Source organism: Myxococcales bacterium (genome assembly GCA_016712525.1).
GTDB lineage: Bacteria > Myxococcota_A > Polyangia > Polyangiales > Polyangiaceae > JAAFHV01.
Map to the genome: position 1 here is coordinate 1,092,201 of JADJQX010000001.1, position 57,671 is coordinate 1,149,871.

Here is a 57,671-nt window from a genome sequence, read left to right on the forward strand (position 1 = left end):
GCGGGAACTCACACACGTTCGAGGCTAACGATGCGCAAGGCTCTCCTTCTTTCTTTCACCTCTCTCCTCCTCGCCGCCTGCGGTGGCGGTGCGTCCTTCAACGCGGGTGGCCAGCTCAACCAGGCCCCCACCCCGCCGGCGGCTCCCGAGCCCCCCAAGGCCCCCGAGGCGCCGAAGCCCGCCGAGGCGACGAAGCCCACCGAGACCGCTCCCAAGCCGGCGCTCGCCGAGGTCTCGGGCGAGGACATCAAGGTCAACGGCAAGATCCTCTTCGAGACGGCCAGCGCCAAGCTCGACGGCGCCGACGACCCGATCCTCGACGAGGTCGCCAAGATCATGAAGGACCACAAGGAGATCGAGCTCGTCGAGATCGAGGGCCACGCCGATCACCAGGGCGACGCGAAGCAGAACGTCACCCTCACCGACAACCGCGCCAAGTCGGTCGTCGAGGCGCTCGTGAAGCGCGGCGTCGAGAAGAACCGCCTCACCTCGAAGGGCTACGGCGAGTACTGCCCCATCGAGCAGGGCGACACCCCCGCCGCGCACGAGGCCAACCGCCGCGTCGTCTTCAAGATCCTGAAGCACAACGGCAAGGCCACGAACGTCGCCACGGGCTGCCCCGAAGCCGAGAAGAAGGGCATCAAGCCCGCCAAGATCTGATCCGATCCGAGCTGAACGACGAGCGGCGCGTCCTCCGGGGCGCGCCGTTCGGCATTTCGGGCCCGCGCCACGCGCGCGTGACGCTTCCCGTGAGCAGGCCTCGAAGGCCTAGTTTTCTCGTGTGATCACGACCTGGGGATCGAGGAGGTACCCGTCGTCGCGCGTGACGATCGTGTCGCGGAGGCCGGCCTTTCGCAGCGTCGCCACGGCCACCCGCACCCGCGTGCGCGCCGCGTCGACCGTCGCCCGCTCTCCCGGCCAGCCGACCTCGAACACCCCGAGCACGTCGAGCCCGGCCGCCTCACCTCGCTCGTGCCGCGTGACGAGCGCGAGCGCGATGCGCCAGAGCGCCCCACGACGGCCGAGCACGAGCCGTTCTCCCGAGGGCGAGACGAGCACACGCTCGGCCTCGAGCACACGCAGCGTGCGCGCCGAGCCCACTTCACCTTCGAGGGCGCGAGTCAGCATCCGAGCCGCGAATCGGACGTCGAGGCTCGTCTCGAATTCGTCCTTCCGAGGCCCGAACGCCCCGAACGACGCCACCACGTCCGAGGCGCGGCGATGCGCCTCGGGGGTGCCGACGGCCGCGAGCTCGACCGCCGCTGCGTGCAGATCGACCGAGGCACGTACCACCGGGTTCTCGATCCTGGCCGCGCAGGCTCGCGCCGTGAGGAGGTGCTCCCGTGCGGCGCCGACGTCCCCCGACGAGGCCTCGAGCGCGGCAGCCGATGCGTGCAAAATACCTGTTTGTCGTTGGGTGAGCACACGCCCCAAGAACCCGGCGCCGCGCGCGTACCAGGCCCGCGCCTCTTCAGGGCTCCCGCGCTCGAAGAACAGGTCGCCGAGCACCCCGGCATAGATCGACTCGTATTGGGTCTCGCCCACCTCGGCGAGCCTCGCGACCGCCCGCTCGAGCAGCGCTTGCGCCTCGTCGAGCGCCCCGAGGTCTTGCTCGAGCTGGGCGAGGTTCGCGAGCGCGAGCGCGCCGAGCCACGTGTCGTTCGCGGCCTCGCACGCCGCGAGCGCGCGTGTGTTGAAGCGCCGAGCCCCGTCCTCGTCTCGGAGGTCGACCGCGAGCCGGCCCATGCAGGCATCGTTCATGCGACGTAGGCGTGGATGCTCCTCCTCGCGAAGATCGGCGTCGGCCTGCACATGGAACGAGAGCGCCCGCGCGGCGTGCCCCTGGTAGCGGAGCTGGATGCCTTGGTACACGCACGCGAGCGTGCGGATCCCCCGAGGGAGATCGGCGCACCCGGCCACCCACGCGAGGTCCTCGAGGCACTCCGCATAGAGCCCCACCGAGCAGCGCACGCTCTGCCTCGCGAGGCGGACGTGCGCCTCGGTCATCGGGAGCGCGCCCCCCGAGAGCGCCGAGAGCGCGCCATCGAGCTCCGCGAGGGCGACGTCCGCGGGCACGGCCGAGAGGAGCGCCAGCGCCGCGGCGAGCACACCTCGCGCGTGAGCGTCTCCGGGGGCGACGGAGAGCCCCTTCATCACTTCGAGCGCCGCGACGAGGTTGTCCTTCTCGGCGCGGAGATCGGCGAACGCGGACGTCCCAGGTACGGGCCTCACGAGGGTGCGCGCCTCGACGAAGCGCTCGGCCTCCTGGGCGAAGGCACGCGCGTGGGCCACGAGCGCCTCGACCTCGGCCTCCCGACCGAGCTCCGCGAGCCGCGCACGCGCGACCTCCCGCACGCTCACGTAGAGCCCGAGCCGCCCAGAAGAGCTCGAAAACACGAGGGATTTGTCGCGAAGGCTCGCCACGAGGGTGACGGCATCGTCTCCGAGCACGGGCTCGGCCGAGCTCACCGTGAAGCCGCCCGCGAAGACCGAGAGGCGCGCGAGGGCGCGGCGCTCGGCCTCCGAGAGCAGATCCCACGACCACGCGATCGCGTTGGCGAGCGTGGCGTGGCGCCCTTCGCTCCCCTTCGCCGCGCCGAGCACACCGTGCCCTCGGCCGAGCCGCTCCAACAGCTCGCGCGGAGACAGCACACGCGTGCGGGCCGCGGCGAGCTCGATCGCGAGCGGAATGCCCTCGAGCCTCCGCACGATCGCGGCGACCTCGGCGAGGTCCGACGGCACGGTGCCACCCGCCACGCGCGCCCGCTCGAGAAAAAGCGTCGTCGCCTCCGACGGCGCATCGGACCCCGGCGCGGGGCACACGAGGGGCGAGAGCTCCACGACCACCTCACCCGCCACGCCGAGCCGCTCGCGCGACGTCACCAGCACGACGAGCCCTACGGCCCGCTCGAGCAGACGCGCCACGATGGGCGCCGTGAAGGTGATCTGCTCGAAATTGTCGAGCACGAGCAGCGCGTCGCCCGCGTCGAGGAGCTCGTGCTCCACACGCGCCGAGAGCTCCTCGAGGGGCGCCGTATCGGCCGCGCGCCCCGTGAGCGTCACGAGGATCGCATGCACGAGATCGGCCTCGTCCCGCGCGTGCGACAGATCGCAGAACCACGCCCCACCTCGCTCGAGGTAACGCTCGGCGCCGAGCTGCTCGATCGCCGCCTTGGCGACGCGCGTCTTCCCCATGCCGGGTGGCCCGACCACCGTGACGAGCCGGTAGCCACGCGCGAGCTCGTCGTCGATGCGCGCGAGCACGTCGGCGCGGCCCACGAGCGGGCTCCCCCCGGCGACCACGTTGGTGCGGGCCTTCGCCCGTGGCACGAGGCGAAGCGCGGGCCCTTCGCTTTGAGCCGCACGCGACCTCAACGTGCGCCCCCCGTCCCACCGGGGAGCCCCGACCTCGTCCATCGCCATGCGTGAGCCGAGAGCAAGCGCCGATCCAAGCGAATTTTCTGCAGTTTCAATAGGTTACACGATGGGTGTGCACATGTTGACCGCGCCCATTTCACCTTCTTTAACGTGCGTGCCGGGCGCGACCGTGACACCAGTGTGCGCCATGAAGCTCGTCGCCGCACTCCCCTTCGCCCTCGTCCTCGCCGCCGCGTGCAGCAGCGAAGCGCCCTCGACGCCCGCGCCCGCCGCCACCCCCGACGGGGGCACGGCCGACGCCGCCCCGGTCGATCCCAAAGCCGCCCTCGCCGAGGCCGTGCGCGCGGCCACGTGGACACGCGTCGCCGGCGCGCCCAAGTCGAGCGGCAAACAAGACGACGTCTTCTTTGCGTCGAAGACCCGCGGCTTCGTGGCGAGCGGGCCCGAGTCGGCCATCTTTCGCACCGACGACGGCGGCGGCACCTGGAAGAAGGTCGCCGACAAACCCGGCACCTTCTTTCGCTCGGTGCTCTTCACGAGCGACACCCACGGCTTCGCCGGCAACCTCGGGGCAGGCCTCACTCCCTCAATTGACGACAAAAACCCCATCTACGAGACGAAGGACGGCGGCGACACCTGGGCGCCCGTGGCCAGCATGACCGGCCCCGCCATGCCCGGCGTGTGCAACCTCACCGCCGCGGGCGACAAGACCCTCGTCGCCGTGGGCCGCACGAACGGGCCCGCGTTCATGGCGCAATCGCGCGACGACGGCGCCACCTGGGCCACGCAGGATCTCTCGCAGAGCTTCTCGATGCTCATCGACGCGCACTTCACCTCGGCGAACGAGGGCCTGCTCGCCGGCCAAAACGCGGGCGGCACCGGCGTGTGCACCATCATGCGCACGACCGACGGCGGCAAGACGCTCACCCCCGTGTTCTCCTCGAAGACGCGAAATAGCCTCTGCTGGAAGCTCCATTTCCCTTCGCCCGAGGTCGGTTACGTCGCCGTGCAGGACACCTCCGCCGGCCCTCCCACGTTCGGCAAGACCACCGACGGGGGGAAGACGTGGACCGAGCTCCCCTTGCCCGACGGCGGCAACCCCAAGGCCGGATACTCGGCTATCGGAATCGGCTTCTTGACCGACGAGATCGGCTGGGTCGTCGGGAGCGACTCCAAGAAACCCGCGTACCGCACGTTCGACGGCGGCCTCACCTGGGAGGAGGAGCCGAACCTCGCGGGGCCCATCAACCGCATTCGTTTCGTGGACAAAAACACGGTGTTCGCGAGCGGAAGCACCGTGTGGAAGCTCGAGATCCCGGCCAAGTGACATGAGCGCGCCCGCTGCACCGAAGGCGTTCGTGGTGGGGCCCGTCCTCGCGGCCCTCGCGGCGTTTGCCTTTGGCGCGGGGTGCACGGATTCCCTGTCTCAGGAGCCCGACCCCACGGGAGACGCCGGCGCGCCCGCTGCGCCCACCGCGGCCTGCGTCGACGGGAAGCCCACGCGCCCGTACCCCGACGGGCCGCACCGCATCGCCCAAGGCGAGACGCTCCCCGACCTCACCTTCGACGGGGTCCGCGGCGACGGTACGAAGGGCCCCTTCGCGCTGCGGGAGCTCTACGAGCCGTGCGTGACGAGCGCCAAGCTCGCCGTGCTCCGCGTGCACGCTGGGGAGTGGTGCGGCACCTGCCTCTGGCACGCCGCGCACGGGCACGAGCTCTTGGAGGGGCCGCTCGGCGGGCGGCTCTCGCTCGTGGATCTCGTGGTGCGCGGCCCCGACGCCGATCGCGTTCGGCCCGAAGATCTCCCTGGGTTTCGTCGCAAGGTCGATCGCCCCGAGCGCATCCCGACGCTCGCCGATCCGGGCTTCTCGCTCTCCGCCCTCGCGCCGGCCTCGGGCGCTCCCATGCCGCTCATGGTGCTCGTCGACGTGCGCACCATGAAGGTCGTCGGCACGGCCTCGAACCCCTCGCCCGACGCGCTCGCGCACCAGCTCGAGGCGGCTCTCGCCAAGCTCGACGGAGCCCCCGCGAAGGCCGCGAGCCAAGAGCCCCTCGTCGACGGTCATTTCACGCGCGACGAGTGGGACATGGTGCGCGGCATGGGCGCGACCGAGGCGCTCCCGCGTGATCCGTCGAATGCCAAAGAAGACGATCCGAACGCACGCACGCTCGGCGCGGCTCTCTTCGCGGACACCGGGTTTTCTCCCGCGAACGACGTCTCGTGCGCGACCTGCCACGACGCCAAAAAGAGCTTCTCCGACGGCCTCCCGCGCCCCTCCGGCCCGAACGTCCGCGGCTCCCGCCGAACCCCACGTATCGCCCTCGCCGCGTACTCACGTTGGCAGTTCTGGGACGGCCGCGCCGACTCGCTGTGGGCGCAGGCGCTCGGCCCCTTCGAGAACCCCGACGAGATCGCCTCGTCCCGCGTGGCCGTCGTGCGCCGCCTCGCGACCACCCACAAGGCCGCGTTCGAAGCGGCGTTCCCGGCCGATCCCCTGCCCGACCCCACGACCCTCCCTATGGGAGGCAAGCCCGGCGACCCCTCGTACGACTCGCTCCCCGCCCCGACACGAGAGGCCGTGACACGCGCCTTCGTCGACGCCGGAAAGGCCATCGCGGCCTTCGAGCGCACCCTCCCCTACCCGAAGATGCGCTTCGACGCGTACGCGCGAGGCGACACCCAAGCCCTCTCCGAGGCCGAAAAATCAAGCCTCTCGGTGTTCATGCAGACGGGGTGCGCGCAATGCCACTTTGGCCCGCGCCTCACGAACGACGCGTTTCACGCCGTCCGTATGCCCACGGGAAGAGCCGATGGCCTCGCGGACCGTGGCCGCCGTGACGGCCTCGCGCTCCTCGCGAAGAGCGAATTTCTCCGAAGCTCACGCTACTCCGACGCGCCTTCGCCCGTCTCCCCCGCACGGGACGCCGACGACACGACACTTGGCGCGTTCAAGACCCCATCCCTCCGCGGCGTCGCCGGTGGAGGCCCCTTCGGCCACGGTGGCGCCATACCCTCTCTCATCGAGGTCACCGAGCACTACGGTCGCCGCGGCCTCCCGGAGGGCGACCCCCGCACGACGGGCACCTTCGAGCCTTGGCTCCCCCACTTCGACGAAGCCGCCCAATGGGCCCTCGTGCCTTTTTTGGAGTCTCTCAAAGCCGAATAGGCACGAGGCTCGGCGAGGGCGTGGAGCACGAGAGCAAGAGAAGGTGCCCACCCGCGCCGCACCCGCGGGTTCACCAATTCTCGTCGGCGCGGCCCGACCACCCGCCCTTGTCCTCGCAGGCGCTCGCGCACACGTCCTTCGAGCTCCCGCAGATGCCATTTTTGCACGGCGCGGGCACGAGCAGCACGCCCGACCCGTCGTTGCAGATGCATCGCCCCACGATGCACGCCGTGGTGGGTGTGCACGCGCTCCCCGGCTGCCCGGGAGGAGGGGGCGCCTTCGGCCCACCCGCGTCGCGTTTTCGGCACGTCGTCCCGCTCGCTACGGTCGAGTTGAAGAACTCGCAGACCGGTTTGCACGCCACTTCGGCGGAGTAACAATTCCCGCGCACGTCACCTCCCGGTGCGGGCTCCTTCTTCCCGTTCGCGCACTCGCACTCGTAGATGAGGCACCCATCTCCCGACTGCTCGCAGATCGGATCGTACGGGACTGCGGTGTCTCTCCGGGCGTCGGCCGCACCGGCCTCGGCGCTCGACGCGTCGTTCGCCGGATCGGGGGTGTCTGCGCCGCTGCACGCGACGAAGAGCCCTCCCACCACCACCGCCCCAAAAGCCACGACACCGAGCTTCGCACCTCGACTCGTCATTCGCTTCTCCATCGTATTATCCCGTCCTTTGTTGCATCGTGGGCACTCTCGCCCCCACGAGGGCCGCGAGAGCTTTGGGCCTCGCCGCGGCCCTCGCGATCTTTCGTTCTCGGAACACGCGCTGCCGCTCACGCTGATGGCCACTCGTCATTTGCCGATAAAGGTCTCGGCAGTGCGGCAAAAAGGCGAGCCTCGCCGCCGCGCGGGCCGCAAACATCATGCGTTCGAGCTCCTCGATCGCGAGGGCCCGCGCCCCGGGGGCTCCCTTCACCTCGCGTGCGTACTGCCGGCGCGCCCTGAGCGCCTCTTCCAACATGACGATGAGCTCCTTCCCCCGTGAGACCAGCCTGTCGAGCACCCCCGTCGCGGCGCTCGGCGCGGCACATCGCCCTCGAAGCGCCACCAAGGTGCGCAACGCCGGGGCGAGCGCCTCCCCGTTGCGCGGCCGCCCTACGGCCCGAATTCGGGCCTCGAGCACACGAACGAGCCGCTTCGTACCCGTCCGCGCCACGAGGTGCCGTAGGTTTTCGATGAGGGCCGTGACCACCTGCGGGCCCTCGCGCAGCACCCCCGCCGGAAAACATGGGGCCCGGCGCGGCGGCGTCTCCTCCACGGTCGCCGCGAGCTCTCGCATACGAGCCGCGAACGCTGGCCCCAGGGCCTCATCGACCGAAGCGAGCCCCGCGTGGGCCTCGCACGGCGCCGCGTGGGCCTCGACCAAGGCCGCCACCTCCTTGACCTCGGCCAACAAGACCGGCACCGGCACCCCCGTTTTCCTTCGTATTTTCGTACCTTTCCGCTCGCCCCCGCCTCGGACCGAGCGCCTCTTCGTGCCATGGGAACCTCCGTGCCCCATGTGTCGGCGGGTCGGGCGAGGTTGTTGCGTGGTTTTTTTTGGGGGTCCTTTTCGCATCCGCACCTCTGCGAAGGAGGGACGACGGAGGGCCGAACGACGCTACCTGTTGTCTGACGCACGCGTCCAATCCCAACCCGGATTTTCGTCCGTTCTCCTAAGGAAGTCCCGTGCGTGGAACACCCAGCCGTGGTCCGTGTCGATCCAGACCGTCTCGCCGTTACTGACGGCCGACTGGGCGATCTCCCGGACGCTTCGCCGGGCCACATCGACGTTGTTGAAGGTGACCCTGTAGAAGAGCAACCTATCCCACTGCTCGGCGAAATCACTCGTCCAGGTCGCCGTTGGTCTCGAGTTCCTCGGCGGCCGCGGAGTCCGTAAACCTCGTTGACAATCAGCGTCCATCGCTCGCTTTCCGCAATCACCTGGAACTGGTCATCGAACATCGAGAGCTTGACGACTTCGTTCCGCACGGCGGTCGCGATGAGTCTCGCGACCATTGCGAGGCCCACATTGGGGGACACGCTACCGCAACGGATTGAACGATAGATTTCACCTTAACGATCGCCGCTGCAGGGTAGGTGCACGTGGCGTATGGTCATGGTGCGCTCAATGACTTCGCCCAGGCTTCGGAGGTTCAAGAGGGTCCTTCAACGGATCAAAGCCCGAGAGCCCGACGTCTTCCCGAGGGATCATGAAGGCGTCTGCTTGGCTCTGCATCCGCAACAGCACCTCGACGTATGCCATCTCCCTACCCTCGTGATACGCGGCCTCTTCAGGCCGGGTCTTCTTGTCTCGCTGCGCTTCCGCCGCGGCCTCGCGAAACATGTAGAAGAGGTCACGGATATAGTCTGCGTAGTCGGAATTCATCATCAGTGTCCTCGACGGGATAGGATCTCTTGCACGATCGACTGCTGCTCTGAGAAGTTTTGGATTTCCTTGCGCCAATACCGGAGCAGCCCCTCCTGCGCCTCCGGCAACCTGCTTCCCCAGTCTTCGGCATACGCCGCAGGATCGTCGATCTTCGCTTCGTGCAACTCGATCATCTCCTGGAAGCTGCGCTCGGCACGCTGAAGCTGTCCGCGCGTCCACCACTGCGCCTTTCTCAAGAAGCCAACGTTACGCCCGCCGTTCGCCGCAACTGAGTAGGCCGATTCCGCCGCACCTACGGACCTCGCTTCCCCTGCAGCAAGCTCAACGCCCTCAACAACAGCAGCCTCTCCTCCAGCGGCAGGTGTTACCGCCACGGTTCCTAGCACAGCCTGCACGGTGACGACACCCTTTGTGATGTCCTTGCCTCCTCGGTCCGGAACGTCGACATGGGTGGCGGCTGCGAGGCGCCTGATGAAGCCGGCTTCGAATTGGGCGAGCGGGTTCAACCCCGGGGCGGCCCCGAGCGGTCCAGCGGCTCCCATCACATGCCCTACTTCGAACGCCATGTGCGCCCCCATCGTCGGCACGATGTTCACCAGGTGCCGCGGGGCGTCGCCGGCGGTGTACGTGAATCCGCCCGGAAGGTGGGCTATGCCGTGCTGGGCGTACTCGACCACGGCACCAACGACGTCATACGTTGGTGGCGGCGGCGGTGGCGGCGGCGGCGGCGGTGGCGTCTGTTGCTTCTGCTGGGGATCGTGGATCTCGTACGAGTTCTCGCCCGTCGCGACCATCGTCCCACCGCTAGGGAGCTGGCACGACCCTCCCGAGGTAGGTACGCAGTCGTCCAGTCCCCACGGGTCCACCGCGGCGAGGGTCCTTCCGCCCACGTACGCGTAGGGGTTCGTGTCGGCGGCGGCGCCGTGGATCGTGAGCGGGTCGGGGCTCAGCCAGCGGCGAAGGTTCGAGCTCAGGTAGCGTGCTCCGAAGTACGTGAGCCCGACCTCGACATCCTCCTCTTTGCCCGTGAACCGGTACGGCTCGCGCGTGCCGTTCCACCTCGCGGGGCGGTAGTCGCTCTCGGTGTTGCCGTTCGCGTCGACGACGATCTTCTCCATCACCTCGCTCGTGCGCTTGTCGAGCAGCACGCTCGTGGACCCGAGGCGATCGCCGACGAACAGGGCGACTCGTGCTCGCCCTTGTACGGCTCCAGGCAGGTTGGCACCTCCGTAATAGACCTTTCCGGCGCCCGCCAGATACCCCGTTTCGACCGCGGCGGTGCGCACGTAGTCGCCACCGGGCTCGTCGTAGGTCGTGCGCTCGACGCGGAGCGACGGGAACACCTCCAGCGTGTGGAACGGTGCGTTTCCCCCCGCTTGCGATGTCTTCAGCACACGCGCGGCGCGCGCGTAGGCGTACGTGAGCTCGAACGCCGGGGTGCCCGTCGGCGGCGAAGGGGGAAGCGGCGTGGACGCCGTGACGCTCGCGTAGTCCCACCGCCTCGCCCGGCGGAGCTGTCCTACCTCAAGCAGATCCGACCGACGTTGGCGCCAAGTACGCGAAAATACGTGGCGGACAAGCCGGTCCAGCAGGTCCGACCGACCCAAGCCCGACCGACGTTTGCCCCGAGTCCGAGCAGGCGACGGCCTGGCCGGGCCACCGCTTGGGCCTGGCCGGGCCACTTTGGCGGCACACCATTCCCTGCAAATTCAGCCACTTCGTGTTGGCCCAGATCGTGAATTAGGCGAGGGAATGTCCAACCCTCGCCGCATCGTCCCGGGCACTACCTACCTCATCACGCGCAGGACCACGCGCCGTTACTTTCTCCTGAACCCGGACAAGCGGCGGATCCTGCTTGCGTTCTATTGGTACACCACGGCCGTGCTCGCGGCGGAATTTGGCATAGAGATTCACGCGGTGCAGATGCTCTCGAACCACCTCCACGAGGTGCTCACCGACACACGGGGAGAGCTCCCACGCTTCCTTTCGCAGCGAAATCGCCTGCTCGCGAACGCCATCAAGGTGCTGCGTGGGTGGCCCGAAGAGGTCTTTTCGCGGGAGGGCGCGAGCGTCGTTGCGCTCTATGGTGAGGACGCAGTGCTGCAGAAGATCGGGTACACGCTCGCGAACGCGGTCGAGGCCGGGCTCGTGGCGTGCCCCGAGGATTGGCCGGGTGTCACGCTCGCGGCGACGGACATTGGCACTCGTACGATTCGTGTCGCGCGTCCCGAGGTGTACTTCGACCGGGAAAACACACGATGGCCCGCGGCTGCGGAGATTTCGATCACGGTGCCTCGTGCGCTCGAGGCGAGCTCGGGGCACGAGGGGGCGCGGGAGCGCATCGTGTCCGCAGTGAACGCGGCGGTGGAGAAGGCGCGCATCGTGGCCCGCAAGGCGGGGAAGTTCGTGCGCTCGCTCGAGTGGATCTTCGCGGTGCCTCACACGACTCGCGCGTCGTCGTTCGAGAAGGTGGGGGCGAGGAATCCGAGCTTTGCTGCGGGCGGCAACGTCGAGATGGCCGTGCGGGCCTTGAAGGAGCGGGCCGCGTTCTTGGCAGCGTACCGGGAGGCGTTTGCGAAGATGAGGAGCGCCGTGCGCGACGTGTTCTTTCCGGAGGGGACGTGGCGCCTCTTTCGCGAGCTGGGCGTCAATGTGATTTCAGCCACTTAGCGCCAACGTCGGTCGGATCTGCTGCCGCCGTCGGCCACGGTGGCGCCATACCCTCTCTCATCGAGGTCACCGAGCACTACGGTCGCCGCGGCCTCCCGGAGGGCGACCCGCGCACGACGGGCACCTTCGAGCCCTGGCTCCCCCACTTCGACGAAGCCGCCCAATGGGCCCTCGTGCCTTTTTTGGAGTCTCTCAAAGCCGAATAGGCACGAGGCTCGGCAAGGGCGTGGAGTGCGAGGAGGGAAAAAGGTGCCCCCCCGCGCAGGTGCTCGGCCTTCGGCCTGCGCGCCTGCGGTCCCCCCCAAATCGCGAGCTCCGCTCGCTCAGGGGGGGGACACCACGGTCTGTCTCGATGCAGGACTCGTCGACCGTCAAAGCGCTCCTTCGTCCCTTGGTGGGATCCGGGACCGCCACAGCCAATCGAGCAGATCGTCCGCGTTTTTGCCGATCGGAGTCGACTCGTCGGGACCCGCCACATCCATGAGGAAGTAGCCCCCAGAGGCCACATCGAGCACGACGAACGACGCCCCGTCTCGATGGTACGTCAGCGCCACGTACCGGTCGTCGAGCAGCGCCTCGGCCACCCGCGCTCCGTACATCTTGACCCTCGCCAGGTCCCACTCTTCGACAGGAGCCATGCCCGCGTACGAACGCCCCGTCTCCAGGTTTGCCCAAAGGTGAATTCCATTGACGCGCTCGACGAGGGCCAAGAGGTCCACGGGCAACTGGCGCGAGGCTCGCCGCCCATGCCATCCCTCCACCGCTTCGCGCGACGCCGGGGACCGAGAACATGGCCAAATCGAACACGCCTCGACTCGATCTTCATCGGCTCCGACAAGAAGTCCGCCAGGCTCATCCCGCCGGGCCTCGAAGCCACTTCGAGCGTCTGCGCCGAAGGGGCTCGTACGGCCCGAGTCACGGCCCGTTCTGGCTCACCTTCCACGGCGCGAATGAAGTCGTCGATCCGCATGGTGGTCACTTCCTCCCTTGGGACCCGCGCGAACGCTCGAACGATCCTGAGTCGGATCCGAGCCGACGGATCATGGCGACGAGCCCTCGCCCCTGGCTCGACCACGTCGCTTCACCACCATGGGCTCCTTGGTGAACGGGTTGACCATGACATCGTCGACGAGCTCGAAGGCTCCCGCCTGAAGATCGACGCCCGAGAGCCACGCCTCCAGCCACGAGTGCAGCGTGTAGGACGTCTTCGTCGGCCCGTGCTCGTCCATCGTCACGACGCGACCGTGTTCGTCCACGCACGCCCACGCGCCGCAGCCCCAGTCGCACAAGGGCACGAGCCGCTCTGGCCACCCCTGCGCGCGCAGCTCGGCGTAGAGTGCGCTGACCGGCCTCCCGTCCGCGTCGGCGTGGCCCTCGGCAACCCCGAGGATGCCTTCCCCAGGACCGAATCCACCGTTGGCGACCTCCGTGTAGAGACGGCGAAGTAGCCCGTCGATCGGGAACCCGAGCTCCTTCTCGGTGGCATCGACGGCCTCATGGGATGCCGTGGCGTAGAGCGGTGGCGACTCAACCGTGGCCACGTCTCTTCGTCGACCTGGATCTGCGATCCGCTCGCGGAGGCCAGCCATGAGCTCGTGAACGACCATCACCCTCTCCTCTGAATATCCGACCCGCAACTGTGCCACCCATCGCTCGGCACAGGTAGCAACATCCGCTCGCCTTCAGGGCACAAGCCCCCGCACACGCCGTTCACCAGTTCTCGTCGGCGCGGCCCGACCACCCGCCCTTGTCCTCGCAGGCGCTCACGCACACGTCCTTCGAGCTCCCGCAGATGCCGTTTTTGCACGGCGCGGGCACGAGCAGCACGCCCGTGTCGATGAGGGCCGTGACCACCTGCGGGCCCCTGCAGCACACCATACTCCCAGACTGCGTCGATGGCATCGGTCACTTCCATGAGACCCCCTTTTCAGAAAGCATCGACGCCCCGCGAATCCTTCGAACCGGGCCCCAAAAAGTCTCGTCGCATCCTGTGCTCACTGTCTCGCTCCGGGTCTCCGGGCTGTAAGCGCTTCCCGCGCCGCCACCCGAATGGCTCCTGACGGCGATTGGTTAGCGATGCGCTGCAATTCCGCCTCTGCCTCTCGCTCCAAATTCGGGTCACCGCTAACTACGAGATCCCCAAGCCCCGAGACCGCATCCCTCGTATACAACGCCCCGAGCGCCCGAATGCATTTTACACCGAGCGAATTGGACTCGTCATAGTCGCGATAGGGAAACCTTGTCTTCGCAGTGCGTAAGAGGCTTTCTACGCTTCTCGCCGACTTCAACTTCACAAGAGCATCAACCACGTCCTCATGACGCTCATGCCAGGACTCTCCGGCAAGACCCAGCAGCACGTCTAGGCACTCCTCGCAGATACCGAATCGATGCCCCAAGTAAAGTCCGAATTCGACCCCGATCGCATCTCGCTCGTTCAACGCACGCACGAGCATAGCTTGCCCAGCCCTGCTGCCCTCACCGGGCTTGAGCGGAAACGCTCGATAGAACTCGTCCTCTCGAATCCGTGCTCGCAGAAGATCAAGGATCAGCCCACGCGTTCGCTCATCAACGAATGACATTGAACCCTGCTATGTTGTTATTGAAGACATGCAATGCGGCACGGCGACCGGGCCCGATGTTTATCCTACTACGTTCCGCCTTGAAAAACGCATTGACCGCCGCCCAACCTCGCCCACGAGCGGCATCCCTGGGTATGCCGCATGGGTGAGGGCAGACGCGTCTCGTACTCCGATGGCGGCCAGTCGTTCCGTCGTCCCTGCTTGCATCCTGAACTGTACGAGTACTCCCTCGTACGCTTCCGAGAATGTTTGAGTTGGCGAAATGAACGTCTCCGCTGTCGCGGACAACCGCCCGGTCGTCAGCAGTTCCTCGGCATGGGCCTCGCGCGCTCTTCCGACATCGGTTTCCGAGCCGTGCCTGCGCCGATCCGTGGTGCGATCTCCGCGTGCGGTGGCTCCGCGAGCGAGTTTCGCCGCGTTCGCCAGCCGCGCACTCCTCTCACCGCACCGGGGACGCCACGACGACCATCGCGGGGGTGCTCGCGGCGACGGCGTTTTGCGCGGCCGGCGCGCTCACCGGGGCCGGCGCGGGCGGAGCTTCGGCCGTGGGGGCCGGGCGACCCGCGAGCCACACCTCTCCCGCGAGGCCGAGCACGAGCGCCGCGGCGAAGAGCGCCGGGGCAGCCCACGGGGGCATCTTCGAGGCCGCTTCGGGCGTCGCGGGCTTCACCGCGCCCTCGGGGAGCGCGCGCATCTTGGTCTGCGGGTTCACCGGGGCGAACGCGAAGCCCGCTCCCGAGCCCGACGCCGAGGCCGACATCGACGCTGCCGAAGGGAGCGTGGGCGCGAACGCCATCGCGGGCGACATGCGCGGCGCAGGCGGGGCGAGATCGGCCATCCACCCGACGAGCGGCGCGGCAGGCGTGGGCAGGGGCGCCGCGCGCAGATCGTCGTACGACGGCGTGATGGGGGCGCTCGAGAGCGGCGCGGGCGACGCCACCACGGGCTCCGCGCCCCACGCGACGAAGCTCGGCTCGGCCGCGGGCACATGGGCGCGCACGCGAGGCGCAAAACGAAGCTCCGGGAGGGGAGCGGGCGGCGGGAGCGACGGCGGGAGCGAGGCGAGGGGCGCGTCGTGCGGGGTCCTCCGCGTCGTCCCACACGCACGCCTCGACCTCGACGCCCTCGGCGACGTCACGCGTGGGGCGGGCCGTGGGCGGCTCGAGCTCGGCCCCGAACGAAGGCACGCGGGGCGCGCGCAAGGCGATCGAGCCCGCCGTCACCAGGTCCTCGTCGAGCGATGCGTCCATGACGGCCGAATCGCCGAGCCACTCGTGAGGCACCTCTTGGATCGCCGAGTCCCCGAGCCACTCGGCCGACACCTCACCCTCGGGCGCGGCGGGGCGGAACGAGAGCTTTCGCACGCCGGTCGGGCGCATCGAGTCCGAGAACCCGCCGATCGGAAACGGCACGGTGACCCAGTCGCGCTCGAAGCTCTCTTCGCCCACGAGCTCCACGAGGTCGCTCTCCGAGAGCTCGATCGACGTCTCGCCCACCGGCGCCGCCAGCGAGGCCTCGTCGCAAAAGGCCTCGAGCTTCGCGAGCTCCACCGAGTCGAGCGAGCCCCTCTCGTGCGCCTTGCGACCGGCCTCGCGCAGCGCGTCCCGCTCGATGCGCAGCGTGATGGCGCCCGACGCGGTGACGGGCCGAGCCTTCCGAGACGGAGGCGGGAGGACGATGGGCGGCGAAGGCATGAGCGCACCCTTCGCAAGAAGCAGGCCTACGCGAGCACCCTCCGGCGGCCCCCATGCACCGGTGGATCATCCCCCAAATTCCCGGAGAACCACCGAGGATCGATCCGATCACCGGTGCCTTTGGATCCACGAACGGGCCGTGCCTTGCTCTCGGAAAAGGTGCGACATCTCCGCACCTTACGACGGCCGGCGCCGAAGCACGGACCTCAGGGCTCTTGCGGCTTGGGCTCGGGGCAGATGCCGTTGTGGCCTTCGCAGCAGTCGGTGCGAAGCTCCGCGTTCTTGCACTTCGGCGCGGGCTGCCCGTCGCAGCACTTCACCTTGGCCGACATCCAGGTCTTCACCTTGGCGGCGAGCGACGCGCACTTCTTCGAGCACTCTTCTTCGCGCCCACGAGGCGACCATACGCGGCCGTCGACGAGGCATTTCGTGTGCTTCGGATCGGACTCGGCCGTCTCGGCGCAGGCGCGCAACATGAGCCGGAAGAGATCCTCGGAGCGCTGTGCGCCGAACTGCTTGCAGCTCGTCTCGCACTCGGCCTTCTCGGCGGGCGTGGGCTTGCCGTTGTCGCACTTGGAGTAATCGGCCGTGGCGCGGCAGTCGGCGAGGGCGGTGCGGAGGTCGGCCGCGTGCCCGGTCACCTGCTCTTCGAGGGTCTTCGCGTTCGCGCGCGAGGCCTCTTCTTGGGCGCGGGCCTTGGCGAGCTCCTCGTCCGCCTTCCTCGCTCCCTCCTCGCGGGCCTTGGCCTCGTCCTGGTGGCGCTTGTTCAGGCGCTCGACCGAGGCGAGGTCTTCTTTCACGGCGAGGCACTCGCTCGAGGTCGCGTCGGGGCATTTGTCGACGCGGGCCTTCGCGTCCTTCAGGGCCTCGTCGCACCCTTTGGGGGTCGCGCAGCGGTGCGTGATCTGGCTCGTGAAGCCGTCGTCGCGGAGATCCGTGCAGGCCCACACGAAGAGGCCAGCGAGCGAGAGGCAGAGGGTGCGAGAGAGCCGGGCGGTCATGGCTCGAACTCTCGCACGAAGCCGCCCCGCCGCGAAGCGCCGACGTTCAGGGCACGAGCGAGAGGCTCGCCACGTCCGTGCCGAGGGCCGAGAGCTTCTGCACGCGTGCGCGCTCCTGGGCCACCGAGTACACGAGATCGTCCAAGAAGAGGCTGCGCTTCACGACCGACTGCGCGTTCGACCACCACGTCCCGCACTGGGCGCCGCGCACCCCGTGATCGACGCCCCCGAGCTTGCGAAATCCCTTCTTCACGTCGACCTCGTAGACGTAGAGGCCGCTGAACGCCATGGTGCCGCCGTTTCGGCCGTCGCCGCCGCCCTCGCACACCGTGATGGGCACGCCGAGCAGGCCCTTCTCGGCGAAGTAGGTGAACGCAAGGTGGTCGGCCGCCGCCTCGGACGACGAGCCCCGGGTGCCTATTTTTTCCTTGTGGATGAGCGTGGGGGCCTTCGGGTCGGACACGTCGAACATCTGGAGGATGACGCCGTCGAAGTACGCGAAGTCCCCGTGATCGTTCGCGTCGAACCCGATCGACAAGAGGTGGTCGGGGTCGATGCGGTGCATGTAGGTCGAGAACCCTGGGATCTTGAGCTCGCCCATCACCTTGGGGTGCGCGGGCTCGGCCAGGTCGAGCACGAAGAGCGGATCGGTCTTCTTGAAGGTGACCACGTAGGCGCGCTCCTCGTCGAAGCGCACGGAGCGAATGTCCTCGCCGGGCGCGAGACCTGGGGTGGCCCCGACGCGCACGAGGTTGCCGTTCTTGGCCATGGCGAGCACCGAGACCACGCTCTCGGCCTTCGGATCGGGCACGCGGCCCTTCGTGGTGGCGACGCGCAGGTAGCCGTACCACTCGTCCATCGAGAGCTGATTCAACACGTGCCCGGGCACGACGCCGCTGCCCGCGTACTTCGTGTCGCCCGGGCGATCGCCGAGGCGAAAGGCGTGAATGTCCGTGAGCTCATTGTCTTTTTCGCCGAACGAGTACCAGCGCGACCCTGCGCCCCGCTGGTGGCGCGTGGCCATGTAGAGCCGATTGGACGAGGCGAACACCGTGCCCGGCCGGCTCTCGATGGTGGCGGTCGTGGGTGCGTCGTTGCTTGTCATATCGAACGACGCGAGCGTGGTGTACGCGTGCCCGTCGCCCAGGGGCGAGACGTGGAGACCGTCGCAGAGGGCCTTGCCGACGCCCTTCTCGCGGAGCTCCGGGAACGCGAGCGCACGGCGGATGCGAGCCTCGTTCTCGGCGCGGAGGGCCGAGAGGCGCTTACGTACGTAGGACTCGGCGTATCCGCAATACGCCATGTCGCTCGGCCACGTGGCGTAGGTAGGGCGGTCGGGCTCGGCGTCGGCCACCACGGTGTGCACGACGTTGCCGATGCGGCGCGACGCGATGAACGACCCCGAGAGGCCGAAGCTCCGCACCACCTTGGGAGCGGCTCTATCGTGCACGTCGAGCACGGTGACCTTCGTGCGCGTGCCGTCGGAGCCGAGCTCGCAGTCGTACCCGTAGCGGCACCGCGGCTGCGTGGGCATGCCGATCGACTCGTAGACCACCACCCTGTCGCCCTCGAGCAGCATCTCGCGCACTTGGCTCCTCTCGGCCGCGGTGCCGAGGCGGGTCACCGACACCACGCGCGGAGAGAGGGCCTCGACGATGCGGAGCGCCCCGTTCATGGCAAAATACACGTATCGTCCGTCGGTCTTGACGATGTCGGCCTCGTCCACGTCGGCGAGCTGCGTGTTGGTGCGCGAGTGCTCTTTGGCCTTGGGGGGCTCCATGCGGCCGGACACCACGGTGGCCCCCATCCGAACCCTCGGCGTGGGCGTGGCGTGCGAGCCACCGAGGCGCCCGTAGCCCGAGCCATAGCCCGAGCTTCCTCCGGCACCGGCCATCGACCGAGTCCTGATATCAAGGGCGGAGCCATAGCGCTCGCGCATGCATTCGACCTGGTTTTCTCGGTACGACGAGAGCTCGTCGTCGAGCTCTTCGTGCATGCGGACGATGGTGGCCTCGGCCTCTCGCTTCGCGCGCGCCTGGAGATCGGCGCAGCTCGACGTGGAGAGGCGCGCTTCGACGAGCTTGTTCTCGTCCGGCTCTCCGGGCATCGCCGCGGTGATCTGCGGAGGAGGAGCGAGCACACGTGGAGCCTTGGGCGGAGGGGCAGGCTCCGGTGCGGGCGCTTCGTTCTTCGCGGCGGCGGGCGCGCGGGGCGGCGGCGCCGGAGCGGGTGGAGCGCACGCCCCAAGGAGGGACGCGGGCACGAGGGCGAGCACGAGGAGCGAGGCGCAGACGCGCCCGAGAGGGGAGAGTCCCATGGGCAAGCTGAGACACGCCGAGGGCGCGAGAGTTCCCCCCAATCACCTCCGTCCGCGAGGGAGCGCGACGGCCCCCGCGGGAGGCCTCGGAGGATGTAAGCTCGGGCCATGGGAGCCAGGGGGCATGATCGCATCCGAGCGGGACGTTCCGCGCTCTTCGTCGTCCTCGCGCTCGCCCTCACGGGGTGCGCGAAGGGCTGCTTTCGGCCCCACACGGAGAAGGTGCTCCGCGGCCCGGTGAAGCTCACCGTGACGACCTCGACGGACGTCTACAACGCGGGCGTCCACACGTCTCACACGCTCGAGGTCGCGGCCGCGACGCCTTACAAAATCGGGGTCCCGTGCGACAAACCCGACCTCGACGAGAACGACGCGGGCACCCTCGTCGCTTGGAAATGCCCTCGCGACGAGGCGTGGTCGCTCTCGCGCATCGTCGGCGCACACCACTACGAGGAGCGCCGTCTCGGCGATCTCGGCGCGGGGAAAGAGGCGACGTTCGGCAAGGTAAAGTCGCTTTACGACTCGATCGAGAGCATCACGGCCGACCTGAACGAGCGCGGAACCTCGCGGCCCCGGCTCGAGGTGCTCGAGTGGCTCACGCAGGATCTCCGCACCGAACGAGGGGCCGAGGGCGTCGCGGCCCTCTTCGCCGAGGCCGCGCGCTACCCCGCCGAGCGCGATCAGGATCCGTGGACGACGGCGCTCGAAAAGGCCTCGCACCCCGAGCGCGACGCCCTCCACACGAAGCTCTGCCCGCAGCTCGCCGACCCGCAGACCGAAGCGGTGACGTACGCGCACGCCGCTCAGGTCTGCCCGCTCGAGGCCCGGCACGGCGAGGTGGCGCTCGCGCGGCTCGTCGCAGATCCAGGGCCGAAGCCCGTGCCCCTCGGCCAGACCCCGTGGCTCGCGTTCGTGGCCGCGGCCCGCCCGCCCGCGAACGCCGGACAGTCCGCGTGCAAGGCCCTCTCGAGCGGCGCATACCTCGAGTATCTAAGAGCAGAACGCGCCGCGGTCGTCGCCGTGACCGGCACGAAATGCGAGGCCGCCGCGTCCGTTGCGTGTGTGTCGCTCGCCGTCTGCGAGGGGCACGTCTGCGCCGAGGCCGAGGTGAAGGCGCGCCTCGCCGCGTGGGTGAAGAACGCGGACGGCGACCCCTACGCGATCCGACCGGGGCTCGCCTTCCCGCACGCGATCGCGCTGACCGCCGCCGCCTATGCGAACGGCCCGCTGTCGCCCGACCTCGTCCGACGGCGAGAACGTGCAGAATACACCCCCAACGAAGCGGCCGAAGGCCCCCCGTGCACGGACACGACGCTCGCGACCGGCGCGCCGTGCCGATGCCTCCGCCCGGCGACCGTCGCGCAAATCTGCGAGACCCCCTCGAGCTCGCGCACGGTGCGTGCAGGCGAGTGCGCGACCGCGTTCGACGACCAGAAGCGCACCCGCGGGCCCTCGACCCGCAACTGCGTCCCCGACGAAGGCGCGACGTGCGTGTCTTCGTTCGAGTGCTGCGCGCCGCTCGTCTGCCGCTCCCGAGGAGCGGGCTCCACGTGCCAGAAGCCGGGAGACGCCGGCGCGCGCTGAGGAGAGTCGCTACTTCTTCACGTTGGCGAACATGCCCTTCTCGGAGGGCGCGAGCTTCAGGTTCGAGGGCAGATCGGCGAGGCTCGCGCTCGAGTATTTGATGTCGTATCCCGTGTTCTGCACGGGGATGAGCTGCACCTGCGCGAGCGTGAGCGTGGCCTCGTCGAAGAGGGCGCGGCCGATGTAGTTCTTCGCCTGGGCGGCGAGGTTCGGGTGCAAGAAATTGCCGAGGCTCTCGAAGATGACGCCGGTCTTCCCGTCGCTCTTGCGAACGACGCGGAGAGGCTTCCACACGTGGGGGCCGCTGCCGAAGACCACGTCGCCGCCGTAGACCTTCACGAACTCGATGCCCGCGTTGACGAGCTCGTCCTGCGTGGCGGCGTTCATGCTGTGAATGGCCACGATGCGGAGATCGGCGGGCGCGGCGCGGAGCTTCTCGAAGAGGGCGCGTTTGTCGTTGGCGCAGGCCGAGAGCGCGCACGACTTGCGGCTCCCGATGTAGAAGCTGCCGAAGGCCACGCGCACGTCGCGGTTGCCGGCGCGGAGCGTGACGAGGCTCGGCTCGTTCTTGTTCGCGGCCGTGGGGCCGACGCCGTGGAACGCGTGGGTCGCGTCGGCGAGCGTGCCCACTTCGCGCGCGGTCATGCCTTCGCCGTCGGGCGAGGTGCAGTCACGCGAGTGGTTGTTCGAGAGGCCGACCAGGTTGAAGCCCCGGTCCATGGCCTGCCGCAGGTTCTCTTTGCGGGAGACGAAGGCGTACGACTTTCCGGGCGTGTACACGCTGTCGAAGGTCTCGCAGCGCGAGCCGACCACGGTCTCCCAGTTGATGTAGTTGATGTGGCCGCGGTAGGCCTTGCCGCTCGCGTCGAAGCGGTCGAGGGCCTTGCCGTAGTCGGCCGCGATCGGGTCTTGTTGGTGGGTGCGCGACCACGCCGCGTCGCCCACGCCGCGCACGTCGACGAGGCCCGAGAGCTCCGTCACGTCGAGCGGGGCCGGGAGGCGACGGGAGGCCGTGTCGGTCTCGTCGGGCTCGGTGATGGGCACGCCGAGCGCGTCGGCACCTTCACCGGACTCTCCGTCGCCCTCGGCCCCGGGGGGCGCGCCGTCGACGGTGACCTCGGCCGTGCACGCGGCGAGGAGGGCGAGGAGGGCGAGGGACAGGGGGAGGACGGCGAGCTTCCGCATCGTCGGCTCTCATAGCGCGAAGGGGACGCGGGGGCTCGTGAAAGGGCCGGAAGGGTCGGCCGCGGGACGCTTTGGGGGCGTGGGCCCGCAATGCGTGTAGTTTCGGGGGGTTGGCGCGACCGTCGGTCGGTTTTCCAAAGCCCGACGCGTCGCTTCGTGCGCCACGAGCCTCACCGGTAGCTCTGCACGACCCCGTTCCCCTGGAGCGTCCGCCCATACCGGACGAGGGCATCCTTCAACGTCGAGGACGCCCGCGTCTTATGCATGTCGGCCCGGTAGAGCAGCATGATCTTGTCGTGCACCGAGGGCAGCGACGGGTGGAGCCGCACGAGCTTCCCCTCGTGGCCGTACGCCGCCACCCTCCGCGGGAGCACGGCGATGCCGAGGCCCGCGAGCGCGAGGCTCTTCACCTGCTCGAGGTCGCCGCAGACGAGCCTGCGTGTCACGGAGAACCCCTCCTTCGCGAGCATGTCGAGCAGGGCTACGCCCTCGTTCACCCGACCGGCGTAGATGACCGGGCCCGCCGCATAGACGACCTGCGCCTCCTCACGCGTCGCGTGCCGCTTGGCGCCTTCGGCCACGAGCACGTCGACCGCGTCCTCGAAGAGCTCCACCATGACGAGGTCGTCGTGCGGCGTGGGGTTCACCACGATGCCGAAGTGCACGTCGCGCGAGAGCACCTTGTCGCGCACCACGGCCGACGGATCGTTCGAGAGCAGCACCTCGAGCCCCGGGTGCTCCTCGTAAAGACCACGCATGAACTGCGGCAAAAAATAGGCTCCGAGCGACTCGTGGCACCCGATGACGAAGCTGCCGTAGTCCCCCTTTTCGAGGCCTCGCACGCGCTCTTCGGCCTCGTCGAGCAGCGCGAGCACACGCGTCGTGTATTTGCGGAGCTCTTCCCCCGTGGCCGTGAGGCGCACGCCGTTCCGCTCCCGCGTGAAGAGCGTGGTCTCGAGGCGGGCCTCCAGGTTCTGGATGGCGACCGACACCGTGGGCTGGCTCACGCCGAGCGCACGCGCCGCCCCCGTGAGGCTCTGGCTCTTGGCGACCGCGCAAAAATAACGAAGCGACTGGAGGTCCATTCCGTCGAACGCGAGCCTACCAGGGACGAGCTCACGAGCTGCGCACGGTTTGCGTGGGCGGGCTTTGGATGCGCGAAGGCCGCGCGCCATTCAGGCCCCAAGCTCTTTTTCGCTGGGCTCTGAGCGAGTGATTTCAAGGAGTTGCTGGATTTCGGCGCATCGAGCGACGCATAGGCCGCGCCTATGGGTCCCATCGCCAAAGGCCCCGTTCCGCCCGCGGGTGAAGTGCCCCACGCTGAAGGGCTCGCGGGGGTGCGACGAGGCACCACCGCCCACCAGGGAGGCTTCATGCGAAATAGGACTGCACTCTTTGCTTTGTTGAGCACGATCGTCGTCGGAGGAGGGCTCGCCGCGTGTGGCGACGATCCCGCGACCCCGACCGACGCCGGCGCCGACGCCCCGACGACCACCGTGCCCACGGGCACACCCGACGCGAGCCCCGACGCTCCTGTCGGCCCCACCGCCATCGCGAGCGGCCCGAGCCGCGGGTCGGCCGTGGCCCTCTCGTGGAACGACGCGACGCTCGTGGCCGTGAACCGCGACGTGGGCTCGGTGACCGTGTTCGACGTGAAGTACGGCGCCGACGGCGCGCCCCCCACCCTCACCAAGAAGGCGGAAATTCCGGTCGGCGGCGAGCCGTGGCAAGTGGCCATCTCGCCCGACAACGAGAGCGCGTTCGTCGTGCTCCGCAAAGACCAGAAGCTCGTGCGCATCTCGGGCCTCTCCGGCGCGAGCCCCGCGGTCGCCGGCAGCGTCGCCACGGGCTCGGAGCCCACCGCGGTCGCCCTCTCCCCCACCGGCAAGACGGCCTGGGTCGCCAACTGGGTCGACGGCACGGTGCTCGGCATCGACACCGCCGAGCTCAAGGTGAAGCGCACGGTCGACCTCAACGCGACGCTCGTGGGCACGGGCCTCCTCGGTACGGGCCTCACCGCGCGCCCCGGCCTCGCGCACCCGCGCTCGATCGCCATCACCAACAACGGCAACGACGTCGACGACGACGAGTCGATCTACGTCACCGAGTACTTCGGGCAGCGCACGGCGCCCGAGTCGAACGCGTCGCCCGGCAACGCCGCCGGCATGGACACGAACCACGACGGCATCGTCTACAAGGTGAGCGCGAAGGACGGCGCGGCGAGCGCGATTCGCCTCGGCCCTATCGCCGACATCGGCTTCAAGGACTCGGCCACCCAGACGGCCGGGTGTTTCCCGAATCAGCTCCAATCGATCACGATCCAGGGCAATTTTGCCTACGTGAGCCACATCTGCGCCTCGCCGCGCGGCCCCACCGGCGGCACCACCGAGAACTTCAAGACCACCACGCACGGCGCGGTGTCGGTCATCGATCTCTCGAAGGGCGCCGAGGTGAAGACGGGCACGGCGAGCCTCCACCAGAAGTTCGAGGTGCTCTTCGGGCAGCGCTCGACGGCCGACGCGAACCGCAGGTACCCCGCGGTGCCCTCGGACATCGCGTTCGTGAAGGGCGCGAGCGTGGGCTACGTCGCCGCCAACGCGATCGACGCCGTCTTCCGCGTGGCCTACGGCCAGACCGGGGAGATCGGCGAGGTCGGCGCGACGAACAGCCTCTTCATCGACACGAACCCCGCCGGCATCCCCGCCGCGGGCTCGGGCAAGAACCCCATCGGCGTGGCGACGGCGAACACCGACGCCAACAAGCGCTTCATGTTCGTCGCCAACGACGTGAGCCGCACCGTGCAGGTCGTCGACCTCAACACGCAGGCCCTCGCCGGCGGCGCGGCGACCCCGGTCGCGGCGGTCACGGCGGCCCAGCCGGCCGCGGGCTCGAAGGAAGAGAAGGTCCTGAAGGGCAAGCGGTTCTTCAACACGGGCGCAGGTCGTTGGTCGTTCGGCGGCCAAGGCTGGGGCGCGTGCCAGTCGTGCCACGTCGACGGCTACTCGGACAACGTCTCGTGGTCGTTTGCTCGCGGGCCGCGCCAGTCGACCTCGCTCGACGGAAGCTTCTCCAAGAAGGATCCGAACGACCAGCGCATCTTCAACTGGACGGCGATCTTCGACGAGGTCGACGACTTCGAGGGCAACACGCGCGGCATCTCGGGCGGCGTGGGCGCCATCGTGTCGAAGGCCACGGCCCCCATCAGCAACGCCGACCGCATCGACATCGCGACGGCGCCGCACAACCACACGGGCCTCAACGGCTCGGCCACGCAGGCCGCCGACAAGACCAACCCCGCCGGCCTCCCCGCCGCGAGCGTGCTCTCCGACTGGGAGGAGATCACCGAGTACCTGAAGACCATCCGCCCGCCGCGCGCCGCCACCGGGCTCGACCCGGCCAAGGTCGCCCTCGGCAAGCAGCTCTTCTCCTCGGACGGGAGCTGCCAGGGCTGCCACGGCGGCGACAAGTGGACGATCTCGAAGCGCTTCTACACGCCCTCGATCCAGACCATGACCGACCTCCGCGGCAAGACGTGGAGCGCCCCGGCCGGCTTCCCGGCGGCGCTCTTGCCGACCGAGAGCGGCACGGGCTCGATGCGCCTCGATCCGGCCTCGCTCCCCGACCCGGCGACGATTGGCAACTTCGACCAAATCCTCTGCATTTTGCGCCCGGTGGGCACGTTCAACGTGGCCGACGCCATCTCGGGCGTGAGTGAGTTCCGCCAGAACTCGAACGCGACGACCCCGGTCGCGGCGCAGGGCAACCAGGCCTTCGGCCGCGGCTTCAATCCGCCGTCGCTCTTCGGCCTCTCGACCGGCGCGCCGTACCTCCACGCGGGCAACGCCGCCACCCTCGAGAGCCTGTTCTCGCCCACGTTCAAGGCGCACTACGCGGCGCTCGCCCCGAACTTCCTCTCCGAGGCGAACCCCACCGAGCGGGCCCAGAACCTCTCGGCGCTCGTGCAGTACCTGCTCTCGATCGACGAAGCGACGCCCACCGTGGCCATCCCGGCCGCGGGCGCCCAGGGCGGCGACTTCTGCTCCAACAACTGACAGTCCGTCACTCCGAGATCGGGCACGCCTCCCCTGGGGCGTGCCCGATTTCGCTTTCGAAACGTCGCTAAGTCCGCGTTCCTTCGAAAGCGAAACTCGCCTTTCGTTTTTGAAATGTCGCCACGCCCACCCTCCACGAAATCATTGAGAATTTCGACGCCATGGGGTTGGCCCGGCTTTCGCTTAAGTGAGAGTCGACGGCGCGCGGGAAGGTCAATCCCCCCCACCCGACTCGTGTGCCGTCATGTTGTTGTCCGTAGGGCTCGTTGCGGAGGTCCCCTCCCCCTCAAGCCTTCGTGATGAGCTCTACGGTTGAACGGCGTCGCGCGGCGAGGTTTCCCTCCCCCCCACCTCCCGCGCGGCGCCCGTTCTTTTTCGTGCCCGTGCCGTCACGCGAGGCGGGCAGCGCTCTCGAGGGGGCTCTCGTGCGACAGCACCGCGGCGCCGAACGGGCCTGCGCGTCGCGCGGCCTCGACGACCGGGTGCCCGGCCGCGACGAAGTACGTGAGCGCCGCGGCGAACGAGTCTCCCGCGCCGTAGTCGCCTCGTACGGCGCTCACGTGAGGCGGCGCGTCGGCGAGCACGAGCCCCGAGGCGGTCTCGACACGAATGGGGCCCGGTCCCTGGGTGAGCACGAGCGCGCGCGGGGGCCTCGCGTACGCCGAAAACGATGTGTTTTCGCGGGGATCGGAGGCGCTTCCCACGAGCACGTCGGGCACGACGCCGGTGTCGGACACGACGTGCGCGCGACGCGCCGTCACCACGAGGGCCCTCGCCGCGCGGGCAACCACGAGAGACCGCGCGCAGGCCCCCGTGAAGTACACGGCGTCGAACGAGGCGAGCGTGTCCCACGCGAGGGGGTCGTCGGCCGTGGGCTGCAAAGGCGGTGACGTCACCACGATCGTGCGCCGCCCGTGCGCGTCGAGCATGACGACGACGCGCGGGTGTGGGCCGCGTTTTCGAGCCAAATGGAGCCTCGCGCCCGTACCGACGAGGGCACGCTCGACCTCTCCCGCGCCGTCGTCGTCGCCGAGCGCCGTGAAGAGGTGCACCTCGGCGTTCGAGCGCACGAGCTGATGGAACGCGACCCCTCCGCCGCCACCGGCCAAGAACCGCGGGCGCTCGAGGTGCGCGATGTCACCGGCCTCGGGGACGTGCTCCACACGGCCGAGCGTGACGTGCTCCACGTGGCCCACGACGGCGATGCGCATCGTTCCACGCTACCACGAGCACGCCCCCCGCGATTGCCGCCCGCCCGCTTCGCCGGTATCCAAGGGGGCATGCCGCTCAACCACTATGTCACGCTCGGTTCCTCGGGGCTTCGTGTGAGCCCTCTCTGCCTCGGCGCCATGACCTTCGGCGAAGACTGGGGCTGGGGCTCTTCGGTCGAAGACTCGAAGCGCATCCTCGACCACTACATCGCCCAGGGCGGAAACTTCATCGACACCGCCAACGCCTACACGAAGGGCCACTCCGAGGCCATCATCGGCGACCACATCGGGCACGACCGCAAGAAGCGCGATCGTGTGGTCATCGCCACCAAGTTCATGTCGAACCTCTACACGGGAGATCCGAACGGCGGCGGCGCGAACCGCAAGGCCATCATCTCGCAGTGCGAGCAGTCGCTCCGGCGCCTCAAGACCGACTACATCGACCTTTATTGGCTCCACGTGTGGGACACGACGACCCCCATCGAGGAGACGTACCGCGCCCTCGACACGCTCGTGGAGCAGGGAAAAGTACGTTACCTCGGCTTCAGCGACACGCCCGCGTGGAAGTGCGCCCAGGCCCAGACGCTCGCCCACTTTCGTGGGTACTCGCCGCTCGTGGCGCTGCAAATCGAGTATTCGCTCCTCCAGCGCACCGTCGAGGGCGAGCTCGTCCCGATGGCGCGCGAGCTCGGGCTCGGCATCACGCCGTGGTCGCCCCTGAAGAGCGGCGCGCTGAGTGGCAAGTACCGGCGCGAAGATCACGGCAATCACAAGGCGGGCCGCGGCGCGTGGGCCACGAGCGCCCTCGACGAAAAGACCTACGCCGTGCTCGACGTGCTCGCCGACATCGCGAAGGAGCTCGGCACCACCATCCCACGCGTGGCGATCGCGTGGGTGCAAGGGCGCGCGGGCGTCGCGTCGACGATCATCGGCGCACGCACGATGGCCCAGCTCGAGGACAACCTCGCCGCGCTCGAGGTCACCCTCACGGCCGCTCACGTCGAGAAGCTCGACGCCGTGAGCAAGCCGAGCCTGCCGTTCCCCTGCGATTTCGTGGCCAATTCAGCGCCGTTCTACTTCGGTGGCACGACGATCGACGGCAAGTCGGCACCGGCGTGGCCGATGGCCCCGAAGGACGACACCGACCGTTACTGAGCCCACGAGGCCCCTCCGTGCCGGCGCGTGTGCACGGAGGGGCGGCTCGCGCTCAATAGGCGACGCGAGCGTCGGTGATGGTGGCGCGGCCGCGGAAGTGCTTGTGGACGAAGAGGAAGCTCCCTCGCCCATCGAACGAGAAGGCCGACGGCGCGCGGCCGAGGGGCGTCGTGTTGCCGAACGTGAGCGTCACGTCGACGTGATCGATGAACGTGGGGTTTTTGCTGAACGAGAAGCCCATGCTGAGGATCTCGCCCTTGGTCGTGTCGACCCACGCGGTGCCCTTGATGGCGTCTTCGGCAGGCTCCTTCGGATCGAACGCGACGCGCACCCGCGTGGGCACGTTGCGATCGTGCTCGACCACCGCGAACACGTAGCGAGGCTGCTCGCTCGCGAGGAAGGGGATTTTGAGCTCCTTTTTGTCCTTCTTGGGCTTTCGTGAGGCGGCCTTCTCGCGGGCCTCTTGGGTCTTGTCGTGGCCGTCCTCGAGGTACCGCACGATGTCGACCTTCGGCGTGGGATCGCCGCGGCGCGCCTCGATGCGCACGCGCGCCTCTTTGGTGCTCGCCACGTGGCCGTCGGACGCGACCTCTTCGAACGTGCCGTCGAGCGTGTACGCGCCGCGGGCCTTCATCTGTTCGAACGCCTCGGCGTGGCGCGCGAGCCCAGCGAGGAGCGCCGGAGGTACGTCGACGCGGGCCTCGACTTGGGGCGCGGGGCCCACGTCGGCGAAGGCCATCGGAGCGAGCGCGAACGCGGCGACGACGGCGAAGGGCAGGAAGCGGAGGCGTGTCATGGCCCCGGAAGCATCCCCTCGGGTCGACCTCGAGGCAAGCCGGGCCACCGTAAAGTTTCTCGGCGCCCGGCGAGCCGCGGAGCGCGCTCAGCGCAGCGTCTCGGCGAAGTACTCGGCGATCTTGCGCGAGACCCACTCCTTGGCGGCCGGGTCCTTCGTGCCGTGGCGCTCACCGGGGAGCACCACCATGTCGAACGGCTTTTGCGCCGCGACCAGCGCGTCGACGAGCTTCGCAGAGTTTGCAAAGTGCACGTTTTCGTCCATGAGGCCGTGCATGACGAGGAGCTTGCCCTGGAGGGCGGCGGCGTGTTGCGAGAGCTCCGTCTCGGTGTAGGCGGGCCCTTTGGGGCCGAGGTAACGCTCGGTGTAGCCGCTGTCGTAGAAAGACCAGTCGACGACCGACGCGTCGGCGATGCCGGCCTTGTATTTCCCGGGCGCGCGCAGCATCGCGTTCAACACCATGGTGCCGCCGTAGCTCACGCCGTAGATGCCCACACGCGTCGGGTCGACGCCCTCCATGCTCTTCAGCGCCTCGAGCGCGTCGAGCTGATCCTCGAGCTCGATCCGACCGAGCTTGCCGTACGTGACCGACGCGAACTCGTGACCACGACCGGCCGAGCCTCGGTTGTCGACCTGGAGCACGAAGAAGCCGCGATCGGCGAGGTGCTGCCAGAGGAGCTTGGGCGCGAACTTGTTCTGCACGGCCTGCACGCCGGGGCCCCCGTACACCATGACCACCACGGGGTAGAGCCGGCCGGGCTCTTGGCGGCGCGGGCGGAGCAGGTTCCCGTGAAGGAGGGTGCCGTCCTTCGTGTAGGCGGTGAACGGCTCGAGAGGGCGAACGCCGAGCGCCTCGATCTCGGGATCTTTGGGCGGCGTGAGGTCGTGGAGCTTCTCTCCTTTGGGGCCGCGGAGCTCGACCGCGGGCGGGCGGTTTCGGGCCGAGTGCACGTCGAGGTAGCGGCCGGTCTCGCCGTCGACCACGGGCACGTGCACACCGGGCTCGGGGGTCACCCTCCGCACCTCGCCCCCCGCGAGAGGCACCGCGTAGAGGTTTCGCTCGAGGGGGCTGTCCTTCGTGCCGACGAAGTAGACGACGCGGTTCTTCTCGTCGATCGCGGAGATCTGGGTCACGTCCCACGCGCCCTGCGTGAGCACCTTCTCGACGGCACCTTGCCCGTCGCGGAGCTCGAGGTGCCCGTGCCCACCCGTGACGCCGATCGACACGAAGCCCGACGACCCCTCGAGGCGCTTCATGGGGAGCGCCTCGGCGTACCGGCGGTCCGACGCGATCTCGCGCACGGAGGTGGCGAGCGAGCGCGCGTCGACCCTCACGAACGACACCGAGCGTTGATCCCGGGCGACGGCCTGGAGCGAGAACGCGGCCGACGTGGGCTCCCACGAGAACGACACGAGGTACCGCCCGTCCATCCCGGGCAGGGTCACCTTGCGCGGCGCGCCACCCGCGAGCGGCGCTACATACACGGAAACCTTGGGGTTTTTGCCGCCCGCGAGGGGGTACCGCTCGGCGTCGAAGCGCGCCTCGCCCGCGCGGTACCCGGGCACCACGAGCTCGTCGACCTCGGCGTCGTCGACCTCGAGGAAGACGACGCTCTTGCAGTCGGGCGAGAGGAAGAAGCCCGAGGGCTCGCCGAACTCTTCTTGAGAGTTGTAGTCGGACTGGCCGCGCGTGACGTGCGCCTTGGCGCCCCGGGTGAGCGCCACCTCTTTGGACGAGGCGAGATCGTACGCGTAGAGCTCGGGGCCGCGCACGTAGACGACCTTCTCTCCGCTCGCGCAGATCTTCGGGTCGAGCTCGGGATCTTTGGTGGCCGTGAGCGCGCGCACGCGGCCGTCGCTCTCGCGCAGGTACACGTCGCCGGCGAACGGCACGACGAGGCGCCCTCCCTGCTTGGCGAACGCGTACGACGTGATGCCCTTCGTGCGGAGGCGCTGGCGCTCGCGGCGAAGCTCCTCTTCTTTGGAGATGACCTCGCCGGCCTTGGGCACGAGATCCTGCGCACGCAAGAGCACCTTCGTCGCGCCTTGGGCCTCGTCGTACTCGAACAGCGAGAGCACGTCGTTCTTTTGCTCGCTCGCGAGGTAGGCGATTTTTCGGGTGCCCGGCACGAACGAGAGCTGCGACGGCACGCTCCAGCCCGGCTCGGGGTGTTTGGCCATGCGCGCGAACGTGACGGCGCTCGCGCTCGCGGGCTGGGGCGAAGCAGCGCGCGGCACCTTGGGCGCGGGCGGCGCAGAAGGCGTAGGCGGCGCGACCACGGCCGTCACCCCCGAGGGAGACGCGGGCGGAGGCGCCTCGCCCCCACACGCGAAGGTTCCGAGGGCCACGAGGAGCGGAGCGATCCGAGCGCGCATGCCCGGGGTTTAGCGCACTTTTCGACCGAAAAGGAGGCGGCTCGGGCCCTTCGACCACCGCGGAGCGCGACCGTGGCTCTCGGCGCTACACGTCCGGAGCGAGCTCGGCCTCGATGTCCGCGAGGAGCTCGGCGTTGTCGACCACGGCGGCCTTCTCGGTCGCGGTGGGGAACACGGCGAAGCGCGTGGAGTCGGCCGTGGCGCCCGGGATCCACTTGCTCACGAAGTCGTCGAGCGCGATCTCACGAGGCGACAGCGTGGCCCAGTCGCCCGTGGCGCACGCGGCGGCGAGCTCTCGCTCGGGCCACACCGGGATGACGTCGATCCCCTCGACCTTGCCGGCGGCCCAGCCCTCGTCGTAGAGGCCCCACACGGCCTTTTTCTCGCAGATCGTGCGGATGAAGTGGTCGTAGCGCTCGGGCGCCTCCATGCCGCTCGGGGCAAGCTTCTCGTCGGGGTTCATGAGGGCTCCTCGTTCGCGCGGGCTCCGTGAAAGGGCGGACCCACGAACGGGCGCATGGATGCGGCAAGCCGTTCGACCCGTCAAGCGCCGACGCGCGCGAAGGCTACGCGGTGCGCTCCCGCGCTCGCACCGTGGCCGGCACGCCGCCCTTGGGCCTCAAGGTGGCGAAGTCGTCCTCGGTGATGGTCTTCGCCGCGTCGATGTCGAAGCTCCACCGGCGGAGCAGCGTGGCGAGCACGATGGGGCCCTCGAGCATGGCGAAGTGGATGCCGATGCACACACGCGGGCCCTCGCTGAACGGCAGGTACGAGGCGCGGTGCCGCTCGGCCTCGCGCTCGGGGAGCCAGCGATCCGGGTCGAAGCGCTCGGGATCGGGGAACGAGGCGGGGCGGTAGTGCTGCGCGTAAGCACTGACGAACACGAGGGATTTGGGCGGGAGACGCACCCCCCCGATCTCGACCTCCTCGAGGGTTCGGCGCGGGAACATCATGATGGGCGAGTAGAGGCGCATGGCCTCGCGGAAGACGCGCGTGCAGTAGGCGAGCTTCGACGGATCCCACGCCGTGATGGGCCCGTCGCCGAACGCGTCGGCCTCGGCGCGCGCGCGGGCGAGGCACTCGGGGTTCCGGGCGAGCAGGTAGAACGACCACGCGAGGGCGGTGGCCGTGGTCTCGTGGCCCGCGACGAAGAGCGTGACCGCTTCGTCCCGCACCTGACGATCGCTCATGTGCTCGGCCTGACCCTCGGGATCGCGAGCCGTGAGCAGGCGCGTGAGGAGATCGTCGCGTGTGAGGCCGCTCTTTCTACGGTCGTCGATCATGCTCTGGATGCGCTCGTCGAGCACCCTCACGGCGTCGCGGAGCTCCTTCGAGCGCACGCCGGGCAAGAGGAACGGCGAAGAGACCACGTCGTGGATCTTCTGCGCGACGTCCCGCACTTTGCCTTCGCTGCGACGGGCCAAGAGCTCGGTCGCGTCGAGCATGACCACGTGCGCGACGAGCCCCATGCTCGCGAGGTTCGCGTTCACCCACGCGAGGCACGTCGTGAGCGCGGCCCCGAGGGCGTCGGCCTCGTCGAACGTGTCGACGTCGAAGAGGGCCTTTCCGACGACCGACATGGCGATGCGCGTCGTCTCGTGGGCGACGTCGATGCGCATGCCGTCGTGCATGGCGCTCGCCGCGCGCTCGGCCACCTGGCGCATGGTCTCGGCGTAGGCGTGGATCGGCGCGGGTTGGAACAGCGGCGACATGAGCTTGCGCTGAGAGCGCCAGATCGAGCCCTCGCTCGTGAAGAGACCCTGGCCCGCGAGATCGTGGAGGAGAACGCGAATCCCTGGAGATTTCTCGAAGCTCTTGGCCTTCGTGACGAGCACCTCGTGCGCGGCCTCGGGCGAGCAGGGGAACACCACGGGCAGGTGCAAGATGCGGCCTCGAACGAGCGGCGCTTCTTGCAGCGCGAGGGTGCGCTGGAACGCGAGGCGCTCGGGCGTCGAAGGACCGAGGCTACCGAGGAGCCCGACGTCGGGGAGCCGAGGGAGATCCGCGAGAGAGGTCATGCCCGTCAGCATACGCGACCACGCGCCCGCGAGCGTGCTGCGCGCGGCGCGCAAATCGTGCACCTCCGATTGTCGCCCGCGAGCGTGACGCGTGGCATGCCGCGTGCTCCCATCCGTGCTGCGTCGCGATGGGCGACGCACAAGGAGCTCCCGGTGAAGGCCTCTCAAAAACTCGGACGAGTCGCCGGGATCGATCTCTACGTGCACGTCACGTTTTGGCTCTTTTTGGCCTGGATCGGTGTGAGCGAGTACCTGCGCGATCGGTCGATCCGCGCGGTGACCTCGGGGGTCGGGTTCGTGCTCCTCGTGTTCGGCACGGTGGTGCTGCACGAGCTCGGGCACGCGCTCACGGCGCGAAGGTACGGCATCAAGACGCGCGACATCACGCTCTACCCCACGGGCGGCGTCGCGCGGCTCGAGCGCATGCCCGACGATCCTCGCGAGGAGCTGTGGGTGGCGCTCGCGGGCCCGGCGGTGAACGTCGCGCTGGCGACGGTGGCGTTCGTGGTGCTCTTCGCGCTGGGCGCGTCGCTCGCTCCCACGCGCGTGCTCGGCACCGAAGGCTCCCTGCTCGCGCGCTTCGCGTGGGTCAACGTGACGCTCGCGATCTTCAACCTCTTGCCGGCGTTTCCCATGGACGGGGGGCGGGTGTTGCGCGCGCTGCTCGCCATGAGACGGAGCTACGTCGACGCGACGCGCACGGCCGCCGCGGTGGGGCGTATCTTCGCGGTAGGGCTCGGGATTTTGGGGCTGATGTCGAACCCGATGCTGCTCGTCATCGCGGTGTTCGTGTGGACGGGCGCGGGCGCGGAGGCCGCCGAGACGCAGGCCAAAGCCGCGCTGTCGGGCCTCCCGGTGCGCGCCGCGATGGTGACGGACGCGCACGCCCTCGGGCCGACCGATACGCTCGGAGCCGCGGCCGAACGCATGCTGTCGACGTCGCAGGTCGACTTCCCCGTGGTCGACGAGCACGGGCGCTTCGTGGGCATGCTCTTCCACGACGATCTGATCGTCGCGCTCGCCTCGGACCTCGGTGGGAGGGACGCGCCGGTCGCGCGGGTCATGCGGCGCGACGTGCGCTCGGCCGACCCGTCCGAGTCCCTCGAGCAGGCCGTGGCCCACCTCTACGAGAGCGAGTCGCCGTCGATCCCGGTGCTCCGCGACGGCAAGGTCCACGGTTTGCTTTCGCTCTCGCACATCGGGGACCTGCTGATGGTCCGCGGTGCCCTCCGCGAGCACGACGCACGCACCCGCACGCGCACGCGAAGGGCACGGCCCGAGGGCCCGCTCCCGGGAGGAAACTGAGGGCACCATGCGCACACTTCATTCAACATTTCGGGCACTTATGCCCCTTGCGCTCACCCTCGTGGTGCTCGCCGCGTGCGAAGGTCCACCCGCGATCACCGTCGAGCCCACGGACCACCCCGCGGCCGACACACCGCACGAGGGGCCCGCGCGCTCACGCGGGTGTGGACCCGCCGACCGCAAGCCCATCACGGTGCTCACGGGAGACGCCGTACGCGTGCGCTTCGACAAGCCCATCGAGGGCAAGGCGACGAATCAGTACTGGATCCAGCTCGTGCCGGCGGGCACTCCCGAGAGCGACACGTCCGGGCGCATCCTCGTGCCGCGTGGGGTCACCTCGGCCGAGGTCCGCGCGAGCTTCCCCGGCAACTACGAGGTGCGCCTCCACGGAAGCTACCCCGAGAAAGAGCACGCCCTCGTGGCGCGTGTGCCCGTCACGATCGCGGGATACCCCGTGAAGACGGGCAACGGCGCCGTGCTCCCCCCCTGAACATGCATTCTACGGCAACGGTGGCGCACGTTCGTCGTACGATGCGCAAGCCGTGCACGTCGTGGGGGGAAATCGTGCGAGACCTCTCGTGAGAGCTGCGGCGTGATCCTTGCGAGAGAGGTTTCATCATGAGCGAGCCCAAGCGACCGAGCAGCCCCCCCAAGAACCCCGACGCCATCGAGGAGCGCCCGAGCGGCCTCCCGCCGGCGAACAGCCACGCGGTGGCCGAGGCCGTGGCCGCGAGCGGCGCCGTGGTCGGAGCCCTCGTCGGCGCAGTAGGCGGGCCGATCGGCGCGGTCGCTGGTGGAGCGATCGGCGCGGCCATCGGGGCCATCGCCGGCGCCACCATCGAGAAGACCGAGCACGAGCACGAGATGCACGAGCGCGAGCTCGACGACGAGATCGGCGTCACGTCGGGCTCGCTGGGCGTGCCCGCCGAGGCCAAGCGCCCGAGCCGCGAGGCGCTCGACGAGGCCAAGAAGTACGACGAAGAGCACAAGAAGTAGCGGCATGAGCCACGCGGTGCCCACGAGCCTCGCTCTCGCGATCGCGCTCTCCGCGTGCATGTCGCATCCGCCCGCGCCACCGCTCGGGCCTCCCTCGGCGAGCCGAGCTGCGAGCGCGCGTGACACCGAAGGTACGCCCGTGCCCGGCCGCGACGATCTGCGCGTGCGGCTCCTCTCACGGAAGACGCTCCCCTACGATCCGAGCACGTTCGGCTTGGGCGGCGCGTTCGTGGGCATCGAGCTCACGAACGTGTCCAAGGCACGCGTCCAGGTCGACGTGCCTCACGCGACGTTCGTGGCGACGCGCGAGGGTGTCCCGTTCCCGTGCGAAGCGATGATCGACGCCGACCACGGCGTGCGCGAGCCGCCCTTCCTCGACCCGGGTGCGACCTTTTCCTACCACCGCCAGCTCGACTGTCGGCTCGCGCTTCCGGGCACCTACGAGATCGCCGTGAGCCTGGCGCTCGGCCACGTGGAGCCCGTCCCCGTGGGCGAGGTTCGGGTCGACCTCGTAGCGCGAGGGCCGCGCGTTCCGAGGCCCCACGCGGGCATTCCCGGGCTCTTCGCGATGGTCTCGGGGGACACGGCTTCGCGGCCTCAGGGCGACACGAAGACCGGATACGCCGTGGTCGTGGCGCTCGTGAACGGAGGCACGCGGCCCATCGACCTGCCCGCGTCGCGCGCGCTCTTCCGCGTGACGCGCGTGGGGACGGCGCTCCCGTGCATGGACGAGCCCGTCGCGCTCCACCCACCTCCGCGCCTCGCGCCCGGCGCGACCCACGTCGAGCGTGTGCCCGTCTCGTGCGTGATGAACAAACCCGGCGCGTACGACGTCGACGCCGCGTTGCTCGTCGGGCAAGAGCGCGAGAGCGCGATGGGCCGGGTGCGCCTCTCGGTGAGCGAGGATCCGCTGCTTTTTTCGGCTCCACGAGCGTACTGAAACGCGACCGCTCGGGCGCGCGCCTTGGGTAGGGAAGAGGACGACACCGTTCGCCTCGAGATCCCACGACGCGAGTCGCGCTACGCTGCCATCGATGGGGCCGCTGCAGAGAGCCGAAGCCGAAGAGGGCGATCTCGCCGAGCCCGACGATCGCTCGAGCCCCGCAGAGGTGGAGCCGTCACCACGCGGCGAGGCCCGCGAGGCCCCCGCGGCTCACCCGTACCGCGCGCCATCTCCGCGGTTCGAAGAACGAGAGGCCCCCGCGCCGAAAACACGGCGCGACCTCACGCTGCTCTGGGCGGCGCTCGCAGGCCTCGGGCTGCTGGTCGTCGTGCGCGCGATCGCGAGCGTCCCTTCGCACGCGCCCGAGCTCGCCCCGGCCCCGCTCGTCGAAGAGAAGGCACCCGCGGCCATCGCACCGGCCCAAGTCGAACAAGCCCCGACCGCGCCCTCCGCGCTCGTGCTGGCCCACGCCGAACAGATGGACCTCGCGCTCGCCATGGAGCGAACCGACTACGCCACCGTCCGCGCGAAGCTCTTGCCCAAGGTGACCACGGCCACGTGCGGCGAGCTCGCGATGCTCGAGAAGGCGTGCAGCGTGCCCTACGATTTTCGCTGCGAGAGGCTCGTCATCCACCGAAAGCGCGATCTCGCGTGCCGAAGCCACAGGTGAGCCACGGGCGTTCCGAGGCGAGTCGGGCTACCCTCGGAGCGTGACTCGTAGAAGCCCACTCGCCGCCGCGCTCGCCGCCACGCTCGCCGCCTGCTCCACCACGGGGACACCCCCACCCGAGACGAGCCCGACGCCCACGAGCACGGCGCTCCCTACGACCTCGCCCACCGGGACGACCCCACCCCTGGCGGACGGCGGCACGGCCCCCGACGGAGCCGCTCCACCGACCGACGGAGGCCCGTCGGGGAATGTGGTCGGCCTCGGTGGCATCGCGGCGTGGAACGCGCTCTCCGCGGCCGAGAAGTCCAAGGTCACCACCACGCCTTCGCTGTTCTTGCATCAATCGGTGGGGCAAGACCTCGAAGACGGCGTAGAGACCTTGGGGCTCTCGTATCGCACGTACCGGGCGCCGGTGGGCGCCGGGCTGAACGGGCAGATTTTCCGGTCGTTCGGCGTCGACAACGGAAACCCCACCCAGAAGACCGCGCGGTGGCAGAGCGAATCGACGCGCAGCGAGAACGCGCAGCTCGCGGTCACCGTCATGAAGTACGGCTACGCCGACGTGACACCGGCCCTGCTCGCCACGGCCAAGACGGCCTACACGAACGCGGTGACGGCCATCAAGGCCGCGGGCAAGAAGGTGGTCCACGTGACGCCTCCGCTCGTGTTCGACACGGCCGAGAACCCCGCGAAGCTCCAGTTCCGCGAGTGGATGCTCCAAACCTTCCCGGGCGACGTCATCTACGATCTGCAAGACGTCGAGAGCACCCACCCCACGACCGGGGCGCGCTGCGAGGTGGGTGGGGTGTGGCGCATTTGCCAAGAGATTCGCTCGACGCGTGCCTGCCTGAGCCCGCAATCGGGCCCTCAAGGCGACGACGACAGCCAAGGCCACATCTGCCCCGTGCAGGGCACACGCATCGCCCCGTCGTTCCTCTACGCGCTCTACCTCGCCGCCCGCTGACCTTTCGCATGCATCATGCATGCATCGAGTCGCCGTGCGCGGCTACTCGAAGCGGACGCCGAGCGCGAGGCGGAAACCGAACGACTTCACGAGCGGCGGGCCGAGCGGCTCGTCGAGGGGGAGCAGGAGGCCCGTGCGCGCGAAGTAGGCGCCGTGGCGCACGACGACGAACGGCTCCATGGCCGCTTGGTACGGGGTGCCCTCGGCCGGCGTGGTGTACGCGAGGTCCTTGGTCGTCGGCAGCGCCACCCCCTGGAGACGGAACCCCGCCGACACGACGCGGCCCGCCTCGATCTCCGCGGCGTGCAGGAAGGCGACCTCCACCTCGTCGCTCCGGCCCACGGGCATCATGAGGACGGGCGCGATCTCGGCTCGGATCGACACGATGTCCATCCGCTTCTCGAGGCCCACGCGGAGCTCCAGGGGGAGGAGCGAGGGCATGTAGTCCTGCACGTCCCAGAAGGCCATCGGGATCATGGGCGCGCCGCCCGACGCGCGCTGGGCCGCGCCCGAGAGGAGCGGCAGACCGATGGCACCCGACACGTTGACCCAGGTGTCCGAGCCGAGCTCGACGACGCCGCGAATCCCGAGCGACGCGTTGCCGACCGAAGCCGTGGTGGAGCGCGAGATCGCGACGCCGAGCGGCAGGCGCGCGTCGAGGAACACGTGGGAGGTGAGGGGCATCGAGGCGAGCACACGCGCCGACATGGCCGTGAAGTCGTCGTCGGCCGGCGTGGCGGTCGCCGTGTCGAGCGCGAAGCCACCTCGGAGCGCCCACGGCAGGGCCGCGTCTTTCTTCGGCGGAGAGGGCGGCGCTTCGTCGGGAGGCGGGAGCTCGGCGGGCGACGGCGCAGGGCTCGAAGGCCGCGGCGCGGGCGGAGGTGGCGTCGACGCGGAGGGCGGAGGTGCGGGCACGGATGCCGAAGGTGCGGGCGCGGTACCCGAGGCAACAGGGGCAGCGCCCGAAGGAGAGGCGGACACTGCCGATGCCGGCGAGGAGGCCGTCGCGGGCGGCACGGGCGGCTCGCCTTGGGCTTGGGCGAGGGGCGCGTGAAGCAGCAGCGGCAGCACCCAAGGAAGAGCGATCGAAAGCGAGAAGAGACCGGCCGAGGATTTTCGTGGCATGCCGAGGAGGGATTGCACGGCCGATGCCGAGCCTCGAAACACTTGGATTTCCTGAGCAATCGACGGTGCGATGACGAGGTGGCATGCGAGGCGACCGTCCCGCCGGGTTGCGATGTGCACACATTGGCACACGAACGAAGCCACGAAGTTGAAGGCGCGTGGGGGCCGTGACATCCTCGTGGGCGAGCCCCGATGGCCAGCTATCGCATCCTCCGCAAGCTCGGCGAAGGCGGCCAAGGAGTCGTCTTCGAGGCCGAGCAGGTCGACCTCGGCCGTCGCGTGGCGCTGAAGCGCCTGCGCCGCGAGCTCAGGTACGATCCGAGCGTCGTGGAGCGGTTCTTGCGCGAGGCCCGCATGTGCGCGGCGATCCAGCACCCGAACGTCGTGACCATCTACGAGACCGGGCAAGACGACGAAGGGCCGTTCATCGCGTTCGAGCTGCTCGAGGGCGAGTCGCTCGAGACGAAGGTGACGCGCGAGGGACCTCAGCCGCTCGCGAGCATCGGCACGGTCGCCGAACAGATCCTGCTCGCGCTCGAAGAGGCCCACGCGAAGAACCTCGTTCATCGCGACATCAAACCGGCCAACGTGTTCCTCTCGCCACGGCGGCGGGGCCTCGTGACCAAGCTGCTCGACTTCGGGGTGGCCAAGGGCTCGCGCGACTACGGCTCGCGCCTCACCATGCCGGGCGACGTGGTGGGCAGCCTCGCGTTCATGGCGCCCGAGCAAATCAACGACGCCGGGGTCGACGCGCGCACCGACCTCTACTCCGTCGGGGTGTGCCTCTATTTCATGCTCGCGGGCGTGCGTCCGTTCGTGGGCGCGAGCACCGGGGAGCTGCTCTTGTCGCTCGATCGTCCGCCGCTCCCCGTGGTCCTTCGGAGGCCCGACACGCCGACGGATCTCGGCGCGTTCGTGCACCGGGCGATGGCGCGCGAGCCGGCGAAGCGCTTCCCTTCCGCTACCGCCATGCTCGAGGCCCTCGCCCACCTCGGCATCATGAGGCGAGAGGCGCCATCGACCTCCATCGAGGTGGCGATCGTCGACGACGCTCCGACGGCGGTCACCGAGCCCACGCTCGTTCGGCCCGCCCTCGACCGCATCCGCGCGCAGCCCCCGGTAGCGATCACGCTCCGCAGCGTCGACCTCGACGACGTGACGATCGCGACCCGCGGCGACGACGACTACGACCCGTTCCCCGACGAAGAGCTCGAGACGCACGTGCGCTCCCCGCCCCGCTCGACCGACCCGAGCGGCCCCGGCACCGAGACCGATCCCGGCTCGTTCACCGGCCCGACCCACCGCCTCCCGCGATGACGTGACACACGCCGCGAACGCGGCCGACACACGAGCGTCACACGACACGCCGTCGTCACCTTACGTTCGCTCGGGAATCGCCGTCGAAACGGGAGTGGCACACGTTCGCCACGCGCGCCCGGCTACGTGCTCGATCGAAGCTCGAAGTGGTTTCGGGCTCGAAACGAGAACGTCATGCTCCGTCACCTCGTCGCCTCTTCGACCTTGCTCGCGTCCGTCGCGCTCGCCGCGCCCGCGCAAGCCGAGACCACGCCGCACACGACCCACTGGTACGAGCGCCTCTCGGTCCGAGGGTACTCGCAGTTCCGCATGAACCGCCTCTACGCCTCGAGCGACGAGCTCAAGAACGATCTCGCCGATCGCTCCATCGGCCCCGGGAGCACGTTCTTCATCCGGCGGGCCCGCGTCATCCTCTACGGGGACATCCACGAGCACGTGTACGTCTACTTGCAGCCCGACTTCGCCGGGGCGACCAACGGCGACGTGCTGAACCTGGCGCAAATTCGAGACTGGTACGCGGACGTCGCCTTCGACTCGAAGAAGGAGCTTCGCATCCGCGTCGGTCAGTCGAAGCTGCCGTATGGCTTCGAGAACATGCAGTCGAGCCAGAACCGCGCCCCGTTCGACCGCACGGACGCGATGAACACGGCCGTGCCCGGCGAGCGTGAGCTCGGGTTCTTCCTCTACTACGCGCCCGAGAACGTGAGACGGCGGTTCAAGGCGCTCGTCGACGAGGGCTTCAAGGGCTCGGGCGACTACGGCATGGCCGCCATCGGCGTCTACAACGGCAACGGCATCAACCTCAAAGACAAGAACACCAACAAACACGTCGTCGCGAGGCTCACCTATCCCTTCGAGATCGGCGGGGGTCAGACCCTCGAGCTCGGCATGGGCGGCTACGCCGGCTACTACCGCATCACGCGGGGGGACGGGGTATCGAGCTACGTCGCTGGGGGAAAGAACGACGATTTCCTCGACGTCCGGCTGCACGCGGCCGTGACGCTCTACCCGAAGCCCATCGGCTTTCAGGCCGAGTACAACATCGGCAAGGGCCCCGAGCTCGACGGGAAAATCGTGAAGGACTCGTTCTTGAATGGCGGGTACGCCATGCTGTTCGCGCGGGTGCCGACCTCGTTCGGGACGTTCGTGCCCTACGTTCGTGGCCAGTACTATCACGGTGGCCGCAAGACCGAGACGAACGCGCCGCTCACCATCGTGAAGGAGGTCGAGGCCGGCGTCGAATGGCAAGTATGGAAGCCGTTCGAGCTCACGATGGCGTTCACCGCGAGCGACCGTGAGACCAACCGCAAGGGCCTCACGGGCGAGTTTTTGCGGCTCCAGGCGCAGATCAACTACTGACGTTCGGGCGCGCCACCAACACGAAGGGCCCCGCGGACGAATCCACGAGGCCCTCCGAGCGCCGAAGCGGGTGTCGCGTCAGTTGGCCGCGATCTTGCGGACCGACAGCGCGTACTTGCCGTTGCGCGCCTGGTACGGGAGCACCGCGATGTAGACCGTGGTCACGTTGCCCACCGCCACCACGTCGCTGCCGAGCTGGCCCTTCGACGCCGAGTAGAGGTAGCCGAGGTTGTCCTCGCCTTCGGGGTCGGCGGTGCCATCGGTCGTGACGACGACGTCGTACTCGCCTTCGCCCGAGATGCCGATCTGAAGGTTGTCGTTCGCAGCCACGGTCACCTTGTAGACGTCGACCTCGGTCGCGTTCGCGAGGTTGCCCGTGACGACCTTGCCGCCGATGTCGGTGGCGAGGTTCGCGGGGATACCCTGGAGCGCCGCGAGGTCCTGAGCCGTGGGGCCCGTCGCGTGGGCCGTGGCGCCTTCGGCCACGAGCTCGGCGCGCACGAGCGTCGTGCTCACGGTGGCCGCGCCGCCGCGACCCGACGAGTCGAGGAGGACGAGGTACTCGTCTTCGCCTGCCGCCTGCTGGGCGAAGGGCACCACGAGGTGGAGGTCGTACGGCGGCGGCGTGGGGCCGAAGAAGCTCTGGGGCGGGCTCATGACGCCGAGCAGATCGGCGGCCTTTCCGCCCTTGCCGAAGAGGAAGCCGAGGGGCGACGTGGTGGCGTTGGCCGCGACCTGGACGCGGTAGTCGACGATCATGGTGGTCGCCGCGGGGATGGTCGCCTTGCCGAAGTTCGACGCGAGCTGCGCGCCGAGGTTCACGGCGGCGGGCGCCACGTTGGTCGCGAGGGCCGTGGCCGTGCGCCCGGTGATCTTCACGTCGTTCGGATCGCCGAGGAACGTCACGCGGGGCTTGCCCTCGGCGTCCACGTTGGCGAGCGAGAACGCGGGGGAGCCCGTCGCGAGCGGCGGCACCACGAACGCGCCGCCGGCGTAGAGGTTCGACTCGGCGCCCACGTTGAGGTTCACGAGGTCGGGGGCGACGAGGGTGAGGTTGTCCTTGTCGAAGGGGTTCGCCGTGTCTTGGTTCAAGATGGCGACGTTGGCCACACCGCCCTGGAGCGCCGTGCCCACGAGCTGCGACTTGATCGCCGGGATGACCGAGAAGGCCTTGTCGATCTTCTGACCGTCGACGGTGACGTCGCGCGTGCCGATGGCCGCGTTCGCCGCGATGACGAGCTTGGCCGAGATGGCCGTGGCGCTCAGGGCCTTCACCTCGGACACGGTGATGCCCGCGCCGAAGTCGACCTTGGGGCTCCCGGAGAACTTGGTGCCGCTCGCCGAGAGCGTCACCTCGATGGTGCGGTCGAGCACGCCCTTGTTGGGCGTCACGAAGTCGAGCGACGGGGTGACCGTGGCCTCTTTGCCGGGCGCGCCGTTGTCACCCTTGGCGCCGTCGGCGCCCTTCTCACCCGCCGCGCCGTCGGCCCCCGAGCCACACGCGACGAGGAGCGCCGTACCCACTGCACCCACGAGAAAACGAACAGATTTCATTTTGGAATCTCCAGAATCGATAAAGAATTTTTAAGTGTGGCTCAGGGGCGGATGCGCACCGCGAGGGTGTACTTGCCGCGGCGTGTGCCGGAGGGGCGCACGCGGATGAAGCGGTTCGCGCCCGCGGCGGTCACCACGACGGACCCGGCCTTCGCGCTCACGGTGGCGCTCTGCGTCTGGGCGTTGTTCGGGAAATTGGCGTTCGCCGAGAGCGCGAACGACACGGGGGCCTCCGTGAGGATCGAGGCCTCGATCTGCGCGTTGGCCGCGCCCGTGACGCGGTACACGTCGGCCGTGTCGCCGGCCTTGAGCTCACCATTCAAGAGCATCGCCGGGGCCGCGTCGTTCACGGCGGGCACGGCGCCCCAAGGCTGGAAGTTGCCTCCCTGGCCATCGTGGGGGACGGCGTCGTTCTCGGCGACGGCGGGCTGCGTGTCGATCGAGCGCATCTGGGCGGTGAAGCCGAAGGGCGCGGCCGACGACGGGGTTCCGTTCGCGACGATGACGGTGCTCGAGCCGGCCGCCGTGGTCGGATAAGCGAGCACGGCCTGCTGCGAGAGCAGATCGCTGAGCTTGCCGGTGGAGCCGAGCGCGATCACGAGCGGCGTGCCTGCGCCGGTGGGTACGAACGACACGACGTTGAGCTTGTTCGCGGCCGTCGTGTACTTGAAGAGGAAGCTCTGGAACGGCGCCGCGATCGACTTGGTCACGGCGGTCGCGCCGAGCGCTTCGGGCGTACGCGCAGCCACGCTGAGGGCCGACGAGTCACCGATGTAAATCGGCGCGGTGTTGTCGTCGGGGTAGTTCGTCCCCGCGATGCCCATGGCGCCGGCCTTGGCCGAAGGATCCACGAGCAGCACGAGGCGCGCGTCCTTCGGGCCGATGAACGGCGCGTCGAGCTGCGCGAACGGCTGATCGGCCGCCGTGGGGAAGACCGTGAAGTTGTCCTTGTCGAAGTACTCGGCGTCGTTGTTGGTGACGTCGATCTGAACGAGGCCACCTTGTTCGGCCTTGCCGCCCGTCACCTTGGTGCCCATGCCGGGCGCCACGACGAAGCCACCCGTGAACGTGAGCTTCTCGCCCAGGTTCGTGAGCTCGATGTCCCGGGGACCTGTGGCCGCGTTCTCGGCCACCTCGAGCTCGGCCTTGAGCGTGCGCCCCGAGGCTACGACACCGGTGACCTTGATGCCCGCGCCGAACGTCACGGACGCGCTCGTGGCGAGATCGACGCCGTCGACCGAGATCGTGACCTCGGTGATCCCGCCGATGACGGCCGCTCGCGGCGACACGAGGCTGATGCTTCCGGCCGCCTTCTTCCCTTCGCTGCCGGGGTTGCCCGAGGCACCTTTGGCTCCGGCTGCGCCCGCGGGCCCGGCTGCGCCATCGGCCCCCGAGCACGCCGCGAGGGCGAGGAGGAGGCCCCCCGCCACGAGGTGAGCTTGCTTCACCATGATTTGTCCTACTTTCGCTGATCGTCAGGCCAAGAGCCGCCGCACGCGAGGCCCGAGCGGCGCACGCGAACGAGCGACCCCTGTCGTATGCCCGACACAGGAACGACACGCAACCCACCCGAGGGAGGGCGCGCTGCGAAACGTTCGACGCGGCACCGAGAGGAGCGCGACGGATTTGCGCGTCCTTCGAGCCCCGAAACGACGCGAGGCCGACCCCTCGAAAGGAGCCGGCCCCGGTGCTACGTGCCCTCGTCGGACTTCAGCCGCGAATGGCCTCTTCGAGCATCGCGACGTACTTCGGGAGGGCCACGCTCACGATGACGCCGAGCTGGGCCTTCTTCTTGTCGACCAACATGCCGGCGCGGTAGCTCCCGAGCGGGAGCACGACCACGAGCTTGTCTCCGTCGAGATCGAGCATGTAGTACTTGTTGAGCGCGGGAAACCCGGACTCGGAGAGGGTCTCGCTGATGAGATCGGTGATGCGGTTGAAGAGCGCCGTGGCCACGGGCTGCGAGTTGAAACCGGCAATCGACATACCATCTTCGATGTTCCAGACGTCGGTCGCGACGAGCCCTGCGCCGAGCGACTCACGGAGCTTGTTCACGGCGGCGTTGGCCTTGTCCACGTTGATGATGTTCATCGATCTCTCCTTCTTGGCGGTAACGGATGGTGCGCGAGGCTCGGGCTCGAGAGCCTCGGGAGGTGCGGTCTTGGGGGTCACTTCGGGTGGAGTCGGCGCCGGCGTGGGCTGCGCGGGCGGCGTGGAGGTCGGGGCTGGCGCGCCCTCTGCGCCACCGGCGAGCGGGCTCACGACGGGCCCGCTGTCGGGGAGCTCGGGCCACACGAACTTGGCCCGAGGCGGGCGCGCGGTGCTCGAGGGCGCGACGCTCGGGGGCGAAGGGACGACGCTCGCCGCCTTGGGCGCGACGCTCGGAGGGCGCGGGGAGCTCGTGGGCTTGGCCTGAGGGGGGACCGTCGAGGGTCTCGCGGGAGGAGGCGGCGTGGGCTTCTCGAGCGCCGGAGGCCGGACCGACTTCATGATGTCGAACTCGATGTCGACGTCTTGCGGTGGCGCCGGCGGCGACGTGATGCTCCCGCGCCCGCGCGACTGTTCGTCGTGGGTGCGGAGCGCGTCGAGCACCACTTCGGCGAGGGGGACACGAAGGCCCGACGACCGAACGTCGTCGCGTTCGACCATGTCGATGGCCGAGTCCGGGAGGCCGACGAGCGCGTGGGCGGCGGCGAGCCCCTCCTTGTCCTCGAGCTCGGCGTGCACGAGATCTCCGCCCGAGATGTGCATCGTCCCGACACGGGGGCCCGAACGAATCGTGAGCACGCACGAGACGCGCTCCATCGACACGAGCTGGAGGAACGCGCTCGTCGCGAGGCCTTCTACGCGGGCGCGGCGGGCGTCGAGCTCGGCGCGGATGCACCTGTGCACGTCGGCCAGGTCGACCGGCTTCTGCAGCACGGCGAACACACCGGACTCGCGGAGCTGCACGCGCGCCTCGAGCGAAGGCAGGGCCGTCATGACGACCACCGGTGTGCTCTTCTTCTGCCCGATCATCCACGCGATGAGCTGGAACCCATCGACGCCGGGCATGCGCAGGTCCGTGAGGACGAGGTCGATCGGGCGCGCCTGCAGCGTCAAGATGGCGTCTTGCCCGTTGTGGGCCGTGTGCACCACGAAGCCCTCTCTCTCGCCGAACGGCGCGAGCCCGTCGGCCAGGCTCTTCAAGAAGAGGGGCTCGTCGTCGACGACGAGGACCTGTTTCGGCTCCGAACGGCTCATGGCGCAGTCTTCCCCTCCGACATCACGGGAACCATGGCGGCGTCACCCTGCCTCGGCGAGCGGTAGCGTCACCTCGAACGACGTGCCCACCCCGGGCTCGCTCGTCACCTCGATGGTGCCGCCCATCGCGGAGACGAGCTTCTTCACGATCACGAGCCCGAAGCCCATGCCGCCGGGGCGCGTCGAATAGAACGGGAAGAAGAGCCGCTCCTTCTCTCCCGCCGAGATGCCACGGCCGTTGTCGTGTACGCGGACGTACGCGGCGCCTTCGCCGTAGGCCACGTCGAGCGTGATCTGGGGCATGTCGCGATCGCTCACGGCCTCGGTCGCGTTCGTGAGCAAGTTCAAGAGCACCTGGCGGAGCGCCGTGGCGTCGGCCCGGGCGACCACGGGGCCACGCGCGGCGAACGCAGAGACGATGGCGATGCCCTTCCGGGTCGTGTCTCGGCCCACGAGGCTCACGAGCTTTCGGCACTCGTCGGCGAGATCGAGCGGCTCGAGATCGAGCTCGCCGAGCCCGATGAACCCCTGCATGAGGCGGAGGATCTCCTGCATGCGCACCGTCTCGGAGACGATCTCGGTGAGGTACTCGTGCTGCTTCTCGGCGCTGAACGTGGTCATGTTCTCGCGCAGGACCGTGGCGGCCATCTTCACGGAGTTGATGGGGTTTCCGAGCTCGTGGGCCAAGCCCGCGAAGGCGTAGCCGAGGTTGTTCGCCACCGTCGTGCCCTCGGCCACGCGCTGGAGGCGGAGCTTGTCGGTCACGTCGCGCAGGATGATCCACTGCGAGCCGTCGGGGAGCTCGTAGACGGAGAAGCCCACGCAGTGCTCGCCCACCCTCACCCAGTCGCCGATGAGGAACGAGGCGATGCTGGTGCGCGCTCCGCGGAGGCGGCTCCCGAAGAGCTCGGCCACCATGTCGGCGTCGACGTCTCCCCCGAGGAGCTCACGCGCCTTCGGGTTCGAGTAGACCACGAGCTCGGCCGACGGGCTCACGCCCACGATGCCGAGATCGATCTTCTCGAGCACCATGGCGAGCGGAAGCGGCCCCGCGAAGGCGACCTCGGGCGTCATGCGACGCTCCGTAGCGAAGCGCGGACGAGGCGGCAGTACACGGCCTCGGCCGCGTGGCGGCGCGCCTCCGGCGGGACCGTGTAGGATACACGGAGTTGGACGCGGCCCGTCGTGACGACCACGAGGAGCTCGTTGCCGCACGCATCGACGAGCTTCACGAGCGACGGGAGCGGGCTCGAGGCCACCGAGAAGCCGTCGGCCCGTGCGAGCGCGACGAAATCACCCACGGCCGCCGGACCGTCGAGGTCCATGCGGTACGCGAAGTGTCGCATGCACGAGTGATCGCGCTCGAGCGGGCGAATCATGACGGGGTGACCACGAGCTCGCTCACGGCGTCGCCGCGCATCTGGCAGAGCGTCTGTTCGACGCGGGCGAGCGGCTTTCCGCCACCGAGGAGCCTCTGGTAGGCCTCTCCGTCGAGCTTGGGCTTGGACGCCCAGTCGACGTGCTCCGCGAGGACGGCGATCGCCATGGCCGAGCCACCCAAGAAGTACCCTCGCGGCCGTTCGGCTTTGCCGAAGCGCGCGAGGTAGTACGGCACCTCGTAGCTGCTCGAAGCCCTCAAGACCATTCGCTTTTTCGGTTCGTACTCGTGAAGGTGCCAGTGCCCGAAGCCGAGCCCTCGCGCGATGGCGAGGCAGAACGAGACGATGTCGGCCGGGTCGGAGGAGAGCGGGCCCACGAGGGCCTCCCACTCGGGGGAGAGGAGCACGTTGCCGAACGTGTTGAACACGCACACGCGTCCGGCCTCGCGGGCGAGCTCCTCGGCGGTGGGCGCGAGCTTGGGGCTCTGGGCTTCGAGGCGGGTGACCATCTCGAACATGGACTCGTTGTAGTAGCTCGCGAGCTGCGCGGCGACGAACACCGAGAACGCTTGGACGAGCCCACGCTCGTCGCCGCGGACGGCCTTCATGAAGTCGGTGAGGCCGGCGCCGATGCGGGCGATGCGATCCTCGTCGAGCCCGCGCTCCGGAGGGGCCACGTGCCGGCGAACCGTGGCCTCGTCCACCACCACGGGTACGGGCTCGTTCCACCCTCCGACGGGCTTTCGCTCGATGCGAAAGCGGCACTCCGTCGCCTTCGCCGCGACGCACTCTTCTTCGACGGCCCAGGCCGTCCCCTGGGGGAGCGCGTAGGCGACCTCGGTCAAGGCGGCGAGGAAGCCCGCGGTGACGGCGTCGACCGGGAGCGAGCGCTTCACGCGGCTCCCGTATTTCTCGCGCCAGGCATATCCGTAGTGGAGCGAGGCGCTGCGGGCCGAGCCCTCGAACGCGGAGGCCGCGATCTCGATCGCCCCGAGGCCCATGTACGGGAAGAGCTCGCGCGCGAGCTGCACGCGTTCGACCGGCGTCGTGGCGTGCTCGACCGCCGAGATCGACTCGAGCACCGCGCGAAAGGCGTTCTTCGCGGCCCGCGTGCGGACCTCGAGCCCGACGGTGTCGCCGAGGGCGTCGTCGATCGTCTGGTCGTGGAAGAGGTTGTAGTGGTGGCAGTGGAACACGTACGGCGCGCCACCGAGGAAGGTGAGGCTCTGCTCGCGGTCGTACGACTTCAACGTCTCGAGGCTCATGGCGACCTATATTCCGAGCTTGGGGAGGCCGAGGAGCTGGCAGGCGACCTGCTCGAGCGACTCGACCTCCGTGGCGTCGAGCGAAGCGGGCTCGCGGAGGCGCTCGACCGGGATACCGCTGCGGAGGGCGACGCGCATGACGATCGCGTGCGGCTCGGGGGCGTAGCGCTCGAGGAACTCGATGATCTTCACGCCCCGCGGCCGCTCTTCGGGGGCGAGCTCCGGCAACGCAAGGGTGACCTTGTCGACGAGGCGCTTCATGTGGAGGCGCACGAGACCGAGCGGCGCCGAGCGCTCGAACACGCACCCGAGCGCGAACGCCGGGGTGAGCTCGCGCAGGATGACGAGGGTGTCCTTCGACTCGATGGTGACCTGCATGTCGGTCGACCACGCCGAGAGCGCGCGGAGCCCTTCCCGGTTCGCGCGCACGAGATCGCCGAAGTAGCCTGCGACCTCGTCCGCGCCCCAGCTCTGCGGCTCGCGCGCGTACGAGTGAAAGAGCAAGCAGTCGGGCATGGTGACGACGAAGAGCCCGAGCAAGGGCACCGCGTCGCGTACGGCCTCTTGGACCTCGGGGTTCATCGCACGCTCCCTGTAGCTTGGCCGACCGGGACGAAGGCTCGCAGGAGCGCCTCGCGGACGTCGAGGAGATCCCGGGACGAGAGGCTGTCGGGCGTGAGCAGCCCGGCGCCGAAGCGGCCCCAGTCGCTCTGCACCTCGACGAAGTGCATGACCTGGTCGTCGAAGTGGACGCTCACCCAGCCGCCCGTGGAGCGGCCCACGGCCTGACGAAACTGGGCGAGCATCGCGAGCACGGCCGACACAGCGGCGACGCGCGCCGGGTCGGTGCCCGCGCTCTCGGCCACGGGCAAGCCGCCCTCGTCGGCCACGAACACGGCCGAGCACCCCGTGCGCTCGACGACCCACGAGAGGAACGCCGCGAGGCGCGTGTCGAGCTGGCTCTCGGGGGGGAGGAACGCGGGGACGGCCGCGGCCGCGCCGGTCATCACCGGGCGCAAGGTGCGGCGTGTGGCGGGCGCCTCCTGCACCTTTCCGGGCGCGCGGGCGACCGCGGGGGGCAGAGGCGTGTCTCCCCCTCGAGCGACGTCGAGGAGGCTCCCGAAGCGCGCCCGATCAATCCAAGAGAGAGAGCGGCTGGTCGTCGCCATCTGTGGTGTCCTCCAGGCCAAGTCGCGAGTCGAGATCGGCGGCGATGCGATCGAAGACGGCCGTCACCGGGGGAGGCCTCTTCTTGAGGAGCCCGACCGGCACGCCCTTGGCGCTCGCCTCGACGAAAATAGGGTCCTTGGGGACGAACGCGTCGAGCACGAGGGCCTCGGGGAAGAGCGACCACACCTCTTGCGACACGCCGAGCGAGAGCTCGTCTCGGAACTGCGCCATCGAGAGCACGACGCCCGTGAGGCGTACGGGGAAGCCCTTCGAGCGGAGGCCCGCGAGCACCTCGACGAGCGCCGACACCGAGCGGAGCGCGAGCGGCTCGGTCTGGATGGGCGTAATCACGTGCTCGGCCCACTCGAGCACGGCGCGCGTGGTCCCGGTGAGGCCGGCGGCCGTGTCGACGAGGCAGACGTCGAACGCGTTCGCGAAGGGCGCGAGGCACCGGTCCACGTCGGCTCCCGTGGCGAGGAAGGCACCGACGTCGTCGAGCGCCTCCCAGGAGGGTTTGCCGAACGGGACGATGGCGAAGCCCTTCACCTTGGTCTCGATGAGCACGCTGCCCGACGACGTGCCGTTCGCGAGCTCGAAGAGGCCCTCGGCCTCCTTGGCGCGACCGGTGAGAGAGTGACCGATGCCACCTTGCGGGTCGGCGTCGACGAGGAGCACACGCCTCCCGAGGCTGGCGAGCGCGAACGCCAGGTTGAGGGCGATGGTGGTCTTGCCCACGCCCCCTTTCGGACTTGCGACCGCGACACGAATCATCGTCTCCCCTCCATCCCGCCCCGTCCTTTTCCCCTGTGAGCGGCCGTCCCGGGCCGCTCGGACCCTTCACGGTATGGCAGTCACTCGAGCTTGTGTAGGGGCAACCTTCACGTTTGGAGAATCTCTAAGGGGGTCGTTGGGTTAGCAGCCCGACCGTGCCCTCTTGGCTGGGCGCGGCTCCGCGTACGTCGCCGTGCGCGGGCGCGTTCGGGCCGCGTGAGGCCGTCAGGCGCTTGACGGTGTGCACGACGCCCCGTTTTTTCTCGCCGAAATTCGCGTGGCGCGCGCCTTGCTCTCGCGACGGGCATGAAGCTCTCTCTCGTCGCCATGGCGCGCCTCGGCCTCGTCGCCAGCACCTTCTCTCTCGTCGCGTGCAGCGGTGCCATCGACCCCGAAGGCCCCGCGCCGACGCCATCTCCCTCGACCACCACCGAGCCCACGCCCGCGCCACCCACGCCCGGGCCTGGCCCCGAGAGCATCGCGTGGGCCACGTGCGAGGTGCCGGGCATGCGCGGCGACATCGAGGCCGACTGCGCGACGGTGGACATGCCGGCCCAGCGCGGCAAAGCCGACAGCGGCACGGTGCCCGTCGCCGTCTATCGCCTCAAAGCCGCGAAGCAGCCCGCGAAGGCCCAGATGTGGATGCTGAACGGCGGCCCCGGCGGCGCAGGCTTCGGCCTCGGGCCCTACGGCGAGCTCGTCGCGCAGACCTTCACCCAATCCATCGACGTCTACCTCATCGACCATCGCGGCACGGGCGAGTCCGACTTTTTGGACTGCCCCAAGGCGTACCGCACGAGCCAAACCACGGGCGATTTCATGAAGAAATGCTCGCAAGAGATCCGTGACTCGCGCGGCGCGAAGCTCGACGGATACTCGACGACCGAGTCGGCCCACGACGTGCGCGAGCTCATCGACCGCACCGCCGGGAAGGACCAGAAGGTCTACGTGTACGGCGGCTCGTACGGCTCGTACTGGGCCCACAGGTTGCTCCAGATCCCCAACGTGAGGGTCGACGCCGTGATCACGGACGGCAACTGTATTTCGTCGACGTGCACGTTCGACACGCCCCAGGTCTTCGGGGTCGACGAGACGATGGGCTACGTCTTCGACGTGTGCAAAGACTCCACGGCGTGCGCCGAGAAGGTAGGCGCCGACCCGAAGGCGTTCGTGACGCAGCTCGTGCAGAAGCTCAAGGCCGGCCACTGTTCGGCCGCGCGCATCTCGACCGTCCCCTTGGCCGACGTCGCGCACACCATCGGGGCGATGTGGGCCTCGGGCGTCATGCCGACGCTCTACAGGCTCGATCGCTGCAACGAAGGCGACGTGCGCGTGCTGAACACGCTCGAGCAGAAGCTCCAAGAGGTCAGCCAGCGTGGGCCCGTGAAGGTGCCCGTGCTCGGGCCCACGCCGCGCCCGTCGCAGGCGACCGACTCGTCGACCGCGCTCCAGCTCCACGTCATCGCGAGCGAGATGATCTCGCGGCCCGCGCCGAGCCCCGCGAGCCTCGAGGCGAAGGCCCGTGGGCTCTTGTTCAGCCCCGGACCCGACGCATACGACATCACCTACTTCGACACCTGGCAGACCTACCCGCGCGACGGCTTCATGGACGGCTGGATGAGCCGCGACGTGCCGTGGCTCATGATGCAAGGCACGTTCGACTTCCAGACCGTGGTGTCCCTCTCGAAGACCGCGCTCCCGAAGATCGCCGATCCGAGCCTCCAGTACGTGACGGTGGACGGGGGTGGCCACGGCGTCGTGTTCGACAGCGAGTGCAGCATCGCCATCACGGAGGCGTTCCTCGCGAACCCGAAGGCCAAGGTCGACACCTCGTGCCTCGGGGAGGTCCGCAAGAAGTCCCTCGACATCGATGCACGATACACGCAGTACTTCATGGGCGTGCAAAACGCCTGGGAGTGACGCGTCAGAAGAAATCGCCGAGCTCGGGCGCGTTCCCCGCGAAGGCCGCGCCGAGCCGGGCGTCTCCCTCGGAGTCGCCGCGGAGATCGCCCATGAGGCGGAGCCTCGAGGGGCTCGTGTACCCCGTGAAGAGGGACGCGAGCCCCCGCACCGAGATCGACGTGGGCGCGGAGGGGACGCGTGTCACGCGCGCCGAGCCCTCCCGCACCTCGACGCTCCACGGGCCGCCGTTCTCCGGGAAGAGCGGATCGTCGACCGCGAGCGCGAAGCGGACGGCGAGGCCCTCGGGGTAGCCGCGCGCCGTGAGCGCCCGCTCCATGTCGACGACTCGAAGCAGCCACGGCTCGACGAGGCGAACGTCGGCGCGGTGCTCCGGCAAGAGGTCCCAGATCGCAGTCGGACCCGGGATCACGAGCTCGCGCGCCATCGCGCCGAAGGTCGACAAGAACCCGACGAGACGAAGGAGCGCGTCGTGGTCCACGGCGAAGTGATCCTCGACATGGACCTTCTTGAAGCCGTCCGCGCCTTCGGTCTGGCGGAGGGTGACCCAGGCGACCGGCCCGCTCGGACCGCGCGCGACGTAGCCTAGGTTCGGCGTGCCACGGAAGGCGTGGACCCGCCCCCAGAGGTAAGGCCCACGGTCCATGCGGCCGGTGAAGGCGCGCGCGTGGGCGGCGTAGACGCGCGCGATCGGCTCGTGATCGGCGGGCGTGATGGGGACGAAGGTGCCGTCCCTCCGGCCGAGGCCTCGGAGCGCGTCGAGGTGCACGGTGCCCACCGCGTGCGTGCCCGCGACCTCGTACCCCGCGCCGCGGTAGAGCGCGCGCGTCGACGCATAGAGCGCCGAGGTGGCGACCGATCGCTCGCGCACGCTCCGTAGCCAGGCGGTGAGCATGGCGCGCCCCACGCCGACCCCGCGCGCCTCCGGTGCCACGGCGACCCCCGAGAGCCCGAAGAGCGACACCGAGCGCCCTCCCGCGTAGACGCCCATGGGCACCTCGATGAGCCCGCCCACGACCACCTCGTCGCGCACGAAGACGCGGACGTTTTCTCGCTCGGCGCGCGACCACCAGAGGTCGATCTGTGCGCGCGCCTCGATCGCGAAGGCCGCACGGTAGATGGCCGCGAGGGCGTCCTCGTGGCGGGGCGCGAGGGGGAGGAGGGCGTCCATGCGCGCGATGGTTCCAAACCCGGGCGTCCGGGGCGAGCGGTTTCGACCGCCGACGACGCGCTCGGGTTTCGTACGGGTGAGCGAGCGCCGACGCCTGGTAGGCCCACGAGCTGCGTCGGCGGATGCTCGCTTCGGCCACCCTCGTCTCGCTCGTCGGGCTCGCGTGGGCCGCCCCGGGCTGCAAGTCGGCGACGGAGGAAGCCGACGCCACGAAAGAGGGCTGGCTCGGAAGCGACGACCTGTACTTTCTTTCGTAGTCTCGAATACTTGAGGCCGTTTTTGCGGGCCGGTTCACACGTCTCCGTCGCCGCGCCTCTCTCCGGTATGCGCTCCCGTCTGCCCCGCCTCGCCTCACGACTCACCTGCGCCCTCGTCGCCGCGGCGGCGTGCTCCTTCGGAATGGCTGCGTGCAGCTCCGAGGCGACCCCACCCACGACCGACGCAGGAGACGCAGGCGGACCTTCGCCCGACGGCAGCACTCCCACGACCGACGCGAGCGCCGACGCGCCCACGGGCGACGCGACCCTCGACGCCGGCGGCAGCACCGCGTGCCCGTCCACGAGCCCGCTCACGCGCGTGGCTTCCGGGCTCTTGCCCGTGGGAGGCCTCGGCATGGGCGCCTCGCGCATCACGTCGATCGTGGTCGCCGGGAGCGACGTCTACTACTCGCACAACAGCGAGATCCGAAAGGTGAGCACGCAGGGCGCGGGCGAGGCCATGTTCCACTCGAGCCCCGGCACGCTCGGGCACCTCGCGACCGACGGCGCGCGCCTCTTCTACAGCGACGAGAGCCAAGGTCAGGGCGGCTCGGTGATGGGTGTGCCCCTCGCGGGAGGCGCCGCCACCGCGGTCTTCCCGGACGTGATGCTCCAGGGCTTCGAGATCGAGCAGTACTTCGACGGGGGCAACCACTACGTGCTCGCCGACGTGAGCAGCCCGGGCGGCAAGGTGCGGAAGCTCTTTCGCCGAACGCCGACGGGCACGGTGGAGCCGCTCTTCGCGCGGACGACGAGCTTCGGTTTCACCGCGAGCTTCACGCTCGCGAACGGCGCGTTCTTCGTCTCGGAGCGCGCCACCGAGGCCGCGACCGACAAGGCGGTCCTCTACCTGCCCGTGAGCTCCCCCGCGATCGGCGCGACCGAGCTCACCGCCCAGGCCATCACGCACTCGCCGACCTCGTGCGACGTCCTCGTCGCCTTCGGTTCGGGGCCCGGTCTCCCGCTCTTCTGCGTGTCCTCGTTCGGCGGCTCGACGACCCGGGTCATCTCGCGCATCGACTCGAGGCCCCCGGCAGACGTGCCCGTCACCCTCTTCGATCCGACCTCCCACCCCGCGGCGAAGGGCGGCCAGATCACGACCAAGGTCGCCACGGACGGGGACAACCTCTACTTCGCGACGAACGGCACGGCGCCCGATTTTCGCCACACGATCTACAGGGTCTCGCGCACGGGCGTCGTGCGCGTGCTCGCGTGCGATCTCCCGGAGATCTCCGACATGACGACGGGCGGCGCGGATCTCTACGTGGCCTTCGACGCCCCGAGCGAACAGACGAAGCACGGCCTCTTCAAGCTGCCCCGCTGAGCCCGACTTCCCCGGGTCGAGGTCGAGATCCTGGTCTGCTAAGGTCGCTCGCATGGTCGACCTCCGAGCCCTCGCCCGCCGCGTGCGCGGAGCCCGCGCCGAGCGCGCCAAAGAGCGCCAGCTCCACTACCAGGAGGAGAAGGCGCAGAAGCTCGAGGACGTCGAGGCCATCACACGCGAGCTCGAGGAGTACGCGGCCCACGTGCGCCACACCATCGAGCGGACCGCGCCCTTGCCCGAAGCGCCCCGCGTGCTCGACGTGGGCAGCGGCCCGCACGGGCTCGTGTTCTTCCTGGGGTACGAGGGCGCCATCGGTGTCGATCCGCTCGCCGAGGAGTACGCGCGGCTCTTCCCCGAATGGCAGCGCCGCGCCGAGACTCGCGCGTGCGGCGGCGAGGCGCTCCCATTCGACGACGCCTCGTTCGATCTCGTGATCTCGGACAACGTGATCGATCACGCCGAGCGGCCCGAAGGCATCCTCCGCGAGATCGCGCGCGTGTTGCGGCCGGGCGGGGTGCTCTACTTCACGGTGAACGTGCACCACCGCGTGTACGGGCTCGCGTCGGCCGTGTACGCGGGCATGAAGGCCCTCGGGGTGCCGCTCGAGGTGGGGCCCTTCGCCGACCACACCGTGCACCTCTCGCCGGCCGAGGCCAAGGCCATGCTCGCCGCGCTCCCGTTCGACGTGCTCCGCGAGGACCTCCCCATCGCCGAGGCCCTGGCCGCCGAGCGGCGCGTTCCGCCGCGCCACCCCGGAGATCTCCTGAAGCGCGTCCTCTTCAAGAACGTGCGCTACGAGGTCATCGCCAAGCGCCGCTGACCGCGCTCCGGAGGGCACGTGAGGGCGATTTCGGGGCGTGACGACTTTCTCTCGCCGACCCCCATGTAACCCCATGAAATCGTTTCATTGACGCGCAAAATTGGGCGCCCAATTTTGCGCGTCATTTGCGTCAATTTCGGGGCGCCGAAGAGGCCTGTCGGGCGACGGCTTGGACGGGTCACCTGCCACGCGCCATCAAGGGCCGGAACGGCTCGAGGATGGACGCGGCGGCGCGGGTGGCCTCACCCTCTCGGGACGCTTCGTGCCCGCTGTCGTAGGAGCGGATCGGCACCCTCACGAGGGCACCGGGGCTCGTTCCGGCCCGCAGGTACGCGCACCCGCCCGATGGCCCATCCGAGCTCCGGATGACCTCCGACTTCCACTTCTCCTGGGCGACCTTGGGAATGAGTGCAACGAGGCGCTCCACGTCCGCAGCGGGCAGCGCGCCGAGCAACGTCTTCCCGTTCCGGAGCTGCGCCGCGAGCGCGCTCACCGTCGTTCCCTGGGTGGGTTGGCCGCCGCTGTACGAGTACACGTCCCCTCGCCGGTCGACCAGGAGCCCC

Annotated in this window: 48 protein-coding genes (1 of these 48 only partly in view); 18 read left to right on the top strand and 30 right to left on the bottom strand. The window is 69.2% G+C overall.

The features are described 5' to 3' along the window. Positions 1-30 precede the first annotated feature (30 nt). On the top strand, positions 31-660 hold the full coding sequence (locus IPK71_04675; GenBank protein ID MBK8213024.1) for an OmpA family protein: 630 nt from the start codon (positions 31-33) through the stop codon (positions 658-660). A gap of 108 nt (positions 661-768) precedes the next feature. Here IPK71_04675 and IPK71_04680 read toward each other — a convergent pair whose 3' ends face one another. Further along, positions 769-3,330, bottom strand: coding sequence for an AAA family ATPase (locus IPK71_04680; GenBank protein ID MBK8213025.1), 2,562 nt, complete (start codon positions 3,328-3,330; stop codon positions 769-771). A gap of 235 nt (positions 3,331-3,565) precedes the next feature. Between IPK71_04680 and IPK71_04685 the strand changes: the two genes are divergently transcribed. Both IPK71_04685 and IPK71_04690 read left to right on the top strand, forming a co-directional pair. After that, the gene (locus IPK71_04685; GenBank protein ID MBK8213026.1) at positions 3,566-4,705 is read left to right on the top strand and encodes a hypothetical protein; all 1,140 of its coding nucleotides are present in this window, start codon (positions 3,566-3,568) and stop codon (positions 4,703-4,705) included. Position 4,706: 1 nt separating this feature from the next. Continuing rightward, a complete protein-coding gene (locus tag IPK71_04690) occupies positions 4,707-6,545 on the top strand; it encodes a hypothetical protein (protein ID MBK8213027.1) in 1,839 nt (612 codons plus the stop codon). A 70-nt stretch (positions 6,546-6,615) separates the two neighbouring features. Here IPK71_04690 and IPK71_04695 read toward each other — a convergent pair whose 3' ends face one another. The 4 genes from IPK71_04695 to IPK71_04710 form a co-directional block, all read right to left on the bottom strand. After that, a complete protein-coding gene (locus tag IPK71_04695) occupies positions 6,616-7,191 on the bottom strand; it encodes a hypothetical protein (GenBank protein MBK8213028.1) in 576 nt (191 codons plus the stop codon). A 16-nt stretch (positions 7,192-7,207) separates the two neighbouring features. Beyond that, positions 7,208-7,957, bottom strand: coding sequence for a hypothetical protein (locus IPK71_04700; protein ID MBK8213029.1), 750 nt, complete (start codon positions 7,955-7,957; stop codon positions 7,208-7,210). Between the two features lie 696 nt (positions 7,958-8,653). Further along, complete coding sequence (locus IPK71_04705) at positions 8,654-8,917, bottom strand: hypothetical protein (GenBank protein ID MBK8213030.1); 264 nt, start codon at positions 8,915-8,917, stop codon at positions 8,654-8,656. Further along, complete coding sequence (locus tag IPK71_04710) at positions 8,917-10,311, bottom strand: RHS repeat-associated core domain-containing protein (protein MBK8213031.1); 1,395 nt, start codon at positions 10,309-10,311, stop codon at positions 8,917-8,919. The genes IPK71_04705 and IPK71_04710 overlap by 1 nt, the downstream gene beginning before the upstream one ends. Before the next feature lie 358 nt (positions 10,312-10,669). On the opposite strand from IPK71_04710, the gene IPK71_04715 reads away from it, so the two are divergent. Further along, positions 10,670-11,587, top strand: coding sequence for a transposase (locus IPK71_04715; protein MBK8213032.1), 918 nt, complete (start codon positions 10,670-10,672; stop codon positions 11,585-11,587). A 371-nt stretch (positions 11,588-11,958) separates the two neighbouring features. Here the strand turns inward: IPK71_04715 and IPK71_04720 are convergent, their stop codons facing one another. The 6 genes from IPK71_04720 to IPK71_04745 form a co-directional block, all read right to left on the bottom strand. Then, complete coding sequence (locus tag IPK71_04720) at positions 11,959-12,297, bottom strand: hypothetical protein (GenBank protein MBK8213033.1); 339 nt, start codon at positions 12,295-12,297, stop codon at positions 11,959-11,961. Positions 12,298-12,627: 330 nt separating this feature from the next. After that, complete coding sequence (locus IPK71_04725) at positions 12,628-13,128, bottom strand: SMI1/KNR4 family protein (protein ID MBK8213034.1); 501 nt, start codon at positions 13,126-13,128, stop codon at positions 12,628-12,630. 169 nt (positions 13,129-13,297) lie between these two features. After that, positions 13,298-13,465: a hypothetical protein gene (locus IPK71_04730; protein MBK8213035.1), complete on the bottom strand. Its 168-nt coding sequence runs from the start codon at positions 13,463-13,465 to the stop codon at positions 13,298-13,300. A 1,140-nt stretch (positions 13,466-14,605) separates the two neighbouring features. Then, positions 14,606-15,166, bottom strand: a complete 561-nt coding sequence (locus IPK71_04735; protein ID MBK8213036.1) for a hypothetical protein — start codon at positions 15,164-15,166, stop codon at positions 14,606-14,608. A gap of 900 nt (positions 15,167-16,066) precedes the next feature. Then, entirely contained in the window at positions 16,067-16,861 is a 795-nt protein-coding gene (locus IPK71_04740; protein MBK8213037.1) for a hypothetical protein, read from the bottom strand. Positions 16,862-16,907: 46 nt separating this feature from the next. Continuing rightward, on the bottom strand, positions 16,908-19,178 hold the full coding sequence (locus IPK71_04745; GenBank protein ID MBK8213038.1) for a beta-propeller domain-containing protein: 2,271 nt from the start codon (positions 19,176-19,178) through the stop codon (positions 16,908-16,910). A gap of 108 nt (positions 19,179-19,286) precedes the next feature. Here IPK71_04745 and IPK71_04750 point away from each other — a divergent pair, with 108 nt between their 5' ends. Continuing rightward, positions 19,287-20,762, top strand: a complete 1,476-nt coding sequence (locus IPK71_04750) for a hypothetical protein (GenBank protein MBK8213039.1) — start codon at positions 19,287-19,289, stop codon at positions 20,760-20,762. A 9-nt stretch (positions 20,763-20,771) separates the two neighbouring features. On the opposite strand, the gene IPK71_04755 is transcribed toward IPK71_04750, so the two are convergent. Next, complete coding sequence (locus tag IPK71_04755; protein MBK8213040.1) at positions 20,772-21,947, bottom strand: CapA family protein; 1,176 nt, start codon at positions 21,945-21,947, stop codon at positions 20,772-20,774. Between the two features lie 170 nt (positions 21,948-22,117). After that, positions 22,118-23,032 carry a LysR family transcriptional regulator gene (locus IPK71_04760; GenBank protein ID MBK8213041.1) on the bottom strand — a complete coding sequence of 305 codons (915 nt, stop codon included), beginning with the start codon at positions 23,030-23,032 and terminating at the stop codon, positions 22,118-22,120. 318 nt (positions 23,033-23,350) lie between these two features. Between IPK71_04760 and IPK71_04765 the strand changes: the two genes are divergently transcribed. Further along, entirely contained in the window at positions 23,351-25,999 is a 2,649-nt protein-coding gene (locus tag IPK71_04765; protein MBK8213042.1) for a YncE family protein, read from the top strand. A 389-nt stretch (positions 26,000-26,388) separates the two neighbouring features. Here the strand turns inward: IPK71_04765 and IPK71_04770 are convergent, their stop codons facing one another. Further along, entirely contained in the window at positions 26,389-27,210 is an 822-nt protein-coding gene (locus IPK71_04770) for a sugar kinase (protein ID MBK8213043.1), read from the bottom strand. 69 nt (positions 27,211-27,279) lie between these two features. On the opposite strand from IPK71_04770, the gene IPK71_04775 reads away from it, so the two are divergent. After that, positions 27,280-28,365 (top strand): aldo/keto reductase, encoded by a 1,086-nt coding sequence (locus IPK71_04775; GenBank protein ID MBK8213044.1) that lies wholly within the window; start codon positions 27,280-27,282, stop codon positions 28,363-28,365. A 52-nt stretch (positions 28,366-28,417) separates the two neighbouring features. On the opposite strand, the gene IPK71_04780 is transcribed toward IPK71_04775, so the two are convergent. The 4 genes from IPK71_04780 to IPK71_04795 all read right to left on the bottom strand — a co-directional run bounded on the left by IPK71_04780 (position 28,418) and on the right by IPK71_04795 (position 33,555). Beyond that, a complete protein-coding gene (locus IPK71_04780; protein ID MBK8213045.1) occupies positions 28,418-29,161 on the bottom strand; it encodes a hypothetical protein in 744 nt (247 codons plus the stop codon). An 87-nt stretch (positions 29,162-29,248) separates the two neighbouring features. Then, positions 29,249-31,537: an alpha/beta fold hydrolase gene (locus IPK71_04785; GenBank protein ID MBK8213046.1), complete on the bottom strand. Its 2,289-nt coding sequence runs from the start codon at positions 31,535-31,537 to the stop codon at positions 29,249-29,251. Between the two features lie 85 nt (positions 31,538-31,622). After that, positions 31,623-32,000, bottom strand: a complete 378-nt coding sequence (locus tag IPK71_04790; protein MBK8213047.1) for a DUF2750 domain-containing protein — start codon at positions 31,998-32,000, stop codon at positions 31,623-31,625. A gap of 103 nt (positions 32,001-32,103) precedes the next feature. Continuing rightward, positions 32,104-33,555 carry a cytochrome P450 gene (locus tag IPK71_04795; protein ID MBK8213048.1) on the bottom strand — a complete coding sequence of 484 codons (1,452 nt, stop codon included), beginning with the start codon at positions 33,553-33,555 and terminating at the stop codon, positions 32,104-32,106. A 153-nt stretch (positions 33,556-33,708) separates the two neighbouring features. Between IPK71_04795 and IPK71_04800 the strand changes: the two genes are divergently transcribed. From IPK71_04800 to IPK71_04825, 6 genes are all read left to right on the top strand, one after another. Next, positions 33,709-34,860 carry a site-2 protease family protein gene (locus IPK71_04800; GenBank protein MBK8213049.1) on the top strand — a complete coding sequence of 384 codons (1,152 nt, stop codon included), beginning with the start codon at positions 33,709-33,711 and terminating at the stop codon, positions 34,858-34,860. A gap of 40 nt (positions 34,861-34,900) precedes the next feature. Then, entirely contained in the window at positions 34,901-35,350 is a 450-nt protein-coding gene (locus IPK71_04805; GenBank protein ID MBK8213050.1) for a hypothetical protein, read from the top strand. A 128-nt stretch (positions 35,351-35,478) separates the two neighbouring features. Further along, positions 35,479-35,856 (top strand): hypothetical protein, encoded by a 378-nt coding sequence (locus IPK71_04810; GenBank protein ID MBK8213051.1) that lies wholly within the window; start codon positions 35,479-35,481, stop codon positions 35,854-35,856. A 4-nt stretch (positions 35,857-35,860) separates the two neighbouring features. Further along, complete coding sequence (locus IPK71_04815) at positions 35,861-36,796, top strand: hypothetical protein (GenBank protein ID MBK8213052.1); 936 nt, start codon at positions 35,861-35,863, stop codon at positions 36,794-36,796. A gap of 94 nt (positions 36,797-36,890) precedes the next feature. After that, entirely contained in the window at positions 36,891-37,469 is a 579-nt protein-coding gene (locus tag IPK71_04820; protein ID MBK8213053.1) for a hypothetical protein, read from the top strand. Positions 37,470-37,509: 40 nt separating this feature from the next. Further along, positions 37,510-38,433: a hypothetical protein gene (locus IPK71_04825; protein MBK8213054.1), complete on the top strand. Its 924-nt coding sequence runs from the start codon at positions 37,510-37,512 to the stop codon at positions 38,431-38,433. 42 nt (positions 38,434-38,475) lie between these two features. On the opposite strand, the gene IPK71_04830 is transcribed toward IPK71_04825, so the two are convergent. Beyond that, entirely contained in the window at positions 38,476-39,348 is an 873-nt protein-coding gene (locus IPK71_04830; protein MBK8213055.1) for a hypothetical protein, read from the bottom strand. Positions 39,349-39,750: 402 nt separating this feature from the next. Between IPK71_04830 and IPK71_04835 the strand changes: the two genes are divergently transcribed. Further along, positions 39,751-40,875, top strand: coding sequence for a serine/threonine protein kinase (locus IPK71_04835; protein ID MBK8213056.1), 1,125 nt, complete (start codon positions 39,751-39,753; stop codon positions 40,873-40,875). Positions 40,876-41,049: 174 nt separating this feature from the next. Then, a complete protein-coding gene (locus tag IPK71_04840; GenBank protein ID MBK8213057.1) occupies positions 41,050-42,234 on the top strand; it encodes a porin in 1,185 nt (394 codons plus the stop codon). 78 nt (positions 42,235-42,312) lie between these two features. Here the strand turns inward: IPK71_04840 and IPK71_04845 are convergent, their stop codons facing one another. From IPK71_04845 to IPK71_04885, 9 genes are all read right to left on the bottom strand, one after another. Then, complete coding sequence (locus tag IPK71_04845) at positions 42,313-43,788, bottom strand: hypothetical protein (GenBank protein ID MBK8213058.1); 1,476 nt, start codon at positions 43,786-43,788, stop codon at positions 42,313-42,315. Between the two features lie 41 nt (positions 43,789-43,829). Then, complete coding sequence (locus IPK71_04850) at positions 43,830-45,239, bottom strand: hypothetical protein (GenBank protein MBK8213059.1); 1,410 nt, start codon at positions 45,237-45,239, stop codon at positions 43,830-43,832. Positions 45,240-45,498: 259 nt separating this feature from the next. Beyond that, positions 45,499-47,031: a response regulator gene (locus IPK71_04855; protein MBK8213060.1), complete on the bottom strand. Its 1,533-nt coding sequence runs from the start codon at positions 47,029-47,031 to the stop codon at positions 45,499-45,501. Between the two features lie 42 nt (positions 47,032-47,073). Further along, on the bottom strand, positions 47,074-48,105 hold the full coding sequence (locus IPK71_04860; GenBank protein MBK8213061.1) for a HAMP domain-containing histidine kinase: 1,032 nt from the start codon (positions 48,103-48,105) through the stop codon (positions 47,074-47,076). After that, complete coding sequence (locus tag IPK71_04865) at positions 48,102-48,410, bottom strand: hypothetical protein (GenBank protein ID MBK8213062.1); 309 nt, start codon at positions 48,408-48,410, stop codon at positions 48,102-48,104. The genes IPK71_04860 and IPK71_04865 overlap by 4 nt, the downstream gene beginning before the upstream one ends. After that, the gene (locus tag IPK71_04870; protein ID MBK8213063.1) at positions 48,407-49,675 is read right to left on the bottom strand and encodes a hypothetical protein; all 1,269 of its coding nucleotides are present in this window, start codon (positions 49,673-49,675) and stop codon (positions 48,407-48,409) included. Before IPK71_04870 ends, IPK71_04865 begins: the two co-directional genes overlap by 4 nt. A gap of 6 nt (positions 49,676-49,681) precedes the next feature. Continuing rightward, the gene (locus IPK71_04875; protein MBK8213064.1) at positions 49,682-50,257 is read right to left on the bottom strand and encodes a hypothetical protein; all 576 of its coding nucleotides are present in this window, start codon (positions 50,255-50,257) and stop codon (positions 49,682-49,684) included. After that, the gene (locus IPK71_04880; protein MBK8213065.1) at positions 50,254-50,844 is read right to left on the bottom strand and encodes a hypothetical protein; all 591 of its coding nucleotides are present in this window, start codon (positions 50,842-50,844) and stop codon (positions 50,254-50,256) included. Before IPK71_04880 ends, IPK71_04875 begins: the two co-directional genes overlap by 4 nt. After that, complete coding sequence (locus IPK71_04885; GenBank protein MBK8213066.1) at positions 50,810-51,616, bottom strand: ParA family protein; 807 nt, start codon at positions 51,614-51,616, stop codon at positions 50,810-50,812. Before IPK71_04885 ends, IPK71_04880 begins: the two co-directional genes overlap by 35 nt. 306 nt (positions 51,617-51,922) lie before the next feature. Between IPK71_04885 and IPK71_04890 the strand changes: the two genes are divergently transcribed. After that, on the top strand, positions 51,923-53,536 hold the full coding sequence (locus tag IPK71_04890) for an alpha/beta fold hydrolase (protein ID MBK8213067.1): 1,614 nt from the start codon (positions 51,923-51,925) through the stop codon (positions 53,534-53,536). 4 nt (positions 53,537-53,540) lie between these two features. On the opposite strand, the gene IPK71_04895 is transcribed toward IPK71_04890, so the two are convergent. Then, positions 53,541-54,707 (bottom strand): GNAT family N-acetyltransferase, encoded by a 1,167-nt coding sequence (locus tag IPK71_04895; protein MBK8213068.1) that lies wholly within the window; start codon positions 54,705-54,707, stop codon positions 53,541-53,543. A 324-nt stretch (positions 54,708-55,031) separates the two neighbouring features. Here IPK71_04895 and IPK71_04900 point away from each other — a divergent pair, with 324 nt between their 5' ends. After that, entirely contained in the window at positions 55,032-56,288 is a 1,257-nt protein-coding gene (locus IPK71_04900; protein ID MBK8213069.1) for a hypothetical protein, read from the top strand. Positions 56,289-56,340: 52 nt separating this feature from the next. Continuing rightward, positions 56,341-57,108 (top strand): class I SAM-dependent methyltransferase, encoded by a 768-nt coding sequence (locus tag IPK71_04905; GenBank protein MBK8213070.1) that lies wholly within the window; start codon positions 56,341-56,343, stop codon positions 57,106-57,108. A 178-nt stretch (positions 57,109-57,286) separates the two neighbouring features. Here the strand turns inward: IPK71_04905 and IPK71_04910 are convergent, their stop codons facing one another. Beyond that, on the bottom strand, positions 57,287-57,671 hold the 3' end of the coding sequence (locus tag IPK71_04910; GenBank protein ID MBK8213071.1) for a hypothetical protein. Its footprint extends 989 nt past the window's final position; only the last 385 of its 1,374 coding nucleotides appear in the window; its start codon lies beyond the right edge, outside the window; its stop codon occupies positions 57,287-57,289.

What these genes read in the sequence shown, in the direction of transcription:
- IPK71_04675 (MBK8213024.1), top strand. Translation starts at nt 31, where the DNA reads ATGCGCAAGGCTCTCCTTCTTTCTTTCACCTCTCTCCTCCTCGCCGCC.
- IPK71_04685 (MBK8213026.1), top strand. Translation starts at nt 3,566, where the DNA reads ATGAAGCTCGTCGCCGCACTCCCCTTCGCCCTCGTCCTCGCCGCCGCG.
- IPK71_04690 (MBK8213027.1), top strand. Translation starts at nt 4,707, where the DNA reads ATGAGCGCGCCCGCTGCACCGAAGGCGTTCGTGGTGGGGCCCGTCCTC.
- IPK71_04695 (MBK8213028.1), bottom strand. Translation starts at nt 7,191, where the DNA reads ATGACGAGTCGAGGTGCGAAGCTCGGTGTCGTGGCTTTTGGGGCGGTG.
- IPK71_04705 (MBK8213030.1), bottom strand. Translation starts at nt 8,917, where the DNA reads ATGATGAATTCCGACTACGCAGACTATATCCGTGACCTCTTCTACATG.
- IPK71_04715 (MBK8213032.1), top strand. Translation starts at nt 10,670, where the DNA reads ATGTCCAACCCTCGCCGCATCGTCCCGGGCACTACCTACCTCATCACG.
- IPK71_04730 (MBK8213035.1), bottom strand. Translation starts at nt 13,465, where the DNA reads ATGGTGTGCTGCAGGGGCCCGCAGGTGGTCACGGCCCTCATCGACACG.
- IPK71_04740 (MBK8213037.1), bottom strand. Translation starts at nt 16,861, where the DNA reads ATGACCGCCCGGCTCTCTCGCACCCTCTGCCTCTCGCTCGCTGGCCTC.
- IPK71_04745 (MBK8213038.1), bottom strand. Translation starts at nt 19,178, where the DNA reads ATGGGACTCTCCCCTCTCGGGCGCGTCTGCGCCTCGCTCCTCGTGCTC.
- IPK71_04750 (MBK8213039.1), top strand. Translation starts at nt 19,287, where the DNA reads ATGGGAGCCAGGGGGCATGATCGCATCCGAGCGGGACGTTCCGCGCTC.
- IPK71_04755 (MBK8213040.1), bottom strand. Translation starts at nt 21,947, where the DNA reads ATGCGGAAGCTCGCCGTCCTCCCCCTGTCCCTCGCCCTCCTCGCCCTC.
- IPK71_04760 (MBK8213041.1), bottom strand. Translation starts at nt 23,032, where the DNA reads ATGGACCTCCAGTCGCTTCGTTATTTTTGCGCGGTCGCCAAGAGCCAG.
- IPK71_04770 (MBK8213043.1), bottom strand. Translation starts at nt 27,210, where the DNA reads ATGCGCATCGCCGTCGTGGGCCACGTGGAGCACGTCACGCTCGGCCGT.
- IPK71_04775 (MBK8213044.1), top strand. Translation starts at nt 27,280, where the DNA reads ATGCCGCTCAACCACTATGTCACGCTCGGTTCCTCGGGGCTTCGTGTG.
- IPK71_04780 (MBK8213045.1), bottom strand. Translation starts at nt 29,161, where the DNA reads ATGACACGCCTCCGCTTCCTGCCCTTCGCCGTCGTCGCCGCGTTCGCG.
- IPK71_04785 (MBK8213046.1), bottom strand. Translation starts at nt 31,537, where the DNA reads ATGCGCGCTCGGATCGCTCCGCTCCTCGTGGCCCTCGGAACCTTCGCG.
- IPK71_04790 (MBK8213047.1), bottom strand. Translation starts at nt 32,000, where the DNA reads ATGAACCCCGACGAGAAGCTTGCCCCGAGCGGCATGGAGGCGCCCGAG.
- IPK71_04795 (MBK8213048.1), bottom strand. Translation starts at nt 33,555, where the DNA reads ATGACCTCTCTCGCGGATCTCCCTCGGCTCCCCGACGTCGGGCTCCTC.
- IPK71_04805 (MBK8213050.1), top strand. Translation starts at nt 34,901, where the DNA reads ATGCCCCTTGCGCTCACCCTCGTGGTGCTCGCCGCGTGCGAAGGTCCA.
- IPK71_04810 (MBK8213051.1), top strand. Translation starts at nt 35,479, where the DNA reads ATGAGCGAGCCCAAGCGACCGAGCAGCCCCCCCAAGAACCCCGACGCC.
- IPK71_04815 (MBK8213052.1), top strand. Translation starts at nt 35,861, where the DNA reads ATGAGCCACGCGGTGCCCACGAGCCTCGCTCTCGCGATCGCGCTCTCC.
- IPK71_04820 (MBK8213053.1), top strand. Translation starts at nt 36,891, where the DNA reads ATGGGGCCGCTGCAGAGAGCCGAAGCCGAAGAGGGCGATCTCGCCGAG.
- IPK71_04835 (MBK8213056.1), top strand. Translation starts at nt 39,751, where the DNA reads ATGGCCAGCTATCGCATCCTCCGCAAGCTCGGCGAAGGCGGCCAAGGA.
- IPK71_04840 (MBK8213057.1), top strand. Translation starts at nt 41,050, where the DNA reads ATGCTCCGTCACCTCGTCGCCTCTTCGACCTTGCTCGCGTCCGTCGCG.
- IPK71_04845 (MBK8213058.1), bottom strand. Translation starts at nt 43,788, where the DNA reads ATGAAATCTGTTCGTTTTCTCGTGGGTGCAGTGGGTACGGCGCTCCTC.
- IPK71_04850 (MBK8213059.1), bottom strand. Translation starts at nt 45,239, where the DNA reads ATGGTGAAGCAAGCTCACCTCGTGGCGGGGGGCCTCCTCCTCGCCCTC.
- IPK71_04855 (MBK8213060.1), bottom strand. Translation starts at nt 47,031, where the DNA reads ATGAGCCGTTCGGAGCCGAAACAGGTCCTCGTCGTCGACGACGAGCCC.
- IPK71_04860 (MBK8213061.1), bottom strand. Translation starts at nt 48,105, where the DNA reads ATGACGCCCGAGGTCGCCTTCGCGGGGCCGCTTCCGCTCGCCATGGTG.
- IPK71_04865 (MBK8213062.1), bottom strand. Translation starts at nt 48,410, where the DNA reads ATGATTCGCCCGCTCGAGCGCGATCACTCGTGCATGCGACACTTCGCG.
- IPK71_04870 (MBK8213063.1), bottom strand. Translation starts at nt 49,675, where the DNA reads ATGAGCCTCGAGACGTTGAAGTCGTACGACCGCGAGCAGAGCCTCACC.
- IPK71_04875 (MBK8213064.1), bottom strand. Translation starts at nt 50,257, where the DNA reads ATGAACCCCGAGGTCCAAGAGGCCGTACGCGACGCGGTGCCCTTGCTC.
- IPK71_04880 (MBK8213065.1), bottom strand. Translation starts at nt 50,844, where the DNA reads ATGGCGACGACCAGCCGCTCTCTCTCTTGGATTGATCGGGCGCGCTTC.
- IPK71_04885 (MBK8213066.1), bottom strand. Translation starts at nt 51,616, where the DNA reads ATGATTCGTGTCGCGGTCGCAAGTCCGAAAGGGGGCGTGGGCAAGACC.
- IPK71_04890 (MBK8213067.1), top strand. Translation starts at nt 51,923, where the DNA reads ATGAAGCTCTCTCTCGTCGCCATGGCGCGCCTCGGCCTCGTCGCCAGC.
- IPK71_04895 (MBK8213068.1), bottom strand. Translation starts at nt 54,707, where the DNA reads ATGGACGCCCTCCTCCCCCTCGCGCCCCGCCACGAGGACGCCCTCGCG.
- IPK71_04900 (MBK8213069.1), top strand. Translation starts at nt 55,032, where the DNA reads ATGCGCTCCCGTCTGCCCCGCCTCGCCTCACGACTCACCTGCGCCCTC.
- IPK71_04905 (MBK8213070.1), top strand. Translation starts at nt 56,341, where the DNA reads ATGGTCGACCTCCGAGCCCTCGCCCGCCGCGTGCGCGGAGCCCGCGCC.